The sequence below is a fragment of the Porphyromonas pasteri genome (genome assembly GCF_014647755.1).
GTDB classification, from domain to species: domain Bacteria; phylum Bacteroidota; class Bacteroidia; order Bacteroidales; family Porphyromonadaceae; genus Porphyromonas; species Porphyromonas pasteri.
In genome coordinates this window covers 230686-280643 of sequence record NZ_BMPU01000003.1, presented here as the reverse complement: position 1 = coordinate 280643, position 49958 = coordinate 230686, and the positions used below count along the sequence as shown (strand labels likewise).

The following is a 49958-nucleotide window of genomic DNA, read 5'->3' as shown; positions in this document are numbered from 1 at the left end:
CTTGATAGGCTACAGGTGTAAAGGCGGTGACGTCATAGCCGAGTAGTACTAATTGCCCGAAAGTTTTTGCCAAGAGGTTGTATACCGACTTAGCGATACGTGAGTGAGTATTGTGCGTTTTTATCAAGTCAATGATTGTCTAAATATAGAGATATTTAGGTGGTTATAACGTTGGGGTTCCACCTCTTCCCATTCCGAACAGAGAAGTTAAGCCCAATCGTGCCGATGGTACTGCGTTTTGTGGGAGAGTAGGTAGCCGCCATTTTAAGAGATAGGGTGATGGAGTGAAAGCTTCGTCACCCTATCGTTGTTTATATGCCTACCCATTTGATTCTTTATTTGCGTATGACAAAGAAGATACTCCTTTTCTCTATGCTCCTTACGCTCGGCTTTGCTACGAGCTGTAAGGAGGATATGCCCCAATCCACTCCCGAGCCTACGCCTGTAGTACCCGAGACGCCAGGGACGCCTGAAACCCCAGCGAATCCTACTAAGCCTACGCTTCCGGTATCGCCAGCAGAGCCCATGCCCTCGGTGCCTAAGCCTTCGGACTATCGCATCGCTACGCGTATGGTCGTAGAGCCTATCAAGGAGAAGAAGGCAGAGATGCTGGCTACGCTGAAGATCGAAGACTTTGCTTGGCGTGGTAATAAGGATGCCATCAAGCTGGAAGACCTACTTCCCTTCGTGACCTTCAAGGCCTCCGACCTCGATGGCGAGCCTTACACGCTGACCTCAGAAGACCTGAAGCAGCTGGAGCTGGTGGATATGAAGTACGAAGAGCATGGCTCTTATAATGATTACATCGCCTTCAAGGTTCGCTACAGTCACATCTCGGGGACGTCAGTCCTGCGTATCCCTGTCTCTCGCCGTGAATACTTTATGCAGAAGTTCGAGGTGAATAAGGACTTTGCTCCGCAGTACTACCTCGGTGGGATTGCCCATCTCTTCCCGGCCAGTGCAGGGGAGATCCTGAAGGGGTATGATCGTGCGAAGTATGCTGTCATCCTGACGGATGCTCGTGCAGACCACTCGAATAATGAACTTTCGTTCCGTGGTCAGGTATATCTCGTAGGTACGGGCATAGAGGACCCTGTCGTGGTACTTGACTTCGAGGCCAAGGGCTTCAAGCCCCTCTCAGCACTTCAGGGGCAGCTTACCTTCGTTACCTCTGGAGAGCTCAATGAGCATATGAGAGATCGACTGAAGAAGATTCAGAAGAGTAAGACGATCGCGGATGCTGTCGTCCTGCAGCTGCTACAGAACAATGCTAAGTACTGGATCAAGCTCGCCAGCCCAGGCATCCAGAATACCTACGGCGGTGAATTGCAGTGGGATGGTGATAACTTGGAAGGTGTGCTCTCTGGCGGGCATGATACCCGTGATATCTACCTTGAGGACGCACGCTTTGCTATCAATTCGGCTCGCTATGATAAGGCTGCTGGTACCGTGACGCTTGGAGTCGAGCTCATAGCGGCCAATGGAATCGCTGTCAGTGGTGTGACGACGACGCTGGTCGTTCGCTCTGTGAACCTCTAATTTTTCGGTCTTATACCGCTAAATCATAGGCTCGCCTCGACAAGTCCTGCTTGTCGAGGCGAGCCTATTTAATAGGGTAGTGGGAGTGTGCCTCACCCTGCGCCTCTACGATCTAATATGAGGGCGAGGTATGGTGGAATATCTGCTCGTTGCGTGCTTGCTTGTTATTCACAAAACTATTCTCTACCTTTGGTACATGATCTCGGGGCTCTATGCTTCCGATCTATAGCAAACGCAATATGAACAAACAAACCTCCCACGACAACTCTCTGGGCTTCTGGAGCTCTCGGTAATCCCACCTACGCCCCTCATTGGGTTGGCCTCCCACGGCGTAATTTAGAGCTCGAGCAGTCCTCTTACTTCCCCGACCACCCGACAGACGCTCACTCGGCCACATACCCCTTCCCCCGCTTCGGCGGACACCACCACGCACACGCAAAGGCTCCTCCCGATCCTCGCTAAGGGTCGTACACACGCACATCAAGCCTTTGTCCCCACCATACCGTCTCATACGCTCCCAGAGTCCCCTCCCGAGGTGTCTCAGGGATGCAGTCCTACCATTACGCACATTCCCAGAGGGCACCTCGTGTACCCTCTCGACACCACATTAACGCAACTACAATTATGAGACTCCATATCAAGTATCTCTTGGGCTGCTTGGCGCTTCTCTTCCTTCTCCCCGCATGTAAGGGGGAAAGTGACGTCGAAGAAGCTACCCTTGATCTCTCTGCCCAGAGTGTGACCTTCACCAAGGATGGTGGCGAGCAGACGCTTACCGTCTCGACCAACAAGGACAGCTGGTCAGCCTTCACCACCGAACGCTCTTGGCTCACCGTAGAGCAGCAGGGGAATACCCTCAAGGTCAAGGCTACGGCCAATGATCGCGGCATGGATCGTGCTGCTTCCGTAGTAGTCAACGCTGGCGGCATGCAGCGCGTCGTAGATGTCAAGCAGAGTGCTGCTGATGTCATCCTCGATGCTGACGCTACTTCGCTCGTCTTCCCTGCCGCAGGGGAAACGAAGAAACTCGCTATCTCCAGCAACGGTGGCAACGTGACGGCTGAGCTTGCTTCGGCTGTCGACTGGCTGACCATCGACAAGGTCACTCCTACGGCTATCGTCCTCACCGCTAAGGAAAGCAAGGAGAAGGTCAAGCGTAGCGTCAAGGTTAACCTCACCGTAGGTACCGTCATCAAGGAAATCGAAGTCACTCAAGAAGGGATCATGTACTACGTACTTCCCTACCTGAAGTTCCCCGCTTCTCTTCCTGAAGTCATTCGCTATGAAAAGAACCGTGGTAACGAACTGATCAAGCTCCCTGACGGGCTTTTCAATACGACGCTCTATCGCTTCGCTACGCAGAGTAAGATCATGTCCTTCGTACAGTACGAATTCCGTAACGAAAGCACTCCTGGCTTCTCCTCTGCCGTATCTATCTGCTACGATGTAGATCTCGTCAAGGATAATGCAGACTTCGATAACTTCCTTAAGGAAAATGGCTTCGGCGACAAGACCGTAGGTAAGGATGGTAAGACCGTGACCTATCGTGATGATGTCAAGCAGCTGCAGGTCGAAGTAGCCCTCCAGTCGGGTGGTGCTATGATCACGACGACCTATGCTCCTAAGCAGGATAAGGCCTACACGACCTTCAAGACGCTGCCTATGACGCATCAGACTGAGCTGATGAGTGACCGTGATCTCAAGATCAACAAGGGCAAGAAGAAGGAAGATATCCGTAAGCAGGAAGAAACCTGGGGCTCCAAGCGCGATGAATCCGTCACTCAGGAAAACTATGACCGCTTCTCTACGGGTAGCAGTGCCTTCGAAGAAGAAATCTATCGTGGTTACTTCTACGTCCGTCCTTCTAAGGATGATAAGATCGAAGAAAACGACCCCTACATTGACTTCATGCATGGTACTCAGGCCGTCTACTCTAACATCGGTCTGGCCTTCTGGGAAGATGCTCTTGGTCGCTTCGCTCTGACGAAGGAAGTACAGGCTCTCTTCAAGGAAGCTGGCTTCCCCTTCCTCCGTGCTATCGGTAACAAGGGCTATCAGGCCTTCTACAACAAGGACAAGATGCAAGTCTACGTCATGCGTGTCGCTTACGACAAGGGCAAGCCCATCATCGAAATGCAGTCCTTCTATGAAAAGGTAGAAGGTGGCAATTCGATCGCTACGCTCTCCAGCTACGAACGTAGTGTGCGTGCTCAGAAGGCTTACGAAGCTTCGCTCCGCCGCATCGAACGTCGTATCCTCGATACGCCTCGCTTCCGCTAAGGCTGCGGTCGCTCCCCTCTAAGAGGATAGGGTGCCCAGGATATGCTCCGGGCACCCTGCCTCCTCGGGGCGTATGACTCCGTCACCAGACGCACACATCACACACTCCCCTCAGGCGAGATCGGCCCTACCTTGCCGCCTCGCCTTGGGTTCACCATCCCCACACACAAAGACACATTATGAAATCGTATCTCAAGTACCTCTTAGCCTGCTTGGGTCTGCTCCTCCTATTGCCAGCCTGTAAGAACGAAAGCGACGTCGAGGAAGCTACCATCGATGTCTCCACGCAGCTCATGACCTTCACTAAAGATGGTGGCGAACAGACCCTCACCGTCAAGACGAACAAGGACACGTGGACTGCCTTCACCACCCAGGAATCTTGGCTCACCCTCACACAGGAGGGCAATGCGCTCAAGGTCAAGGCCAGCGCCAATGATCGTGGTGTCGATCGCTCCGCTTCAATTATCGTCAATGCTGGTGGAGCACAGCGCCGTGTCGCTGTCACGCAGAGTGCAGCTGACGGCCTTATCGAGATGACGGATACCTCCGTGCTCTTCCCCAAGGCTGGTGCCACGAAGAAGGTCACCTTCTCGAGCAATGGCGGTGCCGTCAAGGCCGAGCTGGCTACCCCAGCCGATTGGCTCACCATCGACCGCGTCGCTGATGGCAGCATCGTCCTCACTGCGAAGGAAAGCCCCGAGAAGTATCGTCGCCGTGTGAAGGTCCTCCTGACCGTCGGCACGACCCTCACCGAAATCGAAGCTATCCAGGAAGGCTCTGTACAGTACGTCCTGCCTATCCTGAAGTTCCCCGCTTCGCTGGCTACCGTGATGAGCGAAGAAATGGCTCGTGGCAACGCGCTTATCCAGCTCCCTGACGGCCTCTTCAATACGACCTCTTACCGCGTGGCTACGCGCAGTGAAGCGATGCCCTTTATCCAGTATGAGTTCACTGACCCCAGTGCTCCTGGCTTCAAGTCTGCTATGTCTATCTGTGCCGACAGCACGCTTGTCAAGGACAATCCTGAGTTCATGGCCTTTGTCAAGGAACAGGGCTTCGATGCTCCTACGATCTCTAAGGACGGTAAGACCACGACCTACACCAGCGAAAGCCTCCAGCTCCAGATCGAGGTGACGATCCAGCCTAAGGGTGCTGTCATCACCACGACCTATCGCCCCACGCAGCGTAAGTCCTACAAGACCTTCGACGTCATGCCTTTGGCCGAGCAGCTCAAGCTCCTCAGTAGCCGTGAGCTGGATATCATGAAGGCTAAGCGTGCTGAGATCCGCAAGCAGGAAGCTGAATGGGGCTCTGAATGGGCTGAACCACACGATCGTAAGTACTACGACCGCTTCATGGTGACGAAGGCCTTCGACGGTGAGTTCGCTCGTGGGTACTTCTATATCGTCGCTGACAAGTACAAGAAGATCCCCGAAGATGATCCATACGTGGATGCTGTCAAGGGGATCCAGGCCATCTACCACAATACCGAGCTGGCCTTCTGGCGTGACTATGCTGGCGACTTCCACCTCTCCAATGAAGTCATCAAGCTCCTTGAAGACAACGGCTATACCTTCCTGCAGAACCTCGAAGGCTATAGTAAGGCTTACTACAACAAGGAGAAGAAGCTCGCCTTCATCTTCACTGTACCTAAGCAGACCTACCAAGGCCGCTACATCCTCGAGATCCAAGCCACCTACGCTGACCGTGGTAACAAGTCCGCTACCCTCTCAGTGGCTACCCTCTCCGACTATCCCAGCTACCTGCGCGCCCTGCGTGCTCAGCAGGCTGAGGATCGTGCCTTCGCTGCTCAGCTGAAGGCTATCTTCGGGCACTAATCTTCCCGTGTACCGCACCACACGGATAGGGCGTTCGGGCTTCGGCCCGGGCGCCCTATTTCTGTTTCCTCACGAGCGGGGTAGTGCGAACCTATATTGGTCGGCGGGCTGACCTATATGAGACTGTTGCAGGAGAGTCCTGCTCTCTATTTATTGTGCTAAGGCATCGTGCTCTCAGCTCCCCGATATACCTCTCCGAAGTGATACACAAGCCTCTCGCCTTATCGCGAGTATTCCTCTTATTCTGTGGAGGGAAAAGTGTCCTTCTCGTGAAGGAAAAAGCGCCTTCCCGTAGAGGCTTTTCCTCATCTATGCACGTAGTCTTAAAGACTAGGCACGCACATCCAAATATCCACGTACGTAGATATTAGAGCCACGTACGTAGTCCAAACTTATCTGCCACTCGTCCACAACTTTTATCCCTACGCGGAGCAACAACCTAATATAGGTCACTTCACAAAGCTATATAGGTCACGATGACGACCTATATAGGTCCGTGAACTGACCAATATAGGTCAGCCCGCCGACCAATATAGGTTGGATTTGGGCTCCTCTGTAAGATGCTTCTCGTGGTGTGCTAAGTGGCTTGGAATGTGTAGGGTATGATGTCGGGGTGGAGGTGGCATCTGTGATGAGAATTTCCCCCAGAGAAAGTGCGGTATACGGCTGCAAAGTATAAGGCTAACTTTATGCTCGTTAGTATTGGATTTACCGAAACAAATCTCTAACTTTGACCCATGGTTGAGGCACAAAGCCTCTGCAAATACAGAACACTCATGATCGAATCATCAACCTCAGATATGCCGTTGGACTGCTGAGGCTCACGAAGAATCCCTTCAACTACGTCGGCTTGGGGTGGCCTCCCTCCGCGTAGATAGAGCCTTGGAAGCCCTGTTTCCCTTCCACGCAAGACGCTCACCTCTCGGCCACACACATCGACACACCTCGCACCCACCACACGCCTACGACGCACGGAGCTACCACCACAGTACCCTCTTCATAGCTCATCCGCTGCTCGTCCTCCCTATCGCCTTCTTATGTCTCTGCCCGTAGAGCACTTTGCTCCGTGGGATCTGTAGGCATTCTACACCAGACAAACTCCAGCTGCGCTACCTCGTAGATCGCACGCTTATATCCGTTCCTACCCATTTCTTCCACCCGCAGGCGACGCTCTTAGCACACACGCTCGTCGTCGAAGCGGAGAGGCCAATGTCCTCCTACTCTGTACCCACCATGAGGTCCATATCTACCTACTTATTAGCGCTCCTGGCGCTCGTCTTCCTCCTCCCTACCAGCTGTAAGCCTGATAGCGACGTCGAGGAAGCCACCCTCGAGCTGTCTCCCTCCACCCTCAACTTCACTAAGGATGGTGGTGAGCAGGTCGTCACGATCACTACCAACCGCGAGAACTGGAGCGCCTTCTCCCCACAAGAAGACGCTTGGGTCAAGCTCAAAGAAGAGGGGAGTACCCTCCGTGTGAGCGTCCCTGCCAACCCTCGTAGCGAAGAGCGCACAACTTCGGTCATCGTCAATGCTGGAGGCCTGCAGCGTCGCATCGCTATCCGTCAGTCAGCCGGTGAGGCAAGCCTCACGCTGGAGCAAACGGTGACCTTCGGCCTCGAAGGAGGCTCTCATCTCATTACCTTCGCTGAGGCTTCGGCAGATGCTAAGGCTGAGCTCGCTGTCCCCACCGACTGGCTGAGCATCTCAGCTGCCAGTGCCAAGGGCTTCACCCTCATCGCAAAGGCCAACGCTACGAAGCTGCGCCGCGCTGCTAAGGTGAACGTCATCCGTGGCAATAGCATCCAGGAAATCGAGGTCGTGCAGGAAGGTCTTCCCTCGACGCTCCTGCCCCTCTTGGAGTTCCCCGCTGACCTCTATCAGGTCATCCGCTACGAGCAGGGCAGAGGCCACATCCTTCTCGAGTCTGTCAATGGTGGCGAAGATGAACCCTCAGTCTACCGCTTCCTCACTAAGGATAAGACCGTGCCCTTCATCCAGTACACGTTCAACGTCCCCCTCAGCCCTGGCTTCATGTCGGCCGAGACCCTCTTCTTCGGCTTCAATCCCAAGGAGGATGTCCCCGCGCTCGAAGCCTACCTCAAGGACCACGGCTTCACGCTCAGCAAGAGTACCGATCAGATGGCCGTCTACACGAGCACGAAGATCCCCGTAAGCCTACAGACGTACTACTTCTCCGATGGCGTGAAGCTGGAGTTCACCTACCAGCCCCAGCAGCCCCAGGCTTACAAGACCTTCACCACGCTGCCTATGACTCACATGACCGCCTATATGGGCAATCGTGAGCTGAATAAGGCCGGTAAGAAGCGTGCCGAGATCCGTAAGGATGAAGAAGCTCTGGGTAGCGAATACTTCGATGTCGGCGATCCCTCAGCGGATGTCTATCAGGTGAAGAAGTCCTTCGACGGGGAGGATGTCCGTGCCTATCTCTTCGTCGTGGCTAACCCTGACAAGGGGATCGCAGAGGATGATCCCTACATCGATGTCTGCGTCGGGGTCAATGCCTTCTTCCCCATCACCATGGGTTACTGGCAAGATAAGATCACTGGGAAGCACTATCTGACCAATGAAGTGCGTTCATTCTTTGCAGGGGTAGGCTATCCCTACCTCGGGAAGCTAAAGAATGGCGACTACGCCTTCTATAATAAGGAGCGGCTCCAGGTGTATGTCTTGCGCGCAGTAGATGATGGGGCGACCCAGGTACTGCAAGTCCAGTCGATCTACGCTAAGGTCAAGAGTGCCAATGCCTCCCTCGCTTCCCAGCTCGACTATCGAGCCTCGGTCAAGCAGCGTCGTGAGGATCTGCGCCGACTGAGCGAACTCGTCGCGCCACGTGCGCTACGTCGGGCTTCCCATTAGTATTATCGTAGCCAGATAGAGGCTTTAGGCCTTGGCTCCTTATCTAATTTATATCCCGTTTAGATCAGCTTATGAAGCGTACATCTCATCTGCTCCTGGCCCTCTGTGTGGGGGCCCTCTCCCTCAGCTCGTGTAGCCGTAGTGGCAATGGCTCGGGGGACGAACCTAATCCCAGACCCCGTCCTACGGTACCGATAGACAACGGGCGTTACACCCTCCCCTTGCTCATCTATCCCTCTACGCTCGACGCCATCAAGGCCTACGAAGCGAAGCAGGGTAGCGTGCTTAAATCGGTAGAAGAGTTCCCTGCAGGGAAGTACTACAATTACAAGCCCAAGAGTGAGGACGTCCTGAGTATAACCTACATGTATGGCAATGCGTCTGTCTCTGGCTTTGAGACCGTATTTGTAGCCTACAAGGATCCCAAGCTGGTGATTAACAATAAGGAGTTTGATGAGGTCGTCGCTCGCCATGGCTTCTACGATAGTGGAGCTTATTCGGAGGGGCGTACTACTTGGAACTACTACAAGAATAAGTACTATCCCGAGCTGCTACTTCTCGTGCGTGAGAAGAATGGTAAGGGGCTGCTTCAGTTCAGATACGAGCCTACGCAGTATCCCAATGAGCGCTATCCGACCTTCTCGAAGGTGCCCATGCAGAATCTGCTCCACTACCTCGAGAATCCCTTGACGGGCTTTGCTGGCAAGACGATCGATGAGGTCAGCGCCTTTGAGGAGAAGCTGGGGAGCGAAGAGCATATCTCCTATGGGAGTCGCACCTACGAGGTGAAGACCTCCTTTGATGGAGAGTACCAGCGTACCTATTTCTTCTATGACTATGCTGATGAAAAGTATGGTCGGAAGGGTAAGTACAGGAGTATCTATAGGATCAGATGTCGGTACAAGAATCTTGGTCTGGGGATCCGCTACGACGCGCGAGGTACGAGCTATGTCGCCACCGATGAACTTACACGTCTGATGGAGAAGGCTGGCTTCACTTTCCTTGGTACTCCTCAGCGACTCTTCCGGAATTATGGTACGCACCTGACTTACAGCTTCGATACCTGGGGGGGCGACCCTGACAGATCTCGTGAGGGGGTCGAGCTCGTCGCGGATGTCTACTACGATAAGGACTAAGTATCCCACTCAACCTCTATAGATAAACTCCCGCTGGAGGCGGGGTGATCTCGCCCCGCCTCCAGCTTTTCCTCTCCATATCAAATCAGACTGCTTATAACGAACAGTTACTTTTCTTCCTTTCACACCTTCCACATACCACACGCAATTTTACCTCCATGAGACGCTTCCACTTTACCCTTTTAGGGGTCTTGAGCGTATTCCTACTCAGCCTCCTTTGCCTCTCCTGTCGCCCTCAGAGCGATGTGGAGGAAGCTACCCTCGAACTCTCTGCCACCGCTCTGACGCTCCCACGTGAGGGCACGGCGCAGACCCTCACCATCACGACGAATCAGTCCAGCTGGTCAGCCTTCTCCCCGCAGGAGGCTACGTGGATCACCCTACGACAGGAGGGCAATACCCTCTATGTCGGAGCGCAAGCGAATGCCTCTGGGCAGGAGCGTACGGGTGCTGTCCTCGTCCAAGCTGGTGGCCTGCAGCGTCGCGTCACTGTGCATCAGACGGCGGCCGACGTCCTCCTGGAGGCTCCTGAGTCGGTCGTGCTCCAAGCTGAGGGCGGGTCAAGCGAGGTGAGCTTCGAGTGCAATAGCGATGCTCTCACTATCGAGCTGGCCGAGGGTGCTGGTTGGCTTCGTGTCGATAAGCGCACGGCTAAGACGTTCACTCTCGTCGCAGAGGCCAATGCCGACAAGCACAACCGCACGGCTAAGATCACCCTCACCGCAGGGACGGCCGTCCGTGAGCTGGAGGTCACCCAGCTGGGACTCACTCCCTACATCTTCCCCATGCTGACCTTCCCCTCACGCCTCTATGATATCGTTCGCTATGAGCATGAGCGAGGCAATACGCTCCTCTACTCCCGTGAGGAGACGAAGGAGCAGTACCCCAGCTTCCGCTTCCTCACCAAGAGCCAGGTCGTGCCACTCATCGAGTATCAGTTCAGTGCGACGAATAGCCCGGGCTTCTCTATCGCTACCCTCATCTATACGGATAAGGACCTCGTCAAGGGGAACAAGGACTTTGACGAAGCCGTAGCTGCCTATGGCTTTGTCAAGCAGAGCTCTTCGCCCGACCTCGTCTACACGCTGTATGAGAATCCGAAGCTCCCTCTGCAGCTCCTCGTGACGATCTTCACAGGAGGGGCGAAGGTGCAGTTTGTCTATAACCCCACGCAGACGAAGCCTTTCCCCACCTTCAGCGAGATGCCTCTGAAGCGCCAGATCGAGTTCCTCGGGAGCCGTGAGCTGGATATCAAGGGCAAGAAGCAGGAGGATGTACGTGCCTTCGAGCAGACCGAGGGGAGCGAACGCATTGAGAATACCCCCGACTTCTACGACCTCTTCAAGCCCAAGCACTCCTTCCAAGATGAGGTCATCCGCGGCTACTTCTACATCATCACCCCGACGCAGATGGATGACCCCTATCTGGGTGTCGTGAATAGCGTCTTGGGCTACTACCCCCAGCTCGAGCGTGCTCTGTGGTACGATGAGATCGACGGGCACTATCATCTCACTGATGAGGTGATGAAGCTCTTCACCTCCGCTGGCTACGAGTATATGGGCCAGACGCAGAATGCCAGCTATGCCTTCGCTAATCGTGCGAAGAACTTAGCTTACACCATACGTATCTTCTTCTATCAGGAGCAGCGCGTCCTCGACGTCCAGGCTTACTACACCGAGATCGATGATGGGTCGAATTCCGTCCAGGAGTTCATGAACCACCGCACCTCCCAGAAGAAGCGTGCCGCCTTCCTCCGCCGTCTGGATGCCCTCTCTCAGCGCACCATACGCTGAGTGCACCCAGCTTATATCCACTAACTAACAACAAACAAGATGAGAAAGACAATCAGCCGTATCTTGGGTCTTTCCGCCCTCCTCACCCTGCTCCCCGCCTGTAGCCCACAGAGCGACGTAGAGGAGGCCACCCTGGATCTCTCCACCGAGACACTGACCTTCACTAAGGAGGCTTCTGAGCAGACCCTCACCGTCTCGACGAATAAGGAAAGTTGGTCCGCCCTCTCCCCACAGGAAGCCACCTGGCTAAGCCTCACACAGGAGGGTAATACTCTGAAGGTCCGTGCTGAGGCCAATGACCTGGGCAACGACCGCGTCGGCTCGGTCATAGTCAATGCTGGTGGCCTGCAGAAGCGCGTCACCGTCCGTCAGGCCTCTGGTGACGTCATCCTCGCCACCGACCTTGAGCGCCTTGTCTTCCCCATCGAAGGGGGTACGAAGAAGGTTGTCTTCGAGAGCAATACCACTGCTAAGGTGGAGATTGGAGCCGAAGCCTCTTGGCTCAAGCTCGCCGAAGTGACGAAGGCAAGCTTCACCCTCGCTGCTGAGCGCAACGAAAGTGATGCGCCCCGCTCGGTGAAGGTCGTCATCACGGCTGGTACCCAGCTCAAGGAGATCGAAGTCACTCAGGATGGTGCCAACCAGTACGTCCTGCCCCTGCAGCAGTTCCCTGCAGGTCTCAAGGATGTCATCCGCTTCGAGCGTGGCCGTCTGAGCGAGCTGACGCGTAGCTTCACCCGTGGTAGCGCCGTCGTCTTCCGCTATGCCACGCAGAGCGAGCTCTTCCCTCTGATCGAGTATGAGTTCGAGCACGAGCGCAGCAAGGGCTTCCAGGCTACGATCCAGCTCTGTCTCGATGACAAGACGGTGAAGGACAATCCTACCTTTGTCGCCTACCTGCAGGGCCGTGGCTATCAGAAGTCCGACGCTCTGAGCAATGCTGGTCAAGATGTCTATGTACACAGCACCCTTCCCTACAACCTCAATGTAGCCTTCGACTCCTCGGGCGAAGCGCTCCTCGAGACGGTCTATATGCCCCGTCAGCCTAAGGCTTACAAGACCTTCGACCACCTGCCTATGAAGCAGCTGCTGGCTCTGAACTGTGACCGCGGTCGTGATATCCACGGCTACAAGCGAGATGATGTCGCTAAGAAGGAAGCCGAATGGAAGGGCGAACTCGATGTGAAGGACCCCCGCGCTAATCGCGAAGACTACCAGCGCTTCATCGCTAAGGGTTCGCTCGAAGGTGAGTCTCATCGTGGCTACTTCTACCTCCAGCCCAGCGAAGATATCCCTGCTGATGACCCCTTTGTAGGCGAAGTCTTCACGACGCAGGCCATCTTCGCCGACGTCACGCTCGGCTTCTGGACCGACCCTCTCGGCAAGTCTTATGTGACGAGGGAGATGGAGCAGCTCCTCAAGGATAATGGCTACAACTACCTCCGTACGCTCAATGGAGGCTTCGTCGCCTACTACAATGCTGCAGAGAAGGCTGCCTACATCCTGCACCCTGCTCAGCTGGATGGTAAGCCCGTCCTTGAGATCCAGACCTTCCTCGTCGAGCTGCCTGGTGGTGCTGGCTCTGCTCCCCGCCTGAAGGCTGCTAAGAAGGAAAACCTCCTCGAGCGCCGTGCTCGCATCGTAGAGACCATCAGCCGTCATCTGCAGAAGACACGTCGCCTCCAGTCTCATCGCTAACCCTCCACTCACTCTCTTAGGCCCAGTAGCCCCATGCCATCCGATCAATCTTCACTATAATCTCCATACACACTACAAGAGTCGCACAGCACACACATCACTACCACCACTAAGGACACCACAGCAAGATGCATCGCCCGATCGTGCATCTCACGGTGGGTGACTCACCTCCAGCCCACCGCCTCCCATAACCCGCATCTCGCAGCCGTGGGAGGGGTTAGCCCCCTCCCATAGGCTGATGGGGATGAAGACAAGCAAATGCTCCATCTCCACCTTCCCTCTGGCCCGCATACCCGCCTCACTAACCTCGGGATGCCCGCCCAACGATCTTCCCTCCTGCGCCCCTCGTGGTGAAGTCCCTTCCAGCGACAGGCGCCTTAGTCTAAACACACATATAAGACTACGACAATGAAACGATCCATACTGACCCTGTCACTTCTCTCGGCACTGGCCGTCACCTCCTGTCAGCGGGATTTCGATGAAGTGACACCTCAGAGAGAGCCTCAGGCCTCTGAGACCGGTAGCACCACTACACCCGCTCGTGCCTTCCTGTCGACTCAGGGGGCAGAGGCTGGGGTCCTCTATTTCCGCATCCAGCGCTCGGCCAAGAGCAGCCTTCGTGCCTTCGATGCTAATGGCGCTTCGATGAGTTCTTTGCCCTCGCAGATGGCTCAGTCCCTGCGTAGCATCGGCACCGAATCCCTCGAGCCCCTCTTCCCCATCGACCCACGCTTCGAGGAGCGTATGCGCCGCGAAGGTCTGGACCTCTGGTACGTCGTCCGCTTCAATAAGCAGCAGGACCTCCAGGCTGCTATGCAGACACTCTCCACTACGCCCGAGATCGAATACACTGAGCCCGTCTATGAGATCGCTCGTCCTACGGGCAAGGCTGTAGCTGTCGATGCTCCTCGTAGAAGCGATGCTCCTGCAGCTCCCTTCGACGACCCTATGCTCGGCGACCAATGGCACTACAACAATACTGGCCGCTTCTCACGCAGCGTCGCTGGTGCTGATATCGGCCTCTTCAAGGCTTGGAAAACGGAAACGGGTAAGCCTAACGTCATCGTCGCTATCACCGACGGTGGTATCGATATCACCCATCCAGACCTCAAGGACAACCTCTTCGTCAATCAGAAGGAGCTCAATGGTCAGGAAGGTGTCGATGATGATGGCAACGGCTTCATCGACGATATCAACGGCTTCAACTTCATCCACAACAATGGTAAGATCTACCCCGACGATGAGTCCCACGGTACGCACGTCGCAGGTACGGTCGCAGCCCGCAACAACAATGGTATCGGCGTCGCTGGTATCGCTGGGGGGGATGGTACCGACGGCTCTGGGGCTCGCCTGATGAGCTGTCAGATCTTCGGGGGCGAACGTGAAGGCGGTAACAGCGCCAACGCTATCGTCTACAGTGCCAATAACGGTGCTGTCATCAGCCAGAACTCTTGGGGCTACATCTACAAGGCCAACATCACCGCTATCCCTCAGAGCCAGAAGGCTGCTATCGACTACTTCATCAAGTACGCCGGCTGCGACAAGGATGGGAATCAGCTGCCCAACTCGCCTATGAAGGGTGGGGTAGTCATCTTCGCTGCTGGTAACGATGGGCTGGACTACCGCTCCTTCCCAGGGGCTTATCCTCCTGTCGTGGCCGTCGGTTCGATGGCTCCTGACTGGAAGTCTGCCTACTACTCCAACCGTGGGGACTGGGTCGATATCACGGCTCCTGGTGGTGACGCTCACTATCCTCAGGGTGAAGTCCTCAGTACGCTCTCCAAGAAGATCACGGGTAAGGACTACGGCTATATGCAGGGTACCTCGATGGCTTGTCCTCACGTATCTGGTATCGCCGCCCTTATCGTCTCGCACTTCGGCCGCCAGGGCTTCACGAACGTCGAGTGTCAGCAGCGCCTGCTCGGGGCTCTGAAGGCTCAGAATATCGATGCGCTCACGGGCTACCCAGGTCGTATGGGTCGTGGCTATATCGATGCTTCGGCTGTCTTCGCTGAAAATAAGGGCAAGGCTCCTGCTAAGGTCTCTCAGATCAATGTCGACGAAGTCTCCTTCGTCACGGCCAACATCTCTTGGGCTGCTGTCAGCGACGAAGACGATGGTACACCTGTCGAATACAACGTCTACCTCTCCGAAAAGGAGATCACCGATGCTAACGCTAAGAATGCCCACTATGCCAAGATCAATGCTACGGGCTATACTGCTGGCACGAAGATGTTCCTCCCGCTGAGTGCTCTGACGGAGAATACCTCCTATCATATCGCTATCGAAGCTATCGACCGCTGGGGACTCAAGTCAGGTCTGACGATGGGTCAGTTCAAGACGAAGAAGAATAATCCTCCTGTGCTGACGCTCTCTACCGACAAGAAGATCCGCGTCTCTGCTCTCACGAAGGAAACCTTCTCCGTCACCTTCTCCGATCCCGACCAGCAGAAGGTCAGCATCAATGTCGCTGGCGAAACCCGTGGGGTGAGCTATCAGGTCAGCGGTGATAAGGTCATCTTCTCTCTGCGCGCTGTAGCTCCTGTGGGCAATCATGAGATCAAGGTCACCGCTACCGACGTCCTCGGGGCAAAGACCGAGCTCGCGATCCCCTTCGAGGTCTACACCTATAAGGCTCCTGCCTTCATCGCCTCCCTCGGCAACCATGTCGTCGGGATGGGTCAGTCCACGACGGTAGAGGTAGCATCTTCTCTCGAGAAGAGTGATGGCGTGACCATTACCTATAAGGCTAGTGTCGCTGACGGCTCTATCGCTTCGGCTGCTATCGCAGAAGATGGTAAGCTCACGATCCGTGGTCTGAAGACGGGTACGACTCAGGTCCAGGTAGAGGCCTCTGATGGTATCAGTACGCCCGTGCAGACGTCTGTCGCTGTCCGTGTCGTCAAGGATGCCTCTGAGCCCGTCTACTCAGTCTATCCTGTCCCCGCTACGACAGAGCTGAACATCGTGCTGAATCCCGCTATCCAGCGCGCCAACATCCAGATCTACTCCCTCTCCGGTGTCAAGGCTCTTGACCGTGACTACACCGTCGCTGGGATCGGTAAGGTAAAGCTCCTCGTCAAGAACCTCGCCCCAGGCGCCTATACGCTCCGTGTACAGTCCGCTCAGGGTAGCTACACTAAGGCTTTTGTCAAGAAATAACGCATCCTACCCATGAATACCAAAGCATCTATCCTGCTGCTCGCAGCCGGCCTCTGCGCTACCTCCACGCTGCAGGCCCAGAAGATCAAGGGGACACGTGCCCTGCCTATCCTTGAGTATGCTCAGAGCGCTCAGACGGCAGCCCTCGGGGGGAACCACTATGGTGAGAGCGATGTATCTCATCTCTACACCAACCCCACCTCGCTCCTCTATGGCGAGACGGTCCTCTCTCTCGGTGGTGGTCTTCGTACCCTCGGCAAGGTCGAGGGCTTCGACGGCACGAATAACCTCTACAACGCTTCGCTCGGCATCTGCATCGGACGTCATGCCTTCTTCGGAGGCTTCCGCTATCTAGGTGGCATGAAGTACACGCCGATCGACCAGAATGAGAATGCTAAGAAGAAGACGCGTCAGCTCTTTGACTACACCGTCGACCTCGGCTACGCTATCCGTATGGGCGTCTTCTCTGCCTACGCTAAGGGGAGCTACGTCTACACCGACCAAGGGGCTGCCGCCTCGACGATGGTCTTCGGTGGGGGTGTCTTCCTCCGCAGTAGCGAAGAGCCATCCGCTACGGGGATGAACTTCATCCTCGGTGCGAAGGTCGATAACCTCGGTGCGAAGTACAAGCAGAGCGCCAAGAGTAGCTCGACCTATGCCCCCGCCTATGCGGGCGCCGGTGGTGAGATCAGCTACGGCATCAGTGGTGAGCATCGTCTGGCGCTCGGCGCTGGCGTAGACTACTTCTTCGCTCCTTCGAATGCCGCATCAAGTGCTATCCATTTCGGTGGGGAATACCTCTACCACCAGCTCGTAGCACTGCGTGCCGGCTATCAGTATGATACCAATGGTGCGAAGGGCGTGAGTGCAGGGCTCGGCCTGCGCTTCAAGCCCCTGGCCCTCGATGCCACGTATATGGCACCGACCTACTCTGGAGGGAAATCCTCTCTCTGGGTTACAGTTGGCCTAAGTTTATAGGCAAGCTGCGGTTTGTTTGTTAGTGAGTAGGCGCAGGGATCTCTCGTAGGTCTCTGCGTCTACCTATTTTATACCCTCGGCGAAGGGGTATCGCGAGCTGCGACATCGTGCACGTAGCTTCTCTCAGCACCTATGGTGGGAGGAGGCACGCTCTTTCTCTGGATTTATCTTGACTCTCAATAGCTATTCTTCCCGAGGACTATGGGTTTATCCTTCGCACCAATAGGGATAGACTTATATCCACGCACGTAGATTTATCATCCACGTGCGTGGCTTATATGATCTCCGTGCGTAGCTCTAAAGACTACGCACCAAGATATAGGTATATCAGTACTGCTTCATACTTCCTCCACTGCAGAGGATAGAGATTTGCCATGGAGCTGGTAGGTGATTTTAGTAGAGGAATGCTCTATAGCCCCGAGCTGTTTGCTACAAAAAGAAGCGCTCCCCTACCTCCGAGTGAGGTAGGGGAGCGCTTTGCTTTGCTGTAAGGGGGCGACTTAGTGACGCGTGTAGATGATACCAGCGGCCACTTCCTTTGCCTTCTCTTCTCCAGCGAGAGCAGTGATGATCTCGAGAGCGAAGTCGAAGGTATAGCCCGCGGACTTAGCCGTGATGATATGCCCACTCTTGACGACGGGAGCTTCGGAGACCTTAGCACCCTTGAGGTTCTTCTCAAAGCCAGGGTAGGCGATAGCTTCCTTCCCCTCGAGGATATCAGCACCTCCGAAGACGGAGGGCGCAGCACAGATAGCGCAGAGGAGCTTGCCTTCTTGGTTAGCCTCGCGGATGAGCTGGTGCAGACGCTGTGAAGCGTCGAGGTTCGTCACACCAGGGAGTCCACCAGGGAGGACGAGTGCAAGGACGTCATCATTGTAGACCTCGCTGATAGAAAGGTCGGCCTGGATGGCGATACCATGTGCCCCCGTGACGTTGGGCTCCAGACCGACGGCCACGATGTGCGTGGGCAGGCCTGCACGGCGCAGGAGGTCGATCGTCCCGATGGCCTCGATTTCTTCAAAGCCTTCCGCAAGGAAGACGTACACGTTCTTAGACATATGAATAGCTTGGTATAAAGGTTAGTCAGCCTTAGGCTCGGATCTTGAAGTGGTAGGTGATACTACCTTCTTGCTCGTCAGAGCCTGGCACGGCGTTGAAGCGCGTCTTACGTGCCGCCTCAAGGGCAGCGGCACGGACGGAGGGATCAGCGATGTTGGTCCCTGGCGCGATGGTAGCACGGATCACCGAGCCATTGCCATCGACGACGATGTGCACACGCACGTTGCCCTCGACGGCACGCTGTACGCGTGGGGCGACGAGAGCACCGCCGTTGCTGATGATCTTACGTCCAGAGAGTGCATAGCTGGAGGGGCTTCCGTTGGGATCCCCCTGATTGCCCGTGCCAGAGGCAGCTGTACCTTGGCTACCAGCTTGCCCAGCCTGCTTACCGAAGGCACCCGCTACGGAGTTGCCTATCTGCTGGCTTTGGGCACGACGGGAGGCTGCGAGAGCTTCTGCAGCTCGCTGTGCAGCCTCTGCCTTGGCCTTTGCTTGACGCTCGGCCTCAGCACGTCGGGCAGCCTCTACCTGCAGGCTCTGCTCATGCTGCTGAGTCTGTAGGGGCTGGCTGGCCTCATACGTACGAGTGGGGCGCTGCGCCTTGGGCTGTGGCGCAGGTGGCGTGGGAGGAGTAGGGGTAGCGACCTTGGGAGGGGCTGCTACCTTAGGAGCGGGCTCAGTGACGTCGGGTGTACCTCCAGGCTCGATGGCCCCTGCTGCAGAGGCCACGTTACCCACATTGACCGCGATGAGTACCTCCGTTGGCTTGGGGGCAGGGCGGTCACTGCTGAGCTTGAGGACCCAGAGTAGGAGGAGGAAGAGGACGTGGCAAGCCACAGTCACCAGGGCGGCGACGGCTCCACGGCGTGGGGCGGCGGGATCGGTCTGTGGCATGAGGCTTATTGGACTGGCTCGCTCTCGGCACGCGTCGCCAGGACTACCTTGAGGGAAGCCTGAGCTGCGGCGTTGATGACGGCGACGACCTCCTTGTAGGGCACGGTCTCATCGGCCTGTACGGAGACGAAGGCCTCGGGGTGCTCTGCGGCGAAGATACCCAGCTGCTCCTTGAGCTGATCACGGGTAAGTTCGGTGGGGGTGCCGCGGTCGATCGAGAGATAATAATGCAGGTCGGGAGTCAGCGTGACGCGTGCGGAGGGCGTCTCAGGTGCTGACTGAGGGGCGGAGGTAGGGAGGGTGACCTTGATCGTATTGGGTACGATGATCGTGCTGGTCACCAGGAAGAAGATCAGCAGGAGGAAGATGACGTCCGTCATCGAGGCCATGCTGAAGGTGTCTGCGACTTTGGTCTTACGCTTGAGTGCCATGCGTTCGTGGGTAAGGTGAGATGGGCTACAGCTCAGGGCTTAGTGCACCTCGTTGAGCATGTCCATGAACTCCATCGTCTTGGTCTCCATCTTACCACCGACCTTGTCAAGCTCTGCGACGAGGTAGTTGTAAGCGAAGAGCGCCACGATACCGACGACAAGACCACCGACAGTGGTCACAAGCGCTTCGTAGATACCGCCCGAGAGGAGCGCTACGTCGACGCCGCCTGAGCCAGCGTTAGCCATGTCGAAGAAGGCTCGTACCATACCGGTGACCGTACCGAGGAAGCCGATCATAGGAGCACCGGCAGCAATAGTAGCGAGGATAGGAAGGCCCTTCTCCAGACGACCGATCTCGATGTTACCTGCATTCTCGACGATCACGAGGACGTCAGACATGGGGCGGCCGATACGGGTAAGACCCTTGCGGATCATACGGGCATAGGGGGTATTGGTGTCCTCACAGAGCTTAATGGCAGAGGGCGTCTTGCCTTCGAGGACATAGTCCTTGATGCGCTCTACGAAGTACTTGTCTTCGCGACCTGCAGCACGCAGCTGGAGGAACTTCGATACGAAGATGTAGAGAGCCAGGAGCGAGAGTACGAGCAGGACGATCATGATCCAGCCACCCTTGGTAGCCAGGTCGAGGATAGAGAGAGAGGCCTGAGGAGCCGTGTCAGCGAGAGTCTGAGCCAGAGAGGCTGTTGCGGTTGTATCCACGTGAATTGTAGTCGATATAAATGTGAAAGGATTGTTTGCTTATTGGGTGGTGCTACTTACCTACGAGACAAGAGCGGTAGCGGCGGATGGTCTCCTCGAGGCCGAGGTAGAGGGCGTCGGAGATGAGTGCATGTCCGATGGAGACCTCGGAGAGGAAGGGGATGGATTCAGAGAAGAAGCGGAGATTCTCCAGACTGAGGTCGTGCCCAGCATTGAGCGCCAGCCCGAGGGAGCGAGCGTGCTCGGCAGCCTGGACGAAGGGAGCTACAGCCTTGGTGCGATCTGCAGGATAGTCCGAGGCGTAGGGCTCGGTGTAGAGCTCGACACGGTCGGTGCCAAGGGCGGCAGCTGCATCAAGGTTCTTGAGATCCGTGCCGACAAAGATCGAGGTGCGTATGCCCCAAGCGTGGAGCTGGCCGAGGATCTCTGTGAGGAAGTCGCGGTGGCGAGCTACATCCCAGCCCGCATTACTCGTCAGAGCATCGGGGGCATCGGGCACTAAGGTCACCTGATGGGGGCGTACCTCTTCGGCGAGATCCATGAAGGAGGGGATGGGGTTCCCCTCGATGTTGAACTCCGTCGTGACCACTCGCTTGAGATCACGCACATCCTGATAGCGGATATGGCGCTCGTCAGGGCGTGGGTGGACGGTGATACCCTGTGCTCCAAAGCGCTCGCAGTCCAGCGCGACCTTGATGAGGTCGGGGACGTTGCCGCCACGAGCATTACGCAGGGTAGCGATCTTATTTACATTGACGCTTAGTTGAGTCATACGTCGAACTTTTATACATTTGTAGACAGGGCAAAGAGCCCCGAAATACAAAGTTAAGTTTATTTGACCTACCTACAATAACTTAACGCTTCTTCAGCTACCCCTATGTATAAGATAGCGCTCATCGCCTCCTCACACCTTGCGGCTCATGCCGCCCATCTTGCCGAGCTCCTTCACCTTCTTGATAGGCCTGATGTGAGCTTGTGGTGTGACCGTAGCTTCCACCGCACGCTGGCCTCTGACTTCGATCTGCATCCCACGATAGCGGGTTATATACCAGCAGACTACAGTCCGCTGGATATGGACTTTGTCATCAGTCTGGGGGGGGATGGTACGCTGCTTCGTGCCGCTCGTAGGGTCTTTGCCGAAGGTACTCCCGTCTTGGGACTCAATATGGGGCGACTGGGCTTCCTCACGGATCGCAGTATTCAGGAGGCGCTCCCCCTCTTGTCGCGACTCTTTGATGGCAGCTATACGACGGAGCGCCGTATGCTTCTCTCGGTGGAGGTCGATGGTGCGCACTATGGTGAGGCGCTCAATGATGTGGCGCTCCTCAAGCGTGAGACGGGCTCGATGATCACGCTGCACGCGCGACTTGCTGATACGGAGCTTGCCAGCTACGAGTGTGACGGGCTTGTGATCTCCACACCCTCGGGCTCTACGGCCTATTCGCTCAGCGCCTATGGCCCGCTGATGATGCCACAGGTTCGGGCGATGCTTATCACGCCTATTGCACCGCACTCCCTGACGATGCGCCCCTTGGTTATCCCAGAGGATGAGACGATCGAGCTCACGGTCTCGGCGCGCAACAATACCTTCCTCATCGTGCTGGATGGGCAGACGAAGATCCTACCTTGTGGAGCGAAGATCACCATCCGTAAGTCAGTCAATAGCCTTTGCCTCCTGCATCTCGACTCTCACTCCTTCACTGACACACTCCGTAAGAAGCTCCTCTGGGCAGCCCCCGTACGTGAGTAACTCCCTCACAGCAGTGAGGTGCCCTCGTCCCCCATTGATAAATAAAGACTCCGCCCCAGACCCTGTCGTAGAGACTGGTCTGGGGCGGAGCTTTTCTTTTCGAAGGGGATTCGCTCCACGAGGGAGCGAGGTCTTCACTTAGCGACGGATACCGAGTTCCTTGATGATAGCACGGTAACGCTCGATGTCGATCTTCTGAAGGTAGTCGAGCATACGACGACGCTTACCGATGATCATCTTGAGTGCGCGCTGAGTGCTGTAGTCCTTCTTGTTCTGCTGCAGGTGACCCGTCAGGTGGGCGATGCGGAAGGTGAAGAGGGCAATCTGGCTTTCAGGGCTACCCGTGTCCGTAGCGGACTTACCATACTTTTCGAAGAGCTCGGCCTTCTTAGCTGAATCTAAATACATACTTGTACTTGAGGAAATAGTGAAACAAAATACCGCCGTCGTCAGCTCGTCTTCTTCGTCCTGTGGGCTTGCCACAGGGTGCGGAAGCAGTCAGACGACGCACGGATCGTGGTGCAAAGGTACAATAAACTCTCCGAATGAACCACTTGAGATATTGCGCAAAGCCATCTCTTCACCGCTTGCACTTTTCTCCTTCGAACTTCTCAGCCTAAAGACTCCGATTTTCGGGGGAAGAAGGTCCGAGTAATGAAGAGGTGGTCTTGCGCAATATTCTCATATATAGGCGTATGGGTTCGCGGGTAGAGCTATATAGGATGGCGAAGAAAGCTATATAGCTTTGTGAAGTGACCTATATTAGAGTTGTTGCTCCGCGTAGGGATAAAAGTTGTGGATGAGTGGTAGATAAGTTGGGGCTACGTACGTGGCTCTAATATCTACGTACGAGGATATTTGGATTTACGTGCCTGGTCTTTAAGACTACGTGCATAGATGCGGAAAAGCCACTACGGGAAGGCGCTTTTTTCTTCGTGGGAATGACACTTTTCCCTCCGCTGGATAAGAGGAATACGCGCGATAAGACGAAGGGAAAAGCGTATCTCTTTGGAGAGGTATATCGGGAAGCTGGGCGTGCGCTACTCTATACCGCATCGTAAATGAGCCATTTGCAATCCCGAAGTGTTGTATAACAAACAACTTATAAACTCATTAGAAGATGACAACACGATCCATCTCCCATCTGATCATCGGCTTCGGGAAGGCTGGCAAGACCTTGGCAGCTGACCTGGCGAAGCACGGTGAGTCCGTGATCCTCGTAGAGCAAAGCGCTGCGATGTATGGCGGTACTTGTATCAATATTGGCTGTATCCCCTCCAAGCTCCTGCTGGTCGAGGGCGAGAAGAGCGCACGTCTTACCGATAAGTCGGCTGCCTTCCAGGCTGCGATGCAGCGCCGTGAGCAGCTGACCTCCACCCTCAGAGCTGCCAACTATAATAAGCTGGTGACTATCCCTGGCGTAGAGATCCTGACGGGTACGGCGCGCTTCCTCTCTCCGAATGTAGTCGAGGTCTTGACGGAGGACGGCGCTTGTCAGATAGAGGCCGAGCGCATCTATATCAATACGGGAGCGCGTCCAGCGACCTTGGCTCTTGAGGGAGCTGACGACAAGCGTATCTATGATAGCACGGGGCTTCTGCAGCTCGACTCGCTCCCCGCACGGCTGGTCATCGTAGGCGGTGGCTATATCTCGCTGGAGTTCGCCTGTATGTATGCGGCCTTCGGGACTGAGGTGACGATCCTTGAGCAGGGGGATACCTTCCTCGCACGTGAAGATCGCGATGTCGCCGAGGCAATGCTGGCGATGCTCGCCGACCGCGGTGTCAAGGTCGTCCTCCAAGCCGAGACGAAGCGCTTTGTCCCAGGAGAAGAGGCCGTCACCGTAGTGACGTCGCAGGGTGAGTATGCGGCAGAGGCTGTCCTGGTGGCTATTGGCCGTCGTCCCAACGTAGAGGCGCTGCATCTTGAGGCCGCTGGAGTCCAGCTGACTTCTCGTGGCTTCATCCAGACGGATGAATATCTACGTGCCACTCCAAATATCTGGGCGATGGGCGATGTGGCGGGGAGTCCACAGTTCACCTATGTCTCGCTGGATGACTACCGCATCGTCCGAGATCAGATCTTAGGCGAAGGGAGGCGGACGACGAAGGACCGCCTGCTACTGCCTACCAGCGTCTTCACTACACCAGCGCTCTCACAGGTCGGGATGACGGAGACGATGGCGGCCGCCTCTGGTCGCCCCTATGAAGTCAAGCGACTGCAGACCGTGGCTATCCCTAAGGCGAAGGTCCTTGGCGAGACGCACGGCTTGCTGAAGGCTATCGTCGATACCGAGACGGGCCTCATCCTCGGCGCTACGCTCTTCTGTCCAGAGGCGCACGAGCTGATCAACCTGCTGAAGCTGGCGATGGATCATCAGATCCCTGCAGCTGCTCTGCGCACGCAGATATTCACGCATCCCACGATTGCAGAAGCGCTGAACGATCTCTTCGCCCCTAACTAAAGAACTTCGCTCTCTTTACCGCATACAAAAGGCTTCGCCCCAGATCCATCTCGTTGAGACGGATCTGGGGCGAAGCCTTTCTTGTGTCAGTGTGGCGACTAATACCCGTTAGTTCGAGTCATTCGTCGTCAGGTGACGAGGCGTATTACCTGCACCCTGATAGGTAGTAGAGAAGAGGCGCAGTGCCTGGTAGGTGAGGTTCCATGCCTTCTGCGTGAAGTCGTAGATGGCACCGCCTGGTGCAGGCTGTCCCTTCACACCATGACCATAGGTAAAGATGTCCCCGTTGACACCGCCATAGGCGAAGCCACGGCGGTAGAAGAGGTCGTCTGTGGTGTTGAACTTCTCGACGAGCTTAGCATTGTCGTTCACGTTGGTGCTAACTTCCTTGGTGAGCAGGTCGGTGATGTAGTTCGGCTTCTCTGTGGTCATACCCCAGTGGAAGTTCATACGGTCGGTGTCGAATGTGCTACGACGCGTGGGCTCATTGAGCTCAGCACCATCCGCCGCCGTGACGTCCTTGTACAGACCAGCAGAGGGGACCGTACGGGTGATGTAGCCCTTCTGGATGCTTGGATACTTCGTAGCATCCCAGAGCTCGGTGTCGACAGCAGCACGGAGGAGCTCGTTGCTTCCGTCGTACTTACCCGTGGGGATAGGCGTGTCGTAGAGGTTCCCGACGAAGTACTTCCCGAGGTAGACAGACTCGATGTCAATGTACTTGACGTAGCGATTGTTCTGAGTGCCCGACCCGACAGGGCCCTTGTTGGGGCGTGCCGTGAAGCGCATGAGGCTCTGATAGGGGCTGCGCTTAGAGTTCCCGAACGAGTTTGGCTCGCGGTAGGTCAAGCGGTAGGCGTAGGAGAGACCTTCGCCCTGGTCCGTGTTGCACCAGTCGATAGCATCGGTCGTGACGAAGTCGCGGTAGTCGAAGGTCGTGGGATCAGCATTCGTCTTCGCGTAGGGGAGCTTGAACTGGAGCGCACGATAGCGACCTACCTGATTCTTGGGGTCGTGGGCGAAGCGGTCGTTATTCGTGTTGTCAATGAACTCCATGGGAGTGTAGAGGCTCAGCAGCTCCATCCAGGGCTGTGTGAGGACCTGTACGAAGCCCTTAGCAGAGGTTGATAGGCCATTCTGGAAACCATACTGCGTGATCTTCTTATTCGATACGAGAGGAATGTCCAGGTTCTTCGAGTTGTCATCGACCCATCTCGTGGGGTTGACACCGAAGTATTCCTTGAGTACATAGCCCAGAGCTTGCTTAGGCTGCGTGTAGAACTCCGAGTTGACCGTGTAGGCCTTCCCGAGCTTGAGCGCCTTGTCAGTACCCATGACTGGGGCGATGGTGTAGTTGGGAGCTGTGATTTCTTCGCCAGTAGTGGCCTTTGCACCATTGACATAGACGTGAGTCTGGGCATAGCCAATAGCAGGGCGGTAGGTATTCCCGATTCGCTCGGTGTAGTCGGTCGCCGTCTCGATCCCCTTGACAGGCATAGCCCAGAAGACGATGACGTCAGTGGAGAGTGCGCCACCCTTCTGACAGACGCGGTCGCCGTCGTAGGTGTAGCTCTTCTCATAGAAGGGGGTGTAGTTGCGGCTACACATCGCATTGGAGATCCACTTATTCCCTGTGTTGATGAAGTAGTCCTGAACGCTGAAGCCCGAGGGTGTCATCCCATTGGAGCGACGGAGAGTGGCCTGGGAGAGGTCGATCTCACCATCGAACTGCAGGGCATTCGAGCGGAGGGTGAATCCGCTGTACTGCATGTCCTTCTCGCTGTTATTGCGGATGGTCGTCGTCAGCAGGACACCCTGAGGCTTGAGGCCAATGACACCGCTGGGGACGAAGACGTGCTGAGAGTTCTCCGTGCGGTTGTAGTTCAAGGGAACCCAGCCAGATGCGTAGGGGACAGGGAGGTCGACCTCGTTAGCGATGCCACCAGCTCCGACGGCCTGACGTGTCTTCGTGACGTCGGTCGAAGCAGCCTTGGCGAAGCCTACCTTCAGGTGCTTGGTTTCGGGGTCGAAGTCATTGCCCCCAGCGATGATGAGCACCGAGAGTGAGGCCTGATTATTCTTGATGTCCTCTTCGCTGATGCCTACGGGCATGTTGATGTTGAACGTGGCGACCAGCTCATAGGCTCGCTTGCGCGTGTTGTAGTTCCAGCTAGCCTTCTCGTAGGTGAACTTTGTCTGCTTACCAGGAGCCTCTACCTTATAGATCATCAGGAGATCGCGGGAGGGGTGGTTCGTGACGGTGAGCGTCTTGTTGTACTTGGCGATCTTACTCTTGTTGCCTGTCCCCTGGCCGTTATCATCGAGGATATCCTTGGAGGAGCCTTGGATGCTATAGGTCACCTCCGAGTTGCGGGGATCCCAGTCCAGGGCACGGCCCGATGACTGGGGGTCTTCCAGCAGCTTAGCGTCGTAGGTGAGGAGGGAGCTCTCGAGTGCGACGGAGACGGGAGCTTCTACGTGTGGGCCCTCGTGATCGGGATCAATGGGGGCGTCACTGTTCTTACTGCAGGAGCTTGCTACAATAGACAGAGCGGCAAGGAAGAGTCCTGAGCGAAAAATACGATTCATGTGTGGGTAACTAAAAACAATATAGGTGATATCTGGATGAACTTAAAGGGCTTCTCCTTCTTCAAAGTCTTCAAAGTCAGCGTCTCCTGAGAATTGTAAGAGGAGATTCACTGTCGCTTCGATCTCGAAGAACTCGGCCTTAGGGGCGAGGTAATCTGTCAAATGGGTCATCGTGAAAAGTTAAGATGAAAGAAGATAAAGCGCTATCGCACGCCACTGATGATCATGTCGTCAGTGAGCTGTGTATGATAAGAGGGTGCTCTACGTGCTACGCCGTCCAGCTAAGGAGTTGTGCTTAGGGAGGCGCAATGGGGGCTCGTGAGCTACCGGAAAAGTAAGGGGGAGGGTGAAGGGCGCACGGCTGTAGATAGGCTCTCAAGGCCCGTGCTGGAGAATTAGACCTAGGGAGAGGTCTGAATGTGCATGTGGCGAATGTCTTCCTAGCTTGCAGGGACTTAGGAGCGCTTCTACAAGGCGCTACCAAGCTTAAGCATAGGAAGGGCTACCGCACAAGGCGGCTACGCATGTAAGGGGGGATTTGGTGTGAGTGATATCTGCTCGCTCTAACAAGTAGGGCTTTTGTCCATACGCAAATGTGATCAATACTGTCCTAATGATATGGAGTGGGGTGACCCGCTCTCATCGTATGAACGTATGAGGGTATGTAGATAGTACATACTCTCTAATTTATTTTTACTTCGTGGATGATTTGTATCTGTATATGTAAAGAAAGCGCCTTGTCTTGGAGGGGGAAACTCGCATAGACAAGGCACTTTCTATTGTGGATACGGATTATGCGCGGGTAAAAATCACTAAGGTGTCTTCAGCAGGCGCTGGATCTCGCTGAGCTTATTCAGGGCTTCCAGCGGTGTGAGGCTGTTGATGTCCACCATCAGCAGGCGCTCGCGGATGTCGGAGAGGACGGGGTCGTCAAGCTGGAAGAAGCTCATCTGCACGCCACCCGTGATATTGCTGTTGGGCTCTGTGACGCTGGGTGTAGCGGCTCGGCTGACGTTGACCTCGGTGCTGAGGCCCGTGACTTCGTGGATGTGAGCGGACTCGAGCTGGCCGAGGATGTCGGTAGCGCGGTCGGTGATGCTGCGTGGCATACCGCCGAGGCGTGCGACCTGGATACCAAAGCTGTGTTCGCTCCCCCCGCGGACGAGCTTGCGAAGGAAGAGCATACGCCCGTCGATCTCGCGGGCGGAGACGTTGTAGTTCTTCACGCGCTCGAGACGACCCTCGAGGTCATTGAGCTCGTGGTAGTGCGTAGCGAAGAGGGTCTTGGGGCGCCCATGGGGATTGTCGTGCAGGTACTCGATGATGGCCCAAGCTATGGAGATCCCATCGTAGGTGCTGGTGCCACGGCCCAGCTCGTCGAAGAGGACGAGGGAGCGAGGCGTGAGGGCGTTGAGGATGCTGGAGGCTTCCTGCATCTCGACCATGAAGGTCGATTCGCCACGGGAGATATTGTCCGAGGCTCCGACACGGGTGAAGATGCCATCGGTGAGCCCGAGGTGGGCAGCTTCGGCAGGGACGAAGGAGCCGATCTGCGCCAGAAGCACGATGAGGGCGGTCTGACGAAGGAGGGCGGACTTACCGCTCATGTTCGGCCCGGTGATGACCATAATCTGCGTCTCTTCGTTGTCGAGGTGTACGTCATTCGGTACGTAGCTCTGCCCGAAGGGGAGCTGCTTCTCGATGACGGGGTGGCGCCCAGCACGGATATCGATGACGAAGCCATCATCGACGACGGGGCAGGCGTAGCGCTCCGTGACGGCCACTTCGGCGAGCGAACTGAGGCAGTCCAGCTCGGCGATGACACGGGCATCCTGTTGCAGTGGGCGGACGAAGCGCGAGAGGCGTACAAGAAGCTCGCTATAAAGACGCCCTTCGAGGCTGGCGATACGCTCTTCGGCACCGAGGATCTTCTCCTCGTACTCCTTGAGCTCGGGGAAGATGTAGCGTTCGGCGTTGGCGAGCGTCTGCTTACGTGTCCAGTCTTCGGGCACCTTATCATTGTGGGTGGAGCGCACCTCGATGTAGTAGCCGAAGACATTATTATAGGAGACCTTGAGCGAAGGGATGCCCGTGCGCTCACTCTCGCGGCGCTGGAGCTCCAGGAGGTATTCCTTGCCGTGGGAGGAGAGGCGACGGAGCTCGTCCAGCTCGCTATTCACTCCAGGGGCGATGGTGATGCCACGACCGAGAGCGGCGGGTGGCTCTTCGGTCAGCGTGTGCTCGATGTCGGAGATGAGCTCGCCCATAGGCTGCAGACGGCTGGCTATCTTCTGCAGCTCGACCGAGTCGCTGGAGGCTAGGAGTGAGCCGATCTGCTCGACTTGGCCGAGGGAGGTAGCCAGCTGACGTACCTCACGAGGGGAGATACGCCCGACGACGGCCTTCGATGCCATACGCTCGAGGTCCCCGATGCCGATGAGTAGCTCGCTGGTCGTGCGGCGTAGGTCGGCCGTACGTACGAGATCCGTCACGACCGACTGGCGGCGGTGAATCTCGGTGAGGTCGATGAGGGGGAAGGAAAGCCAGTGGCGGAGCAGGCGTCCACCCATAGCCGTCTGGGTGTGGTCGATGATGTCGAGGAGGCTCTTGCCCTCCTCGCGGTTCATCGGCGAGAGGATCTCCAGACTGCGGAAGGTGAAGCTATCGAGACGCATGTAGCTCAGGCGGTCGATGCTCCGAAGGGTGGTGATGTGCCCGATCTCGTGGTGGCTCGTCAGCTCAAGATAGTTGAGGATGGCTCCAGCAGCTGCGATAGAGGCGGGGCGCTGCTCGAGGCCGAAGCCCTTGAGGCTCTGCACGCCGAAGTGGGCGGTGAGCTTGCGGCGGTTGTTCTCCACAGCAAAGCTCCAGTCCTCAACCTCGAAGATAAAGCCACGGTAGCCGATGACCTTGTCAAAGAGGCTACGGCTCGTGCGCTCAACGAGTACCTCCTTGGGCTGGTAGGAGCTGAGGAGCTTCTCGAGGTGCTCGGGGGTGCCTTCGGAGACGACGAATTCGCCCGTCGAGATATCCAGCAGGGAGACGCTCCCCATGGCACCATCGCTGGAGAGCCAGACAGCAGCCAGATAGTTGTTCTCCTTGCTTCTGAGGACATTGTCGCCGAGTACGACCCCTGGAGTGACGAGCTCCGTGATGCCACGCTTGACGAGCTTTTTCGTCAGCTTGGGATCCTCGAGCTGGTCGCAGATAGCCACGCGACGCCCCGCGCGAACGAGCTTCGGTAGGTAGGTGTCGAGGGCATGGTGGGGGAAGCCCGCCAGCTCTACGTGCATCGCAGAGCCATTGGCACGCTTGGTGAGCGTGATGCCGAGGATCTCAGCGGCGGCTATGGCGTCGTCGCTGAAGGTCTCGTAGAAGTCTCCGACACGGAAGAGCAGGATAGCATCGGGGTGCTTAGCCTTGAACTCCATGTACTGCTTCATCATTGGGGTCTCTGCGATCTTCTTTGCCATAGTGCGCTTGTGGGGCTTTACTCTGAGGGGGATAGGGGAGAGGAGGGGGGATTACTGGGCGTCTTGGGGCAGGACGTCACGGAGGAGGTCAGCGAAGAACTCCCCACGGGTCAGGCGCCCATTGTCGACGATGACGCACTCGACCTCACCGCGTGCAGCGAGGCTCCCGTCGAGGTGCAGGATATCCTGATAGAAGACGAGCTTGGGCGCACGCATAGCACAGCGGAGTGCCGAGCGGTAGTGGTCGCCACTGCGCAGGCTCTTCTTATAGGAGATAGATACTTTGGTGACGAAGGCATCCAGGCCATCTTCGTGCATCTTGCCGAAGTTCACGCCCAGGCTCTCGAGGAACTCATGTCGCGTATGCTCCATATAGTGCTGGTAGTTGGCGTTGTTGACGACGCCCTGTAGGTCGCACTCGTAGTCGCGCACCTTCATCTCGAGGGTGAATAGATATTCCAATGGAGTAGTCTTGATTAGTTTGTCTTCCCCGTAGGCTGGGGCGGTATGGGGTGCCGAAGGTCTGTGGCGGGGCCCTTCCTTACCCTATAATATTGTACGAATGAATGCGGTGCCACACGGGTGCAAAGGTACGGCAAAAGTGTGAGTGCCTGCCTATCGAGCCACAAGCGTAGAGCTCTTTAGCAGGAAGCTACGCGTCCCCTCTGATCGCCAATAGCGAAGCGAGCACTGTGCAGGCAATAGACCGCACAGTGCTCGCTTCGCTTAGCTGGACTTCGCCAGAGCGAATTGGGAGCGCGTTAGATCGGCATATAGAAGAGACCATTGCGCAAGGCCATCTCTTCACAGCTTGCACTTTCCTCCTTCGAACTTCTCAGCCTAAAGCCTCCGATTTGCGAAGGAAGAAGGTACGAGTAATGAAGAAGTGGTCTTGCGCAATGATTCCATATATAGCTATATGGGTGCATGGTAGAGCTATATAGGATGGCGAAGAAAGCTATATAGCTTTGTGAAGTGACCTCTAAGAGTTGTTGCTCTGCGTAGGGATAAAAGTTGCAGACGAGTGGTAGATAAGTTGGGGCTACGTACGTGGTCTTAAAATCTACGTACGTGGATATTTGGATTTACGTGCCTGGTCTTTAAGACTACGTACATAGATAAATGAAACCCACTACGTGAAGGTGCTTTTTTCTTCACGAGAACGATGCTTTTTCCTCCGCTGGATAAGATGAATACTCGCGATAAGGCGAAGGGCTTGTGTATCGCTTCGGAGAGGTATATCGGGAAGCTTGGCGTGCGATGCCTTAGCTGAATAAATGAGACCATTGCACGGCATTTCAAAGGTGTACAGGATTTTAACCATTTCGTATGCCGTTGACATTTAGTATCTTCATAACCAAAACAATCGTATAGCTATGCCTACCAAACAAACCGAATCCGCTCCGAGCTTCCTGCAAGTTTATACGCAGGTGCGCCGCGACCGTATGAAGCACTCGTTCCTCCGACAGATCAGCGCTTGCGTTGACTGGCGAGGTATTCGCACACTACTCAACAAGAAGTATACAAAGACCCAGAATGCCACAGGAAATCCAGCCTATGATGCCTTGATGATGTTCAAGATCCTACTACTTCAGACCTGGTACGGCCTGAGTGATTACGAAGTCGAAGAACGGATCAACGACTCCCTCCTCTTCAGCGAATTCCCCCTCTTGGATATGGGCCTTCCAGCTCCAGACCACAGCACCATCTGTCGCTTTCGCGCTGAACTGACCCGCTTGGGGATTATGGACAAGCTCCTTCGCGAGCTGAATAAGCAGTTCAAGAAGCACGGGATTAGCCGTATTGACCAAGGGGCTATTGTGGATGCGAGCATTGTGGATAGCCCGCACGCTCCCGATGGGAGTATCCTCATCAAAGTGGCCGACGACCGAGAGGACTTGCGCACCGAAGAAGAGCAAGCCCAAGAGCAGGCTTATCAGTATGAGCTAAAAAGTCGCAAACCAGGGGTGGATACGGAAGCTCGTTGGGTGCGCAAAGGCAGACACTATCGCTACGGGTACAAAAAGCACGTGCTGACCGATGGGCAAGGGTTGGTGGAGAGCATAATTACCACGCCAGCCAATTGTGCCGATACGGTGGTATTGCCCGAGCTGATAGAGAAGGCTGAGCTTACGCAGGGCGTTAGTGTCCTTGCCGATAAAGGTTATTGTAGTAAGAAGAACTCGGCTTGTCTCCTTGAGCGCGGCTTGATTGATGGGATTATGCTCAAAGCGCAGAAGGGGATGAAGCTTACAGAGCGACAACGTGAACTGAATAACGGCATCAGCAAAATACACTGTTTGATAGAGCGCACCTTCGGGAGTATTCGAAGGTGGTTTTCAGGAGGGCGATGTCGCTACCGAGGGCTTGAGCGAACGCATACACAGAATATCTTGGAGGCTATGGCATACAATCTGAAGCGTATGCCTAGGCTTCTTGTGCTCCAGAGCACCCAATAGCCCAGAAAAGCCCCCTCTCGGGAGGATGATCCTCCCGAGAGGGGGCAAGGGGGAGATATAGGGATCCCTCTTCTCAGCCTAAAGATCCCAATTCTCGAGGCAAGAAGGTGGAAGCTGTAAGGAGATGGGCTTGCGCAATGGTCTCATTTTGCTAATCAATAAAATATCCTTATCTTTGCGTCGTTAGTCGTTATCTTTTAAATGATAAAGTTATGTTGCATTTTTTCAAATCCATCAGAAGATCAGTAAAACACTGGTACATTCCCCTTATATTAGGGATTTTGTTCATTCTTTGTGGTATAGGGGTAATTATATCACCACAAGATTCTTATCTTACCCTTTCAATACTCTTTAGTCTTTCGTTCTTAGTATCGGGGATAATTGAAACCTTCTTTGCCCTACAGAATACTAAAAATCTTAATGGTTGGGGCTGGTATTTGGTAAGCGGACTTATTTCATTGATAATGGGTATCTTTTTACTTATGTATCCTGCCCTATCAATGTTTATATTACCATTGGTAGTAGGTTTTACGTTGCTATTCCGTTCGTTTGAGCTACTTGGTTTTGCCTTCGAAGAAAAAGAAGCAGGCGTACTGAATTGGGGGAACTTAGCCATAGTGAGCGTATTGAGTATTATCCTCTCGTTCATTTTGATTGCTAATCCTATCTTTACAGGTATCTCATTAGTAGTATTCACAGGTTTAGCATTTATCTCCACAGGTATTTCATCTGTAATACTTTCGTTCAATCTGAAAAAGTTAAAAGGTTCTGCTCAAAAGTTATCAGATGATTTAAAGAACCGCATAGAAGACCTCGAAAAAGAAGTGAAAGAAGCTACGAAATAATAGCAAATTAGTAAAATACCACAGGCACAAGTCTATGGTTATACCTATGATTACAGAGCTATAGTGCTTTTTTGCAGAAAATACCTCCAAAGAATTAAATACTCTTTGGAGGTATTATGATTTTATAGTTGACGCGCCTACGTCCACTTTGAGCTACGTACGTGGCTCTAATATCTACGTACGTGGATATTTGGATTTACGTGCCTGGTCTTTAAGACTACGTGCATAGATGCGGAAAAACCACTACGGGATGGCGCTTTTTTCTTCACGAAAATGATGCTTTCCCCTCCGCTGGGTAAGAGGAATACTCGCGATAAGGCGAAGGGCTTGCGTATCGCTGCGGAGAGGCATATCGGGGAGCTGGGCGTGTGATGCCTTAGCACTCTCAATATAGGTCGGTATCACCCCGCTCACGAGATCGCTTCTTCACTCCTCCTAAAATAGAATAGGGCGGCACGCATCATATATGCGTGCCGCCCTATTGGTATGGGACTTATGTCGGGGAGGCCTTCCCCTATGCTTATTCGTTGTCGACCTGCGCTGCGTAGGTGCGCCAGCGCTCTAAGAGTTGCTCAAGGTCGCTGGGAAGCTCGCTGTCGAAGAGCATCTCTTCGCCCGTCACGGGGTGAACGAAGCCCAGCGTCTTAGCGTGGAGTGCCTGACGGGGACAGAGCGTGAGGCAGTTTTGGACGAACTGCTTGTAGCGGGAGAACTGGTTACCCCAAAGGATCTTGTCGCCACCATAGCGTGCATCAGCGAAGAGTGGGTGACCGATGTGGCGCATGTGGGCGCGGATCTGGTGTGTGCGCCCCGTCTCGAGACGGCATTCGACCCAGCTGACGTAGGCCAGCTCTTCGAGGAGGGTGTAGTGCGTGACGGCGTGCTTACCCTTAGGAGAGCCCTCGGGGTAGACAGCCATCTGCAGGCGGTCACGCTCATCACGGCCGATGTTGCCGATGATCGTGCCTTCGGCTTCCTTCAGTCTTCCCCAGACGAGGGCGCGGTAGGTGCGGCGGGTCGTCTTGTTGAAGAACTGACGTGCCAGATGCGCCTTCGCTTCGGGACGCTTGGCGATGACGAGCAGGCCACTCGTGTCCTTGTCGATACGATGGACGAGACCGACGTTGGGGTCGGCGGGATCATAGAGGGGGTCATCCTGCAGGTAGTAGGCCAGTGCATTGACCAGCGTGCCGGTATAGTTGCCGTGCCCTGGGTGGACGACGAGCCCTGCAGGCTTGTTGACGACCATCAGCACCTCGTCTTCGTAGACGACATCCAGCGGTATGGGCTCGGGGATGATCTCGAGCTCATGCTTGGGACGGCGTAGCTGGAGCGTGACGACGTCAAGGGGCTTGATGCGGTAGTTGCTCTTGACGGGCTTGTCGCCGACGAAGACATAGCCCCCATCGAGCGCCTGCTGGATGCGACTACGACTGCTACCCGTCATGCGTGTAGCCAGATACTTGTCGATACGCATAGGAGCCTGCCCCTTGTCAGCTACGACACGGAAGTGCTCATAGAGCGGCGAGCTATCAGCATGCTGGAGATAGGAGACAGTATCGGCATCGAGGCGCTCGACCTCGGCGGTGCCATCAGGGAGGAAGAGATCTTCGTCGCCTTCCCAGGCTTCGCTATCGAGGAGCAGCTCCTCGTCGGTCAGAGGATTACCACCAGTCATTGCTGATGCCTCCGTCATCCTTCTTCTCGGGTGTGGCTGGTGTCGTGCGCACGACGGTGCTATCGCCTTGGCTGCTGTATCCCTCGATATAGCGGTCGAGACCCAGCGTATCGATGACCTGACCTGCGACCAAGAGGACGAGCTTCGTATCGATAGGTAGCTGCGTACCAGCCTCTACGACCTTGCCATCAGCTGTCTGCAGGCCCACGACAGAGCCGACGTAGCCGCCAGGTACGACGCGCTGGTCGACGGACTCAAAGCCCAGCCCTTTCAGCAGGGCAAGGATCTGGCGGGCCGACTGATCCTTGTAGTTAGGGATCGTCTGGCGGCGCTGGTGGAAGCCATTGATGGCGATGAAGAGGATGCGGCCGAGCTTGACCTCGCTACCCGGTGCGGGGATGACCTCGCGGACGGTACCAGGGATAGCGGTGCGGGAGAACGTCGAGTCGTTGATCTCGTACTTCAGCCCTGCATCATCGAGGATGCGCTGCATCTCGGCGAGCGTCTTACCACGCAGGTCGGGTACCTTGACCGTGTCCCCGTGGCGGGTGTAGATGTCGAGGCCGTAGATGAGCAGGACGACGAGTAGGACGGAGGCGCCTACAGCGAGTAGGACGTGCGTCAGGAGCGAATCTTTCTTGAGGAGAGACATATGCTGGTCAGAAGGGGAGTGGGCAGGCTATACGCGGCCTGCGTTGATGAACTGAAGGACGCCCTCGGGCATATCTGGCGAGGAGAGTAGGGCACTACTTCCCTCCCATTCCTTGAGTCCGTTGTGGATGTATATGATCTTATCGCCGATAGCACGCACGGAGTTCATATCGTGCGTATTGACGATGGTCGTGATATTGTACTCTTTCGTGAGCTCGTAGATGAGCTGGTCGATGACCGTAGAGGTCTTGGGGTCAAGACCGGAGTTCGGCTCGTCGCAGAAGAGGTATTTCGGATTGAGTGCCAGAGCGCGGGCGATGGCGGTACGCTTCATCATCCCACCGCTGATCTCGGCGGGATACTTCTTTGCGGCTTCGGCCAGGCCGACACGCTCCAGTAGCTCCATCGCACGGCGGTAGGACTTGTCGTAGCTGTCGGAGGAGAACATCTCCATAGGGAAGAGGACATTCTCCACGACCGTCATGCTGTCGAAGAGGGCTGAGCCCTGGAAGAGCATCCCCATCTCACGACGCAGACGCAGCAGCTCGGGCTTGGTCATCTTGATGAGGTCACGGCCGTCATAGAGGACTTCGCCCTGGTCGGGACGGATGAGGCCGATCATACACTTCACGAAGACGGACTTACCAGCACCGCTTCGGCCGATGACGAGGTTCGTCTTCCCCGTCTCGAAGGTGGCGTCGATACCCTTGATGACCTCCTTGTCCTCGAAGCGCTTGGCGAGCGACTTGACTTGTATCATAGTACGGAAGGGCTTAGGTGAGGAGGATATTGGTGAGCAGGAGGTCCCAGAAGAGGATGAGGACGCTGCTATTGACGACGGCGCGCGTACTCGAGGCGCCTACCTGCAGTGCCCCGCCCTTCACGCAGTAGCCGTAGTAGGAGGCTACCGAGGAGATGATGAAGGCATAGACTACCGACTTGATGATCGAGTAGCCGACGTAGGAGGGCGTGAAGAAGAGCTGGAGCCCGTAGACGAAGTCCTTGTGCGTCATCGAGAGCGCCAGGTCACAGGCGATATACCCCCCGACGATACCCGTGACCATGGAGAAGACCGAGAGCACGGGGATGAAGGCCATGAAGCCTACGATCTTGGGTAGGATAAGGAAGTTCGCAGAGTTGACCCCCATGATTTCCATCGCGTCGATCTGCTCGGTGACGCGCATAGTACCTAGCTCTGAGGCGACGCTCGAGCCGACTTTACCCGACAAGATGAGACACATAACCGTCGAGGAGAACTCAAGGATCATGATCTCACGCGTGGAGTAGCCGATGGTGAAGCGTGGGATAAGGGGGTTCGTCATATTGATCGACAGCTGGATCGTGATCACCGCACCGATGAAGAGCGAGATGATGAAGACGATCCAGAGAGAGCCGACCCCGAGACTGTACATCTCTCGGATGACGGAGCGGAAGAACATCCGCCAGCGCATGGGCAGCGTGAAGACGCGTCCCATGAGCTGTGTATACTCGCCTACCTCGGCGAGGGTCTTAAATTCCATTGAGTATCTACTTGGAGGGCGTGGGCTTACTTAGCGGAGGTCGACGACTTCGCAGCCTGGGTAGCTCTTCGCCGAGAGGGTGAAGAAGCTCGCGGCATAGGCTGTGCGAGGGCTGACCTTCGCGACACGGGCGGTCAAGACGCTCTTGTCCTTAGCCGTGAAGACCAGCTGCGTGGGGATCCCATTGCTCGTCTGGAAGGTCGTCACGACACGGGAGATATTGCTCTTCTGCTGTGGGGTGAAGGCCACGACAGCAGTAGCACCTACCTTCCCCTCGAGCTGGCTTGCAAAGCCCTGAGCGCGTGAGCGAAGGAAGTAGAGCGGGTTGATCTGCAGGAGCTCGTCCTGCGAGGGCTTGGATATGGTGAGGGTATGCTCAGCACTATCGTAGTAGGTGAGCGTCCCAGCGGTGTAGACCGCCGTGATCGTCCCGTACTCGAGGCGGAAGGCATCACCCTGGAGGTGCATCTTACCCGTCGTCGAACCAGCGCTGCGTCCAGCCTTGTCCTGGAGCTGCGTAGAGAAGTCTACCACGGTAGCCCCAGTGCGGTAGAGGCTGGCCTCAGCACGCTCAAGTAGGCTCTGTGGAGTGACGGAAGAAGTAGGGGCTGCGGGGGTAGCCTTGCGCTGTGCTATGGCTCCCATGCAGAGCAGGGCAGCGGCACTCAGCGTCATGATGATACGTCGCATAATCATAGCTCAAAGTTATAAAGTAATGATAAAACGGCCCATTCCCCTTGGGCTTAGCTTAGCTTCTGCAGCAGTTGCTCGAGGGTCGCTTGGTCCTTGATGTAGACCTCGCGGGGCTTACTGCCCTCCTGTACGCCGACGATGCCGGCGCCCTCGAGTTGGTCCATGAGACGGCCAGCGCGGTTGTATCCGATGTTGAACTTACGCTGGATATTCGACGTCGAGCCCACCTGTGTCTGTACGACCATGCGGGCGACCTCGTCGAAGAGGCTATCCTTCTCGTTGGGGTTGAAGCCCTTGGCCCCATTCTCCTCCCCTTCGGGGATGTATTCGGGGAGCTCGTAGGCGGAGCCGGTGCTCTCCTGCTGCGCTATATATTCAACGATAGCCTCGGTCTCGGGCGTATCCATGAAGGCACACTGCACGCGGATCATATCCTTGCCCTGATAGAAGAGCATGTCGCCTCGGCCGATGAGCTGGTTGGCTCCAGGAGAGTCAAGGACGGTGCGGGAGTCGACCATAGAGAAGACCTTGAAGGCGATACGTGCGGGGAAGTTCGCCTTGATAAGACCCGTGATGACGTCAGTCGAGGGGCGCTGTGTCGCGATGACCATGTGTATCCCTGCGGCACGTGCCTTCTGCGCCAGGCGGGCGATGGGCTGCTCGACCTCCTTGCCTACGGTCATCATCAGGTCGGCGAACTCGTCGACGATGAGCACGATGTAGGGGAGGATCTCGTGTCCGTCGATACGCTTGAGGGCACCGGAGCGGACCTGCTCGTTGTACTCTCGGATGTTGCGCACGGCGCGCCCTGCGGTCTGCAGGAGGCGGTAGCGGTTGTCCATCTCGATGCAGAGGGAGTTCAGCGTCGCCACGACCTTCGTCATGTCGGTGATGATAGCGCGCTCGGCATCGGGGAGCTTGGCGAGGAAGTGACGCTCGATCTCCTCGTAGATAGAGAACTCAAGCATCTTGGGGTCGACCATGACGAACTTCAGCTCCTCGGGGCGCTTGCTGTAGAGGAGCGAGGTGATGAGGGCATTCAGCCCGACGCTCTTCCCCTGACCTGTAGCCCCTGCGATGAGCAGGTGGGGCATCTTAGTTAGGTCAAAGATGAAGGGCTCGTTCGTGATCGTCTTGCCGATACCGATGGGGAGCTCCATCTTCTCCTGCTGCTCACGGTACTTGCGTGAGGCGAGGATGGAGCGCATGGATACGGTCTGTGGGGTGGAGTTCGGCACCTCGATACCGATCGTGCCAAGGCCTGGCATGGGGGCGATGATACGTACGCCCTCGCTCTTGAGGCTCATGGCGATGTCGTCCTCCATCGTCTTGATGCGGGAGACCTTGATACCCGACTCGGGGATGACCTCGTAGAGCGTCACGGTGGGGCCAACGGTGGCCTTGCAGGGCGTGACGTTCATCTTGAAGCTGGCGAGCGTGTCGATGATCTTCTGCTTGTTGTACTCGATCTCCTCCATGTCGATGCCCGTGCCGCCCTGCTCGTAGTCCCGCAGGAGGTCGATGGTGGGCTTGCGATAGAGGGCGAGCTGTATGCCAGGAGCCAAGGGCTCGGGGGCGGTGCGGTCACCGTCCTCGACGAGATCATCCTTTGGCGCTTCCTCGACGATCATCTCGGGGACGTCCGAAGGCTCGCTGGTCGTCGTGCGGCTGAAGGATGTCGCACTTGGGGCTGCTTCTGCGGTGTGCGCAGTCGTAGCCGTTGTGGTCGTCGGAGGCGTATGCACTACGTAGGGCGTAGGGTCTTCCTCCTGCACGTCCATATCCTCGTCATCGGTGGGCATAGGAGGCTCGTCACGCCAAGCATCTTCATCCTGGCTGTAGCTCTCGTCCTCCTCTTCGCTCTGGGGCTCTTCGCCCTTCTTCTTGCGAGAGAAGAGGCGCGAGAAGAAGCCACCCACCTGGGGGCGTGGGACGGAGACGTGGGGTACCTTCGGCACCTTAGGATTCTGTATGGCGCTGAGCACGCGGCTACTGCACGTCACTGCGAAGATGAGTAGCGTGAAGGCCAACACGCCGAGGAGACCAGCGATGCCGATGCCTCTATATATATAGGTAAAGAGCTCCTCACCGCGCAGACCACCCCAGCGCAGGAAGCTATCCGAGGGGAAGAGCGACTGCAGGCCTGCTGCTGCTACGGAGACCCAGAGCAGGAGGAAGCCATTGATGAGGAAGTTCGTGATGTAGCGGTAGGGCGCGATACGGGGGCGCCAGATGAGGTGGGCAAAGAGGTAGACGACGTAGGAGAGCGCGAAGACAATCCCCCAGCCGAAGAGCTGGTTGAAGAGGTAGTCCGCGAGACGGGCCCCAGGCAGGCCTAAGATGTTCTTGGCTTCGCGCCCCAGCTCAGCGGCAGCCTCGCCATCTCGAGCGGCATAGATGAGGCTCTGGTCACTCCCCCCAGAGAAGAGGAAGGTGATGAGTGCTAAGCAGGCGAAGAGGGAGCACGCCGCCAGCACCAGCCCAATGAGGGTGGGGATGCGGCGGTTGTCGAAGTTCACCTTCATCAGATCCTTCAGGCCACCGAAGAGCGTGGTAAGCGGAGAGGGTGCATTCCTCTTCGCTCCCCCTGCTGCAGGGCGGCGGCCACGTGGATTACTTGAAGTCTTACCTGAAGTCTTAGCCATGATGTCTTATCGCTTTGTCGCTACTCTTTGTAGCCTACAAAGTTAGCGAAAGCGAGCCATTTGCCCACATTGCTTGTTATATAGCTGTAAGGCGTCCTCCTCGCCCTACATATCACACCCTATTAATATGAACTATCTGATGACACTCCTTGCCTCAGCTCTCGGTAGCTGCGCTCTTGGCTCTCCCGACGGAGAAGTCTCTGTACTCACTCCCGAGGTCTTCATCGAGACGGCTCGTGCCGATAGTACGGCCTTCATCCTCGACGTACGTCGCCCTGGCGAATTTGCCGAAGGTCACCTCGAGGGCGCACAGCTCCTCGACTGGCTCGACCAACCTGCTTTCATCGAAGGCATCAAGCACTTCGATAAGAAGCGTACCTATTACCTCTACTGCCGTAGCGGGAAGCGAAGCAATGCAGCTGCTACCTATATGCAGGCCGAGGGTTTCCGTGTGCGCGATATGGAGGGCGGCTATATGCGCTGGACGGCTGAGGGTCGCCCCGTAGTCAAGTAAGCCCACCTCTTCCCTACTCCTTAATTCATCACTGCACCCTCTCGTGGTGCCTAATGACCCGATAATAAGACAATGATCAAGATCTATGGAATGGAATCCTGCCCCGACTGCACGTACGTCTGGGATCAGGTCCAGGGCGATGCCCGCTACGAAGTGATAGACTTCGGACTCGATATCCGCCAGCTCAAGGCGTTCCTCAAGCTCCGTGACAATGACCCTGCTTTCGCTGCTGCCAAGGCACGCGGTGCGGCTGGTATTCCCTGCTTCGTACTCGAGGATGGGCGTGTGACGCTTTCCCCAGAGGATGCCGGCCTGCGCTCACGTCCTGCCGAGGGTGCTGCTTGCAGTATCGACGGCTCGGGCTGCTAAGCGCATAGCTCCGCCTTTATAGTCCCCATTTACGCCACGGGGCTGCCTTCTCACGCTGGAGAAGGTAGCCCCGTGGCGCTTTGTGTCGTGTGGAGGGCTAAGGTGTGGCACGCACCTCGAAGGCGGTACGGCGGTTCAGCTGGTCGCATACGGCCTGTTCTTCGGGTGAGCTGAGGCTGGCGATGAAGTCGGGGGTGAGCACCGTACCCACGGCGAGGAAGGGGTGCACGGCTGCAGTGCGCTTCGTGACGGTGTAGGGCTCATCGCTCCCGCGTCCCATAGCCTCCAGCCGCTCGGGGGCGATGCCTCGGCCGATGAGATAGCGGACGACGGACTCAGCTCGCTGCTGGGAGAGGCGGGCATTGTAGCTTGCTGTACCTCGTCGGTCGGTGTGGGCGGTGAGGCGGATCTTCACCTCGGGGTTGTCGGTGAGCATCTGGTAGAGGGTCTCCAGGGCGGGTGTGCTCTCAGGGAGTAGGTCGGCACGGTCGAAGGCATAGTACACCTCACGCAGGGCCTCGGGGCGCACGCGGGAGGAGAGGAAGAATTCTACCGTGTACTCCTCGCTGAGCGCCTGCTGGGGATCGGTGCGCAGGCGGACGAACTGATTGAGGTAGTCCCGGCTGCTCGCCAGCAGGATGTACTCCGTGTCGGGCGCTACCGTGAGGCGGAAGGCCCCCTCGCTGTCGGTCGTGACGAGCCGCTCTGTGCCGTCGGGGCGACGCCCGACGATGCGCACCGTCGCTCCACGGATGGGCTCCTCCTCGCGGTCGAGGACGTAGCCGGTGATCGTCGTGGTCATCTGACGGCGACGGAACTCATACAGATGCGGCAGGCCACGCGCATCATCGCGTGAGGAGGCGAAAAGCCCCGCCTCGGCCAGGGGCTCCGCACTCGGCCAAGCCTGTGGCGCTGGGGTGGGAGCGAAGGTCAGTTCGTCGGCCTCACTATTGATCGGGGAGGGAAGGTGCAGGAGGGTGGTGCGCCCATCGCTATGAAGTGTCGCTTGGTAGATATCCAGCCCGCCAAAGCCCCCCGCACGGTCGGAGGCGAAGTAAAGCGTACTGTCGCTCGTGGCGTAGGGGAAGAGTTCGTCGGCTGTGCTACTCACTCCCGTGATAGGTACGGGAGCACCGAGGGCATCGCCATAGAGATCGACGTAGTAGAGCTCCTTGTCTTGGCGGGCTTTGTCGGGCGCTTCGCTGACGAAGAAGAGGCGTGCGCCCGAGGGACTGACTGCGGGGTGCGCTGTGAGGCGTGTGCTATCGGCGAAGAGCCGAAGGGGACCGCTGGGCTGCCAGCGGCCACGTTCGTCGGGCGTGGCGACCCAGATCTGAGGCGTATTGCGCTCCCCTTGGTGCTGGGGAGCGTAGGTATAGTAGAGCCGTCGTCCGTCGGGGCTTAGGCTCGGTGTGCCAAGCTCAGCCGTCGCTTCGGCAAGACCCTGCAGGCTGTCGGGGGCACTGAGCCACGTGCCATCGGCCTGCTGGCCGAGACGGTAGAGACGCCCGAGGGGCTCACCCGTCACGGGGGATATGCTCTTGGAGAGGACTGTCGGACGGTGGCTCCCGAAGAGGAGCGTTCGCCCGTCGGGGGTGAAGCTTACCCCGAACTCACTCCGCGTGGAGCGGAGATGATCGAAGCGCTCCACCTCATACAGCCCTTGTGGAGAGCTGTCTTCTGCTTGGAGCACTTCTGTGGATAAGGTCGTGTATAGCTTGCTTTTTCGCAGTAGACTGTCGGGGAGGTGCAGGCGTCGAGCGCGCTGCAGTAGGGCCCTTGCCGTGGAATAGCGTCTACCTCGATAGGCGGCCTCGGCAGCACGTAGGCTGTAGAGCGCACGGCGCTGTCGCTCTTTTGTCGGAGTGCTCTTATAGAGCTCCTTATAGAGTCGCTCTGCCTCGTAGTGGGCTCCCACGCGCTCTGCTTCCCGAGCTCGTGAGAGGAGGCGCCCAGCACAAGAGCTGAGGGCGAGGAGGAGGGCTAAGGGGAAAAGACGAAGGAGGCGACGAGACGTCCGAAGCATGGCGCAGAGCGGTGCTAAGGGATGTGGATAAGCTTGTGCATCTGTAGGCTGAGTTGCCATTCGGGATGCTCGAGGATGTAGGAGACACAGAGCTCGATGGCCGCCTTGTCCGCCTCACTCTGCGTCTCGCCGACGAAGATGGGGCTTAGGAGATAGGCGCCAGCGGGGGGCAGCTCGCTCACCGCTGGCGGTAGGTCAGCAGGGCTTCCTACGGGGAAGCGGAATTCGCCCACGCCGTCGGGGAAGTTGCGGTGCAGGAGCTGCATCGCCTCTTTCTTCGGGCTGCAGGTGATGTAGTCCAGCCCAGCGGGGGGGCGTCGCGTGCCGTTGGTCTCGATGGACTGGTGGTAGCCGAGGGCCTTGAAGTAAGCCACCGTCTCCTCGGTGAGCTGGAGTGTGGGCTCACCACCCGTCCAGATGATACGGCGCCCAGGGTAGGGGGCGATGGCGTCGCGAAGCTCCTCGATGGTCATCTCAGTGCCCGAGTCAAACTCCGTGTCGCAGAAGCTGCAGCGGAGGTTGCATCGGCTCAGGCGGATGAAGATCGAGGCCTTGCCCATGTGCACACCTTCGCCCTGCAGGCTGTAAAATATTTCGTTGATCAACATGAATGTCGTTGGGATAATCTGCGTGCAAAGATACGACGACTCGCGTAGCTCCCCCGAGATAAGGCGAGGAACACCCCTCACTGGCCCCTCGTCCTGCACGGGGATTTTCCTTATCCAGCGGAAGGAAAAGTGGTATTCCCGTGCGGGGAAAAGCCCCCTCTTGTAGTGCTTTCCTTCTGTCCACGCACGTGGTCTTAAAGACTACATACGTAAATCCAAACGACTACGCACGTAGTCATTAGATCCACGTACGTAGATCGAACTTATCAGCTATTCGTTCGCGCCTTTTATTCGCACTCATCGGAAGTTACTCCACAACTGATCCCAGCTTTTCTCTCCGAAGAAGCGAGCCCCATAGAGGTACGGAGTGCAGGAGTGCTTTTTCAGGCATTTGACCCCATCCCCACTATTAGGTATTCTGCTTGTCTGTATATAGCGGGGTATGTCATTAGCGTTTAGCTTCTTGAGAAAAGATGACTCGGTGAGTGGCTCTCCCCAGAGGAGTGTACAGTGAAATAAGCTCCAGGTCATTTCGTACCTTTGCTCCCTCCCGAGAGCACGCGGGGCGCTTGCCTCGCCTTTCCTGTGGGAGCACATTCTCTAACCTATAATTAACAAAGCAGTATGTATATCAAGCAGTGGGCAGCAGCCCTTCTCCTCGGTGCTATCGTCCTCGGCACGGCTTCGTGCGCTAAGGACGAACCCAAGAAGCCTGAGACGAGCGTCGCTATCGAAGACCTTGCAGGTACGTGGAACCTCGGTGGGGTCACTTTCTCCCCCGCGACTGTCAGCGTTGACGGCACCGAGTACAAGGTCGCAGACCATATCTTCAAGGCCTTCATCTTCAATGGGCTGAGCGTAGCTCCCTCTAAGGTCAAGATCGAAGGCGAAAAGGCTACCCTCATCTCTGTCGTTGACGGCGTAGAGAAGACCTTCGACGTCACGGTGAAGGAGGGCAAGCTCTCCTTCCAGACCTTCCCCTTCGGTAGTGTCGTGCGCGAAGGCAACCAGCTCAAGCTGCAGATCGCTGTCGCGAATGACCTCCTGAAGCAGATGCCTCTGAGCCACTTTGCTAAGACCGAAGCAGGGATCATCCTCAAGGCAATCGCAGATCAGGGACTCGATCTGAAGATCACGGCTACGGGGACGAAGTAGTCCGCTTCTTCCTCCACATCTAACTACACATCACGGCCACCGCTCCAGCTTCCGCTGGGGTGGTGGCCGTGATGCGCTTAGGAGGAGCGTGCTTGGTATAGTCACTGCTATTTCATACCTTCGCTCTGTCCTGAGTGCGAGTGGGGTGCTTGCCATATTCGCTCTTCGGGAATACATGATTTTAACCTATCTAATGAATAAGTCGTATGAATATCAAGCAGTGGGCAGTCGCCCTTCTCTTCGGTAGTCTCGTCCTCGGCGCGGCTTCGTGCTCTAAGGACGACCCCAATGGACCTAAGTCGAGTGTCGCTATTAAGTATCTGGAGGGGTCGTGGGATCTTGGTAAGCTGACGATCTCCCCCGAGACCATCACCATCGAGGGCAAGGAGTATAAGGTAGCAGACCACATCTTCAAGACTTTCCTTTTTACTGGGCTGGGTTGGGAGCCTCGATTTATCCTGATCAAGGGCGAGACGGCTGAGCTTCGCGCCGTTGGCTATTGCGTTCAACATAGCATGAAGCTTGCTCTGAAGGAAGGTAAACTCTCCGTACATAACCTCCCCATCGGGAGTGTTGTCCGTGAGGGTAAGTTACTCAAGCTGGAGATCGCCATCACAAATGCCCTCTTGAAGCAGATGCCCTCAGAGCACCTAACTCAGGGTGAGAGTGGCTTTATCCTCAAGGCACTTGCCGATCAAGGCTTGGATCTGAAGATCACGGCTACGGGTACGAAGTAGTTCGCTCCTCCACGCCACATCGCGCGATATAGCACGGCCACTGCTCCAGCTCCCGCTGGGGTGGTAGCCGTGTGTGATTATTTGATACCTTTACGGAGTGCTATAGCCTGAGGGATATCCTCGTCGGGCTATCGGTATGTTCGCTCACACCCCGAGCGCGTGCAGGATGCTTGCCTTACCCGCTCTTTAGGAACGCATAATTTTAACCTATCTAATGTATAAGTCGTATGAATGTCAAGCAGTGGGCAGTAGCCCTTCTCTTCGGTAGTCTCGTCCTCGGCGCGGCTTCGTGCTCTAAGGACGACCCCAATGGACCTAAGTCAAGTGTCGCTATTAAGTATCTGGAGGGTTCGTGGGATCTTGGTGAGCCGACGATTTCCCCCGAGACCATCACCATCGAGGGCAAGGAGTATAAGGTAGCAGACCACATCTTCAAGAGTGCTCTCTTTACTAATCTGGTTTTTGAGCCCAGGTTTGTCTATATCAAAGGCAAGACGGCTGTGCTTACCACTGGAGCTTTATGTGTTAATACGAAGTTGACGCTTGCGCTGAAGGATGGTAAACTCTCTGCTCATAACCTCCCCTTCGGGAGTGTCGTCCGCGAAGGTAACCAGCTCCATATGGAGATCTCCATCACGAATACCCTCTTCAAGCAGATGCCTTCAGACCTCCTAACTCAGGGTGAAGGTGCCTTCGTCCTCAAGGCAATCGCAGACCAGGGACTCGATCTGAAGATTACGGCTACGGGTACAAAGTAGTCCGCTTCTCCCCGCCACATCGCACGATATAGCACGGCCACCGCTCCAGCTCCCGCTGGGGTGGTGGCCGTGCTACGCTTAGGTGGGGAACATAGTTACCGCTATTTCGTACATTTGCTCTCTCCCAAGATGATGGACGCTTGTCTTACTCTACGTCGGGAGTATAACTATAATTAACAAGTGGTATGTGTATCAAGCAGTGGGCAGTAGCTCTTCTCTTTGGTAGTCTCGTTCTTGGCACAACCTCATGTGCTAAAGAAGAGCCCCAAGAGCCTTTACCATGTGTCTTCCCCGACATCCTCGCTGGTGTGTGGAATCTCAGTGACGTAACGGTCTCCCCTGAGACAATTACCGTTGGCGGCACTGAGTACAAGGTCGCAGATCACATCTTCAAGGCTTCTATCTTTAATGGGCTGACTGTAGCTCCCTCAAAGCTCAAGATCGTGGGTGAGACTACAGGCGAAAAGGCAACCCTCATCTCTGTCGTCGACGGCGTAGAGAAGACCTTTGAGGTCGCTCTAAAGGATGGCAAGCTCTCCGTGCATAACTTCCCCTTCGGCAGTGTCGCTCGCAAAGACGGCCAGCTCAAGCTGGAGATTGCTGTCGCTAATAACCTTCTGGATCAGATGCCCCCGAGCCACTTTGCTAATAGCGAAGCAGGTATCATCCTCAAGGCACTTGCCGATCAAGGATTGGATCTGAAGATCACGGCTACGGGTACGAAGTAGTCCGCTTCTCTCCGCCACATCGCGCGATATAGTACGGCCACCGCTCCAGCTCCCGCTGGGGTGGTGGCCGTCGTGTGCTTAGGTGGGGCACTGCTCACCCTCCCGATGCCCGTGCTGTAAATAAGAGTGGAGGGCGTGAAAAATTCATGAAGATTCTGCTCTATATTGAGTACCTTTGCAAGACATTATAGCCCAATGAGTATCGTACAAGCAGTAGACTATCACGTCCCCGTCATGCTCGAGGAGTGCCTCGAGGGGATGAACCTCCAGCCCACAGGCCATTATGTCGACGTCACCTTCGGTGGAGGGGGGCACTCACGTGCTATACTCGACCGCCTCTCCGACGGCGGGCATCTCTACTCCTTCGACCAAGATCCCGATGCTGCGGCACGAGCCGAGGAGACCGAGCGCTTCACGTTCGTCGCCTCGAACTTCCGCCATCTCGAGCGCTTTATGGACTACTATGAGGAGCTGGGGCAGGTGGATGCGCTCTTGGCTGACCTCGGTGTCTCCTCCCATCACTTCGATGATATGGAGCGTGGCTTTAGCTTCCGTGACGAGACACCCCTGCTGGATATGCGCATGAATAACCGCGCAGGCCGCTCAGCGCGTGACCTCCTGAACGAGTATGACGAAGCCGCTCTTGCCGATATCCTCTACCGCTATGGCGAGCTGAAGCAGAGCCGCAAGATCGCCCAGCGTATCGTGCAGGCCCGAGCAACGGCTCCTCTGCAGACCGTCGGGGATCTCATCGCCGTCGTCCGCCCCTTGGTGCGTCCCGACCAAGAGAAGAAGCAGCTCTCCTGCATCTTCCAGGCCCTGCGTATCGAGGTCAATGGCGAGCTGACGGCTCTCGAAGAGCTCCTCGAAGCTACGAAGCGCGTCCTGCGCCCCGGCGGACGTCTCGTGGTGATGACCTATCACTCCCTCGAGGATCGCATCGTCAAGAACTTCCTCCGTCAGGGTGATGACTCGGCTGATGCCCGTATCTACGGCTCTTCGGCTTCGGCTTGGCGTCTGGTGACGCGCAAGCCCATCACGCCTTCTGCCGAGGAGATCGCCCGCAATCCTCGTGCTCGCAGTGCTAAGCTGCGTATCGCCGAGCTTCTCTGATCCCTCCCAATACCTCTACCCTTACCGATGACTCCAGACGAATATATCCCCTCCGACGAGAGCCGCCACTACGAAGCGGATACCCCACATGAGCCCCACTATACCGATGCCCATGAGGGCGAAGAGGATCGCGAGCGCGGCCTCATTGAGTGGATCGAGAATGACCTGTGGGGCTTGCCCGGCCTTCGGAATAATATTCGCTTCATCGCCTACTGTCTCTTCCTCGTGGGGGTGATGATCGCATGGCCCTATATCTATCAGGGCAGCTTGCGTGAGATCACTTCGCTGGAGAAGAAGCTGGAGGATATCCGCTACAAGGCCCTCTTCACCTCGGCGGCACTCATCGAGTATGAGCGTATCAACAACATCACGACCAAGGTCGACCAGTACCAGCTCCAGCTCGTACCCGCTACCCAGCCCCCTTATCTCCTCGTCGACTCGGGCCAGTATCCTACGCCCAAGCCTCACTAACCCCACGTATATCCCCCTTCCTACGACTGAGATTCGTCAATGAACCTGCGTACAATCACCGCTAAGCTCAAGGCCTTCGTCGCGGCGGCTAAGGCCCTCGCCCGTGGACTCTTCTTCAAGTCCCAGCGTGGTGTCGAGTGGCACCGCCTCACCCACGACCGCTATCCCTGGGTCGTGGCTTTTATCTCGCTGGCGATGGTCCTCGTGATGCTCCGCATTGTCTTCTTCATCCTCAGTCCCGACGGCAAGCGCTATGCGGAGATGGCCTCTAAGGTCAACCCCCCACGCTACAGCGCTGTCGAGC

40 protein-coding genes and 1 rRNA gene (1 of these 41 running past the window's edge) are annotated in these 49958 nt (G+C 56.3%); 23 read left to right on the top strand and 18 right to left on the bottom strand.

Annotated features, from left to right (window positions below):
* Positions 1-155: 155 nt before the first annotated feature.
* The 10 genes from rrf (at position 156) to IEX77_RS06300 (ending at position 17304) form a co-directional block, all read left to right on the top strand.
* A 5S ribosomal RNA gene (rrf, locus tag IEX77_RS06345) occupies positions 156-265 on the top strand.
* Positions 266-345: 80 nt separating this feature from the next.
* Entirely contained in the window at positions 346-1539 is a 1194-nt protein-coding gene (locus IEX77_RS06340) for a hypothetical protein (RefSeq protein ID WP_188808190.1), read from the top strand.
* A 624-nt stretch (positions 1540-2163) separates the two neighbouring features.
* Positions 2164-3819 carry a BACON domain-containing protein gene (locus IEX77_RS06335; RefSeq protein WP_188808189.1) on the top strand — a complete coding sequence of 552 codons (1656 nt, stop codon included), beginning with the start codon at positions 2164-2166 and terminating at the stop codon, positions 3817-3819.
* 179 nt (positions 3820-3998) lie between these two features.
* Complete coding sequence (locus IEX77_RS06330) at positions 3999-5657, top strand: BACON domain-containing protein (RefSeq protein ID WP_188808188.1); 1659 nt, start codon at positions 3999-4001, stop codon at positions 5655-5657.
* 1233 nt (positions 5658-6890) lie between these two features.
* The gene (locus IEX77_RS06325; protein WP_188808187.1) at positions 6891-8537 is read left to right on the top strand and encodes a BACON domain-containing protein; all 1647 of its coding nucleotides are present in this window, start codon (positions 6891-6893) and stop codon (positions 8535-8537) included.
* A gap of 71 nt (positions 8538-8608) precedes the next feature.
* Positions 8609-9673: a hypothetical protein gene (locus IEX77_RS06320; RefSeq protein ID WP_188808186.1), complete on the top strand. Its 1065-nt coding sequence runs from the start codon at positions 8609-8611 to the stop codon at positions 9671-9673.
* A 191-nt stretch (positions 9674-9864) separates the two neighbouring features.
* Positions 9865-11466 (top strand): BACON domain-containing protein, encoded by a 1602-nt coding sequence (locus IEX77_RS06315; RefSeq protein WP_188808185.1) that lies wholly within the window; start codon positions 9865-9867, stop codon positions 11464-11466.
* A gap of 39 nt (positions 11467-11505) precedes the next feature.
* Positions 11506-13164, top strand: coding sequence for a BACON domain-containing protein (locus IEX77_RS06310; RefSeq protein WP_188808184.1), 1659 nt, complete (start codon positions 11506-11508; stop codon positions 13162-13164).
* A gap of 408 nt (positions 13165-13572) precedes the next feature.
* Positions 13573-16326 carry a S8 family serine peptidase gene (locus tag IEX77_RS06305; protein ID WP_188808183.1) on the top strand — a complete coding sequence of 918 codons (2754 nt, stop codon included), beginning with the start codon at positions 13573-13575 and terminating at the stop codon, positions 16324-16326.
* A 12-nt stretch (positions 16327-16338) separates the two neighbouring features.
* Entirely contained in the window at positions 16339-17304 is a 966-nt protein-coding gene (locus IEX77_RS06300; protein WP_188808182.1) for a PorV/PorQ family protein, read from the top strand.
* Positions 17305-17804: 500 nt separating this feature from the next.
* On the opposite strand, the gene IEX77_RS06295 is transcribed toward IEX77_RS06300, so the two are convergent.
* From IEX77_RS06295 to IEX77_RS06275, 5 genes are all read right to left on the bottom strand, one after another.
* The gene (locus IEX77_RS06295; protein ID WP_060935969.1) at positions 17805-18362 is read right to left on the bottom strand and encodes a DJ-1 family glyoxalase III; all 558 of its coding nucleotides are present in this window, start codon (positions 18360-18362) and stop codon (positions 17805-17807) included.
* A gap of 31 nt (positions 18363-18393) precedes the next feature.
* Positions 18394-19257: an energy transducer TonB family protein gene (locus tag IEX77_RS06290; protein WP_188808181.1), complete on the bottom strand. Its 864-nt coding sequence runs from the start codon at positions 19255-19257 to the stop codon at positions 18394-18396.
* A 5-nt stretch (positions 19258-19262) separates the two neighbouring features.
* Complete coding sequence (locus IEX77_RS06285) at positions 19263-19688, bottom strand: ExbD/TolR family protein (protein ID WP_009432200.1); 426 nt, start codon at positions 19686-19688, stop codon at positions 19263-19265.
* A 39-nt stretch (positions 19689-19727) separates the two neighbouring features.
* Entirely contained in the window at positions 19728-20384 is a 657-nt protein-coding gene (locus IEX77_RS06280) for a MotA/TolQ/ExbB proton channel family protein (protein WP_373287899.1), read from the bottom strand.
* A gap of 76 nt (positions 20385-20460) precedes the next feature.
* Positions 20461-21180 carry a pyridoxine 5'-phosphate synthase gene (locus tag IEX77_RS06275; protein ID WP_188808179.1) on the bottom strand — a complete coding sequence of 240 codons (720 nt, stop codon included), beginning with the start codon at positions 21178-21180 and terminating at the stop codon, positions 20461-20463.
* A 105-nt stretch (positions 21181-21285) separates the two neighbouring features.
* Here IEX77_RS06275 and IEX77_RS06270 point away from each other — a divergent pair, with 105 nt between their 5' ends.
* Positions 21286-22158, top strand: a complete 873-nt coding sequence (locus IEX77_RS06270) for an NAD(+)/NADH kinase (protein WP_188808178.1) — start codon at positions 21286-21288, stop codon at positions 22156-22158.
* Positions 22159-22296: 138 nt separating this feature from the next.
* Here IEX77_RS06270 and rpsO read toward each other — a convergent pair whose 3' ends face one another.
* A complete protein-coding gene (gene rpsO / locus IEX77_RS06265; RefSeq protein ID WP_009432203.1) occupies positions 22297-22566 on the bottom strand; it encodes a 30S ribosomal protein S15 in 270 nt (89 codons plus the stop codon).
* Positions 22567-23278: 712 nt separating this feature from the next.
* Here rpsO and IEX77_RS06260 point away from each other — a divergent pair.
* The gene (locus IEX77_RS06260) at positions 23279-24622 is read left to right on the top strand and encodes an FAD-dependent oxidoreductase (protein ID WP_188808177.1); all 1344 of its coding nucleotides are present in this window, start codon (positions 23279-23281) and stop codon (positions 24620-24622) included.
* A gap of 108 nt (positions 24623-24730) precedes the next feature.
* Here the strand turns inward: IEX77_RS06260 and IEX77_RS06255 are convergent, their stop codons facing one another.
* The 4 genes from IEX77_RS06255 to IEX77_RS06245 all read right to left on the bottom strand — a co-directional run bounded on the left by IEX77_RS06255 (position 24731) and on the right by IEX77_RS06245 (position 31122).
* Positions 24731-27211 carry a hypothetical protein gene (locus IEX77_RS06255; RefSeq protein WP_188808176.1) on the bottom strand — a complete coding sequence of 827 codons (2481 nt, stop codon included), beginning with the start codon at positions 27209-27211 and terminating at the stop codon, positions 24731-24733.
* Positions 27212-27253: 42 nt separating this feature from the next.
* On the bottom strand, positions 27254-27382 hold the full coding sequence (locus tag IEX77_RS08495) for a hypothetical protein (protein WP_262890256.1): 129 nt from the start codon (positions 27380-27382) through the stop codon (positions 27254-27256).
* Between the two features lie 641 nt (positions 27383-28023).
* On the bottom strand, positions 28024-30684 hold the full coding sequence (gene mutS / locus IEX77_RS06250; protein ID WP_188808175.1) for a DNA mismatch repair protein MutS: 2661 nt from the start codon (positions 30682-30684) through the stop codon (positions 28024-28026).
* 51 nt (positions 30685-30735) lie between these two features.
* Positions 30736-31122: an acyl-CoA thioesterase gene (locus IEX77_RS06245; RefSeq protein ID WP_188808202.1), complete on the bottom strand. Its 387-nt coding sequence runs from the start codon at positions 31120-31122 to the stop codon at positions 30736-30738.
* Between the two features lie 932 nt (positions 31123-32054).
* Between IEX77_RS06245 and IEX77_RS06240 the strand changes: the two genes are divergently transcribed.
* Both IEX77_RS06240 and IEX77_RS06235 read left to right on the top strand, forming a co-directional pair.
* Positions 32055-33143 carry an IS5 family transposase gene (locus tag IEX77_RS06240; protein WP_373287898.1) on the top strand — a complete coding sequence of 363 codons (1089 nt, stop codon included), beginning with the start codon at positions 32055-32057 and terminating at the stop codon, positions 33141-33143.
* Positions 33144-33355: 212 nt separating this feature from the next.
* Positions 33356-33988 (top strand): HdeD family acid-resistance protein, encoded by a 633-nt coding sequence (locus tag IEX77_RS06235; protein ID WP_002682371.1) that lies wholly within the window; start codon positions 33356-33358, stop codon positions 33986-33988.
* A gap of 520 nt (positions 33989-34508) precedes the next feature.
* Here the strand turns inward: IEX77_RS06235 and IEX77_RS06230 are convergent.
* The 6 genes from IEX77_RS06230 to IEX77_RS06205 are packed head-to-tail and all read right to left on the bottom strand — an operon-like array spanning position 34509 to position 41175.
* A complete protein-coding gene (locus tag IEX77_RS06230; RefSeq protein ID WP_188808173.1) occupies positions 34509-35684 on the bottom strand; it encodes an RluA family pseudouridine synthase in 1176 nt (391 codons plus the stop codon).
* A complete protein-coding gene (locus tag IEX77_RS06225) occupies positions 35653-36318 on the bottom strand; it encodes a PASTA domain-containing protein (protein ID WP_188808172.1) in 666 nt (221 codons plus the stop codon). Before IEX77_RS06225 ends, IEX77_RS06230 begins: the two co-directional genes overlap by 32 nt.
* 27 nt (positions 36319-36345) lie before the next feature.
* Positions 36346-37077 (bottom strand): ABC transporter ATP-binding protein, encoded by a 732-nt coding sequence (locus IEX77_RS06220; protein WP_188808171.1) that lies wholly within the window; start codon positions 37075-37077, stop codon positions 36346-36348.
* A gap of 13 nt (positions 37078-37090) precedes the next feature.
* Complete coding sequence (locus IEX77_RS06215) at positions 37091-37837, bottom strand: MlaE family ABC transporter permease (protein WP_009432196.1); 747 nt, start codon at positions 37835-37837, stop codon at positions 37091-37093.
* Between the two features lie 30 nt (positions 37838-37867).
* Positions 37868-38527, bottom strand: a complete 660-nt coding sequence (locus IEX77_RS06210; RefSeq protein ID WP_229770815.1) for a LolA family protein — start codon at positions 38525-38527, stop codon at positions 37868-37870.
* 53 nt (positions 38528-38580) lie between these two features.
* A complete protein-coding gene (locus IEX77_RS06205) occupies positions 38581-41175 on the bottom strand; it encodes an FtsK/SpoIIIE family DNA translocase (RefSeq protein WP_188808169.1) in 2595 nt (864 codons plus the stop codon).
* A 127-nt stretch (positions 41176-41302) separates the two neighbouring features.
* Between IEX77_RS06205 and IEX77_RS06200 the strand changes: the two genes are divergently transcribed.
* On the top strand, positions 41303-41689 hold the full coding sequence (locus IEX77_RS06200) for a rhodanese-like domain-containing protein (protein WP_188808168.1): 387 nt from the start codon (positions 41303-41305) through the stop codon (positions 41687-41689).
* A gap of 72 nt (positions 41690-41761) precedes the next feature.
* Positions 41762-42058 carry a glutaredoxin gene (locus tag IEX77_RS06195; protein WP_044123821.1) on the top strand — a complete coding sequence of 99 codons (297 nt, stop codon included), beginning with the start codon at positions 41762-41764 and terminating at the stop codon, positions 42056-42058.
* Positions 42059-42155: 97 nt separating this feature from the next.
* On the opposite strand, the gene IEX77_RS06190 is transcribed toward IEX77_RS06195, so the two are convergent.
* Both IEX77_RS06190 and IEX77_RS06185 read right to left on the bottom strand, forming a co-directional pair.
* A complete protein-coding gene (locus tag IEX77_RS06190) occupies positions 42156-44144 on the bottom strand; it encodes an OmpA family protein (RefSeq protein WP_188808167.1) in 1989 nt (662 codons plus the stop codon).
* A complete protein-coding gene (locus IEX77_RS06185) occupies positions 44099-44692 on the bottom strand; it encodes a 7-carboxy-7-deazaguanine synthase QueE (RefSeq protein ID WP_188808166.1) in 594 nt (197 codons plus the stop codon). The genes IEX77_RS06190 and IEX77_RS06185 overlap by 46 nt, the downstream gene beginning before the upstream one ends.
* Positions 44693-45316: 624 nt before the next feature.
* Here IEX77_RS06185 and IEX77_RS06180 point away from each other — a divergent pair.
* The 7 genes from IEX77_RS06180 to IEX77_RS06150 all read left to right on the top strand — a co-directional run.
* Positions 45317-45847, top strand: coding sequence for a hypothetical protein (locus IEX77_RS06180; protein WP_188808165.1), 531 nt, complete (start codon positions 45317-45319; stop codon positions 45845-45847).
* A gap of 206 nt (positions 45848-46053) precedes the next feature.
* On the top strand, positions 46054-46584 hold the full coding sequence (locus IEX77_RS06175) for a hypothetical protein (RefSeq protein WP_188808164.1): 531 nt from the start codon (positions 46054-46056) through the stop codon (positions 46582-46584).
* Positions 46585-46811: 227 nt separating this feature from the next.
* Positions 46812-47342: a hypothetical protein gene (locus IEX77_RS06170; RefSeq protein WP_188808163.1), complete on the top strand. Its 531-nt coding sequence runs from the start codon at positions 46812-46814 to the stop codon at positions 47340-47342.
* A 185-nt stretch (positions 47343-47527) separates the two neighbouring features.
* Complete coding sequence (locus IEX77_RS06165; protein WP_188808162.1) at positions 47528-48070, top strand: hypothetical protein; 543 nt, start codon at positions 47528-47530, stop codon at positions 48068-48070.
* Between the two features lie 195 nt (positions 48071-48265).
* Complete coding sequence (gene rsmH, locus IEX77_RS06160) at positions 48266-49183, top strand: 16S rRNA (cytosine(1402)-N(4))-methyltransferase RsmH (protein WP_188808161.1); 918 nt, start codon at positions 48266-48268, stop codon at positions 49181-49183.
* A 27-nt stretch (positions 49184-49210) separates the two neighbouring features.
* The gene (locus IEX77_RS06155; RefSeq protein ID WP_188808160.1) at positions 49211-49654 is read left to right on the top strand and encodes an FtsL-like putative cell division protein; all 444 of its coding nucleotides are present in this window, start codon (positions 49211-49213) and stop codon (positions 49652-49654) included.
* Between the two features lie 39 nt (positions 49655-49693).
* A protein-coding gene (locus tag IEX77_RS06150; RefSeq protein ID WP_188808159.1) for a PASTA domain-containing penicillin-binding protein crosses the window boundary here: on the top strand, positions 49694-49958 show its 5' portion. 2093 nt of this gene lie beyond the right edge of the window; only the first 265 of its 2358 coding nucleotides appear in the window; the start codon lies at positions 49694-49696; its stop codon lies off the right edge, out of view.

Bases quoted from the DNA above. Each gene is read 5' to 3' on its own strand.
- IEX77_RS06245 (WP_188808202.1), bottom strand. From the start codon at position 31,122: ATGAAGGTGCGCGACTACGAGTGCGACCTACAGGGCGTCGTCAACAAC.
- IEX77_RS06290 (WP_188808181.1), bottom strand. From the start codon at position 19,257: ATGCCACAGACCGATCCCGCCGCCCCACGCCGTGGAGCCGTCGCCGCC.
- IEX77_RS06210 (WP_229770815.1), bottom strand. From the start codon at position 38,527: ATGCGACGTATCATCATGACGCTGAGTGCCGCTGCCCTGCTCTGCATG.
- IEX77_RS06200 (WP_188808168.1), top strand. From the start codon at position 41,303: ATGAACTATCTGATGACACTCCTTGCCTCAGCTCTCGGTAGCTGCGCT.
- IEX77_RS06325 (WP_188808187.1), top strand. From the start codon at position 6,891: ATGAGGTCCATATCTACCTACTTATTAGCGCTCCTGGCGCTCGTCTTC.
- mutS (WP_188808175.1), bottom strand. From the start codon at position 30,684: ATGGCAAAGAAGATCGCAGAGACCCCAATGATGAAGCAGTACATGGAG.
- IEX77_RS06220 (WP_188808171.1), bottom strand. From the start codon at position 37,077: ATGATACAAGTCAAGTCGCTCGCCAAGCGCTTCGAGGACAAGGAGGTC.
- IEX77_RS06235 (WP_002682371.1), top strand. From the start codon at position 33,356: ATGTTGCATTTTTTCAAATCCATCAGAAGATCAGTAAAACACTGGTAC.
- IEX77_RS06195 (WP_044123821.1), top strand. From the start codon at position 41,762: ATGATCAAGATCTATGGAATGGAATCCTGCCCCGACTGCACGTACGTC.
- IEX77_RS06190 (WP_188808167.1), bottom strand. From the start codon at position 44,144: ATGGCAACTCAGCCTACAGATGCACAAGCTTATCCACATCCCTTAGCA.
- IEX77_RS06295 (WP_060935969.1), bottom strand. From the start codon at position 18,362: ATGTCTAAGAACGTGTACGTCTTCCTTGCGGAAGGCTTTGAAGAAATC.
- IEX77_RS06270 (WP_188808178.1), top strand. From the start codon at position 21,286: ATGTATAAGATAGCGCTCATCGCCTCCTCACACCTTGCGGCTCATGCC.
- IEX77_RS06260 (WP_188808177.1), top strand. From the start codon at position 23,279: ATGACAACACGATCCATCTCCCATCTGATCATCGGCTTCGGGAAGGCT.
- IEX77_RS06320 (WP_188808186.1), top strand. From the start codon at position 8,609: ATGAAGCGTACATCTCATCTGCTCCTGGCCCTCTGTGTGGGGGCCCTC.
- IEX77_RS06275 (WP_188808179.1), bottom strand. From the start codon at position 21,180: ATGACTCAACTAAGCGTCAATGTAAATAAGATCGCTACCCTGCGTAAT.
- IEX77_RS06310 (WP_188808184.1), top strand. From the start codon at position 11,506: ATGAGAAAGACAATCAGCCGTATCTTGGGTCTTTCCGCCCTCCTCACC.
- rpsO (WP_009432203.1), bottom strand. From the start codon at position 22,566: ATGTATTTAGATTCAGCTAAGAAGGCCGAGCTCTTCGAAAAGTATGGT.
- IEX77_RS06330 (WP_188808188.1), top strand. From the start codon at position 3,999: ATGAAATCGTATCTCAAGTACCTCTTAGCCTGCTTGGGTCTGCTCCTC.
- IEX77_RS06215 (WP_009432196.1), bottom strand. From the start codon at position 37,837: ATGGAATTTAAGACCCTCGCCGAGGTAGGCGAGTATACACAGCTCATG.
- IEX77_RS06225 (WP_188808172.1), bottom strand. From the start codon at position 36,318: ATGTCTCTCCTCAAGAAAGATTCGCTCCTGACGCACGTCCTACTCGCT.
- IEX77_RS06205 (WP_188808169.1), bottom strand. From the start codon at position 41,175: ATGGCTAAGACTTCAGGTAAGACTTCAAGTAATCCACGTGGCCGCCGC.
- IEX77_RS06230 (WP_188808173.1), bottom strand. From the start codon at position 35,684: ATGACGGAGGCATCAGCAATGACTGGTGGTAATCCTCTGACCGACGAG.
- IEX77_RS06255 (WP_188808176.1), bottom strand. From the start codon at position 27,211: ATGAATCGTATTTTTCGCTCAGGACTCTTCCTTGCCGCTCTGTCTATT.
- IEX77_RS06340 (WP_188808190.1), top strand. From the start codon at position 346: ATGACAAAGAAGATACTCCTTTTCTCTATGCTCCTTACGCTCGGCTTT.
- IEX77_RS06335 (WP_188808189.1), top strand. From the start codon at position 2,164: ATGAGACTCCATATCAAGTATCTCTTGGGCTGCTTGGCGCTTCTCTTC.
- IEX77_RS06300 (WP_188808182.1), top strand. From the start codon at position 16,339: ATGAATACCAAAGCATCTATCCTGCTGCTCGCAGCCGGCCTCTGCGCT.
- IEX77_RS06170 (WP_188808163.1), top strand. From the start codon at position 46,812: ATGAATGTCAAGCAGTGGGCAGTAGCCCTTCTCTTCGGTAGTCTCGTC.
- IEX77_RS06185 (WP_188808166.1), bottom strand. From the start codon at position 44,692: ATGTTGATCAACGAAATATTTTACAGCCTGCAGGGCGAAGGTGTGCAC.
- rsmH (WP_188808161.1), top strand. From the start codon at position 48,266: ATGAGTATCGTACAAGCAGTAGACTATCACGTCCCCGTCATGCTCGAG.
- IEX77_RS06305 (WP_188808183.1), top strand. From the start codon at position 13,573: ATGAAACGATCCATACTGACCCTGTCACTTCTCTCGGCACTGGCCGTC.
- IEX77_RS08495 (WP_262890256.1), bottom strand. From the start codon at position 27,382: ATGACCCATTTGACAGATTACCTCGCCCCTAAGGCCGAGTTCTTCGAG.
- IEX77_RS06180 (WP_188808165.1), top strand. From the start codon at position 45,317: ATGTATATCAAGCAGTGGGCAGCAGCCCTTCTCCTCGGTGCTATCGTC.
- IEX77_RS06175 (WP_188808164.1), top strand. From the start codon at position 46,054: ATGAATATCAAGCAGTGGGCAGTCGCCCTTCTCTTCGGTAGTCTCGTC.
- IEX77_RS06155 (WP_188808160.1), top strand. From the start codon at position 49,211: ATGACTCCAGACGAATATATCCCCTCCGACGAGAGCCGCCACTACGAA.
- IEX77_RS06165 (WP_188808162.1), top strand. From the start codon at position 47,528: ATGTGTATCAAGCAGTGGGCAGTAGCTCTTCTCTTTGGTAGTCTCGTT.
- IEX77_RS06285 (WP_009432200.1), bottom strand. From the start codon at position 19,688: ATGGCACTCAAGCGTAAGACCAAAGTCGCAGACACCTTCAGCATGGCC.